Raw genomic sequence first — 54,639 nt, forward strand, 5'->3', positions numbered from 1 at the left:
GGCCGTGGTCGTCTGCTGCCCCGGGCGCCGGGTCTCGCCGCCGGAGGGCGCGGCCGAACTCGCCCGTGCCGCGGGCGCCGGCCTGCTCTGGGACGCCGACGGCCGCGAACCCGCCGCGGTGCTGCGCGCGGTCGAGGCCGCGGTGCACGCCGCCAGCGACGCCGGGTCGACCGGCGACGCGCTCGCCCGGGTGCTCGGGGGCGGCGTCGACCTGGTCGCGGTGGCCACCGGGCTCGCCGACGAACTGGCCGCCGGCGTCGAGATCGAACTCGCGGGCGTCGCGGTCGTCTCGCTGGCCCCGCCGGCCGGCTCGGACGACGTCGTCGACCGACGGTCGCTCGAGCCGATGGGCGGTGCGCTGACGATGGTCCGGGAGCGAGCGCTGTCCGCCCACGAGGTCGCCCTGGTCGACGTCGTGGCTCCGGTGCTGAGTCTCGCGCTGCGCGTGCACGACCTCGACCGGGCGCGCACCGCTCCGGCCCGGGCCGTGCTCGCGACGATCCTCGGCGACGACCTGGTCGCGCGGGAGGCGGCGATCCGGCAGAGCCGCCGGCAGCGGACCTTCCCCGCCCGCCGACACGTCACCATGGCGCTAGAGCCGTTCGAGGCGGCGCTCGGGCGGGCCGGGCTCGAGCGCCTGGCCCGGCAGGTCGAACCACCGGTGCGGGCGCTCGACGACCGTGCGGTGGTCCTGGTGCACGACGGCGCCGTGGTGTTCCTCGTCGGCGACCAGGTGTCGGGTGAGACCGTCCTGCGGGCCGTCCGCCGCCACGTCAACGTGCCCGTGGCGCTGGGTTCGAGCCGACCGGTCGACGACCTGCGCAGCCTGCCCGGCGCCCACCGCCAGGCCCGCCGCGCGGCCACGATCGGGCGCCGGCTCGGGGCGGCGAACCAGGTCACGGCCTACGAGAAGCTCGGCGTGGTGCGGCTGCTCCACCAACTGCCCGAACACGAACGCCGCGCGTTCGTCGCGGAGGTCCTCGGCCCCGCCGCCGGCCCCGGCCCGGAGGCGGCCGACATGCGCCGGTTGCTGCGCGTGCTGCGCGACGCCCACGGCAACACCGCCGACGCCGCCCGCCGGTCGTTCGTGCACCGCAACACCCTGCGCGCCCGGGTGCTCCGCCTGGAGGACGCCATCGGACCGTTCCTGGACGACCCCGACCGCCGCCTCACCGTGTTCGTCGCGCTGGACCTGCACCGGCTCGACGCCTCGGGCTGACCGGGCCCGGAAACCGGGTCGGTACCGTCGAGAGGCGTGGGCGACGACGCGGCGGAGGAGTCCCGGGAGGCCCCCCGCGGTCCGTCCCGACGCGTCTTCCTCGGCCGGGCCGGGCTGGTCGGCGGCGGTGTGGTCGCCGGGGCCGCGGGCGGTGTGGGCGTGGGCCACGCGGTCTGGCCCGGTGGCTCCGACACGTCGGCCGACGACGCCGTCGCGGGCGCTGTCGCCCCCGTCGCGTTCCCCGGCGAGCACCAGGCCGGCATCACCGACCGGCCACCCGCCGCCCTGCGTTTCACCGCCCTCGACCTGCGTCCGACCGCGTCGGCGTCCGAGGCACGCACCGCGCTGCAGCGGGCGCTGCAGGCGGTCGGCGGGCTCGGGGCGGCGGTCGCCCGCGGCGACTGGCCGGCCGCGCTCGACGAGACCGCGAACGGTCTGCGACCCAGCCACCTCACCACGACCGTCGCGGTCGGGGCGAGCGGCCTGACCGCGGCCGGGATGCCGGTCCCGGCGGCACTCGCGCCCCTGCCGTCGTTCAACAACGACCAACTCGACCCCGCCCGCAGCGGCGGCGACCTCGCCGTGCAGGTGTGCGCGGAGGACCCGCACCTCGCCGCCGTGGTCACGCGGGCGCTGGTCGACGCGTGCGCCGAGTTCGCCGTGCCCCGCTGGCAGCAGGTCGGCTTCCTGCCCGGGGCGACGACGACCGTCGACGTCACGGCCGTGCGCCGCAACCTCATGGGGCAGATCGACGGCACCGGCAACCCGACCGGTGGCGACCGCGACGCCGCCGTCTGGGTCACCGCCGACGACGCGGGTGACGCGCCCTGGATGGCCGGCGGCAGCTACCTGGTGTGCCGCCGGATCCGGATGTCGCTCGACACCTGGTCGCGCCTGTCGACCTCGGCGCAGGAGCAGGTCATCGGCCGGCAGAAGGGATCGGGGGCCCCGCTCGGCCTCACCCGCGAGACCGACCCGATGGACTTCTCCCGCACCGGCCCGGACGGCCGTCCGCTCGTCGCGGCGAACGCGCACGTCCGGCTGACCCACCCCGACAACAACGGCGGCATCACGATGCTGCGCCGCTCCTACGCCTACGACGAGGGGTTCCGCTCCGACGGCACGGCCGAGGCCGGGCTGTTCTTCCAGGCGTTCCAGACCGATCCGCGGCGGGTGTTCGTCCCCGTCCAGCTGAAGTTGGCGGCGCTCGACGCGCTCACACCGTTCGTGCGGCACGTCGGTTCGGCGGTCTTCGCCGTGCTCCCGGGCGCGGCCGACGGCGGCTACCCGGGTCAGGTCCTCTTCGAGGGGTGACGGCCCCGGACTGACCGCGACCGGCGCGGCGAGAGCGACGACAAGGCCGCGCCCGCGGCCGTTTCCCCCGAAGCCGACCGCGGGCGCGGGCTTGTCGGCACGGGCCGTGGTGGGACGGACCGTGCGTCTCAGCCGCTGGGAAGACGGTGTGGGGCACCGTCACCGAGGAACCTACTTCGCGGTCAGGTTACCCGGAAAGAGGCTGAACCACCGCGGTACGCCTCTCAGGAACCGATCACTCCCGAACGGGCAAGTCCGGCGGCCCGCCGCCGTCCCCGGCGGACGGGCGTCCGGGGAGGCAGACTGTGGGCATGGCTGGCATCTCCGACCCGTTCGACCTCGTCGACATCGAGTCCACGTGGAGCGAGGAAGAGCGCGCGATCGCGCACACCGTGCGGCAGTTCACCGTCGACCACGTCCGCCCGCACGTCGCGGAGTGGTTCGAGCGGGGCACGTTCCCGCGCGACCTCATCCCCGAGCTGGGCAAGCTCGGCGTCCTCGGCATGCACCTGGACGGCTACGGCTGCGCCGGGACCAGCGCGGTCGCCTACGGCCTGGCCTGCCAGGAACTCGAGGCCGCGGACTCCGGCCTGCGCAGCGTCGTCTCGGTGCAGGGTTCGCTGGCGATGTTCTCGATCTGGAAGTGGGGATCGGAGGAGCAGAAGCAGGAGTGGCTGCCGCGGATGGCCGCGGGTGACGCCGTCGGCTGCTTCGGGCTCACCGAACCCGACTCGGGATCCGACCCGGGTTCGATGCGCACCCGCGCCGTGCGCGACGGCTCGGACTGGATCCTCAACGGCACCAAGATGTGGATCACGAACAGCCCGCTCGCGGACGTCGCGACCGTCTGGGCCCGGACCGACGAGGGCATCCGCGGCTTCCTCGTGCCGCGCGGGACCCCGGGGTTCGAGACGCCCGAGGTCCACCACAAGCTGTCCCTGCGTGCCTCGGTGACCGGCCAGATCGTGCTCGACGACGTCCGACTGCCCGACGCCGCGCGCCTGCCGCTCGGCGAGGGACTCCGGGCGCCGCTGTCGTGCCTGTCCGAGGCCCGGTTCGGCATCGTCTTCGGCGCCGTCGGGGCCGCGCGCGACTCGCTCGCCTCGGCGCTGGCGTACGCGGGCACCCGCGAGCAGTTCGGTCGTCCGATCGCGGGCTTCCAGCTCACCCAGCGCAAGCTCGCCGACATGGCCGTCGACGTGTCGACCTCGGCGTTGCTGGCGATGCACCTCGGACGCCGCAAGGACGCCGGCACCCTCACCCCGGAGCAGGTCAGCGTCGGCAAGCTCAACAACGTGCGCACGGCCCTGGCCGTCGCCCGCGAGGCGCGCACCATCCTCGGCGGCTCCGGCATCACCACCGAGTACCCGCCGCTGCGGCACGCCAACAACCTGGAGTCGGTGCTGACGTACGAGGGGACCAACGAGGTCCACACCCTGGTCGTCGGGCAGGCGCTGACCGGGATCTCCGCCTACCGCTGATCCAGCGGTCCGTCGGATCGAAGGGTCGGTCAGTCCGGGAGGTCGGCGCGCTGGTCGGCGTCGTACGCCTTCGACGCCGCCTTGATGGCCTCGCTGATCGTGCGCAGTTGCTCGAGCTGCTCGGGCGTCAGCACGTCGACGAGGGTGGCGCGGACCGCCGCCACGTGCCCCGGGGCCGCCTCGACGAGCGCCGCGAACCCGGCCTCGGTGAGGTGGGCGTTCTGGCCGCGGCGGTCGGTCTCGCAGGCCACCCGCTCGACCCAGCCGCGCTCCTCGAGCCGGGCGACGGCGTGCGAGAGCCGGCTGCGCGACGACAGCAGCTGCTCGGCCAGCTCACTCATCCGCAGTTCGTGGCCGGGCGACTCGGAGAGCGTCACCAGGATCTCGTAGTAGGCGTGGTTGATGCCGGAGTCGCGCTGCAGCTGCCGGTCGAGGGCGTCCCAGAGGGTGTTCGAGGCCTGGAGATAGGCCCGCCAGGCCCCCTGTTGTGCGTCGTCGAGCCAGGCCGTCCCCATGCGTCCCACTGTACCGGGGTCGCTTGCCCGCGCACTGGTTGAGCCTTCAACCGGAGAGGAGGGGCCGCAGGTCAGCGTCCTCGCCGCCTCCGGCGTTACACCCGGACACGGTTCGGTGACCGAGTGGTTTACGTCGTTAACGACGCAGTTGGGTGGGTACTCCGACGTCCGAGGGAGCGACGTCCGTTCCCGCTCGAAGGGGAGAGTGCGTCATGGTCACCACCGTCATCGTCATGATCATCGTCGGCCTGATCGCCGGCGCCGTGGCCCGGCTGTTGGTGCCTGGCACCGGCGGGATCGGCATCGTCACGACGATCATCATCGGGATCGTCGGCTCGCTCGTCGGCGGCTTCATCGGCTACGCGATCTTCCACAAGGACGCCTCCGAGGGCGCGTTCCAGCTCTCGGGCCTGTTCGGGTCGATCGTGGGCGCGATCATCGTGCTGCTGATCTACAAGGCCGTCACCGGGCGCAACGGCGCGGCCGCCCGCCGCTGAGCCCGGCCCGCACCTGCACGACCCCGGGACCCGCCCGCGCGTCCAGCGCCGGCGGGTCCCGTGCTGTCCGGCCACCGTAGAATCCCGGTACGTGACCCGCGTGCTGCTGCTCGAACACATCCACGAGGACGCCGTGGACCTGCTGGCGTCCGCCGGGTTCACCGTCGAGTCGCTCGAAGGCGCGCTCGACGAGGACGAACTCATCGCCGCGCTCGACGGCGTCGACCTGCTCGGCATCCGGTCCAAGACCCAGGTCACGGCCAAGGTCATCGAGTCCGCGCCGCACCTGCTCGCCATCGGCGCCTTCTGCATCGGCACCAACCAGATCGACCTCGCCGCCGCGGCCGAGGCCGGCATCGCGGTGTTCAACGCGCCGTTCTCCAACACCCGCAGCGTCGTCGAACTCGCGATCGCCGAGATCATCGCGCTCACCCGCCGGCTCACCGAGAAGAACGAGTCGATGCACGCGGGGATCTGGGACAAGTCGGCCGACGGCGCCCACGAGATCCGCGGCCGCACACTCGGCATCGTCGGCTACGGCAACATCGGCACGCAGTTGTCGGTGCTGGCCGAGAACCTCGGCATGCGCGTGGTCTTCCACGACACCGCCGACAAGCTCGCGCTCTCCAACGCCACCGCGGCCGAGTCGCTGCACCACCTGCTCTCGGTGGCCGACGTCGTCACCCTGCACGTCGACGGCCGCAAGTCCAACGACCTGCTGTTCGGCGAGGGCGAGTTCCGGGCCATGAAGCCCGGCGCGTTGTTCCTCAACCTCTCGCGGGGGTTCGTCGTCGACTACGCGTCGTTGCGCCGGCACATCTCCTCGGGCCACATCGGCGGTGCGGCCGTCGACGTCTTCCCGGTCGAGCCCAAGGCCCGGGGCGAGGAGTTCGTCTCGGAACTGCGGGGGCTGCCGAACGTCATCCTCACCCCGCACATCGGCGGGTCGACCGAGGAGGCGCAGCGCGACATCGGGCACTTCGTCGCCGCCAAGTTCCGCGACTACGCCCGCGAGGGCGCCACGCCGCTGTCGGTGAACCTGCCGGCCCTGGCCCTCGCCGCCCCGCCGCTGACCCGCCGGCTGGCCTACCTGCACCGCAACGTGCCGGGTGTGCTGGCCGCGCTCAACGCCGTGCTGGCCGAGCACCACGTCAACGTCGAGGCCCAGCTGCTCGGCACCCGCGGCGACGTCGGCTACGTCATCCTCGACGTCGCGGGCGTCTCGGACGACGCCCTGCCCGGTCTGCTCGAGCGCCTCCGCGCCCTCGACCCGACCATCCGCCTGCGCGCCCTCTGACCAGCCGTCGCAGGCGGCGCCGCGTTCACATGAACGCGAACCGGCACCTCCGGGACGGGGTGGAGGAGTCGCACCACAGGGTTGCGTGAGCACCGGCGCACGCGCTTGCGGGATGTTACCGGCGGGTAATACCGTGGGGTTACTGGCGGGTAACCCCTCCGCCTCCCGCACCCGCACCGCGAAGGAGCCAACCGCCGTGGGTCACTACAAGGCCAATCTGCGCGACATCGAGTTCAACCTGTTCGAGGTCTTCGGCCTCGGGGAGCGACTGGGCCAGGGCCCGTTCGCCGAGCTCGACGAGGAGACCGCCCGGGGCATCCTGGCCGAGGTCACCCGACTCGCGGAGGGCCCGGTCGCGGCGTCGTTCCTCGAGACCGACCGCACGCCGCCGGTCTTCGACCCCGCCACGCACTCGGTGACCATGCCCGAGGGCTTCAAGAAGAGCTACAAGGCCCTCATGGACGCCGAGTGGTGGCGCCTCGACGTGCAGCCCGAGCTCGGCGGCCAGGAGGCTCCCCGGTCGCTGCACTGGGCGCTCGCCGAACTGATCCTCGGCGCCAACCCGGCCGTCCACATGTACTCGTCGGGCCCGGCTTTCGCGCGGCTGCTGTTCGAGCTCGGCACGCCGGACCAGAAGAAGATGGCCCAGCAGATGGTCGACCACCAGTGGGGTTCGACCATGGTGCTCACCGAGCCCGACGCCGGGTCCGACGTCGGCGCCGGCCGCACCAAGGCCACCGACAACGGCGACGGCACCTGGAACATCGAAGGTGTCAAGCGCTTCATCACCAGCGCCGAGCACGACATGAGCGACAACATCATCCACCTGGTGCTGGCGCGGCCCGAGGGTGCGGGCCCCGGCACCAAGGGCCTGTCGCTGTTCATCGTGCCGAAGTTCCACTTCGACCTCGAGACCGGCGAGCTGGGCGAGCGCAACGGCGCCTACGTCACGAACGTCGAGCACAAGATGGGCCTCAAGGCCTCGACGACCTGCGAGCTGCGCTTCGGCGAGAAGGAGCCCGCGACCGGCTACCTCGTCGGCGACGTCCACGACGGCATCGCGCAGATGTTCAACGTCATCGAGTTCGCCCGCATGATGGTCGGCACCAAGGCCATGTCGACCCTCTCGACCGGCTACCTCAACGCGCTGGAGTTCGCCAAGACCCGCGTGCAGTCCGCCGACCTCACGCAGTCGACCGACAAGAACGCGCCGCGCGTGACGATCATCCACCACCCCGACGTCCGCCGGAGCCTCATGCTCAACAAGGCGTACGCCGAGGGCCTGCGCGCCATCGACCTCTACACCGCGTCCGTGCAGGACCGGGTGCAGGAGGTCGAGCTCAGCGGCGAGGGCGACAAGCAGGCCGCGAGCGACATCAACGACCTGCTGCTGCCGATCGTCAAGGGCTTCGGCTCCGAACGGGCCTACGACCAGCTCGCCCAGGCGCTGCAGACCTTCGGCGGCTCGGGCTACCTGCAGGACTACCCGCTCGAGCAGTACATCCGCGACGCCAAGATCGACACCCTCTACGAGGGGACGACGGCCATCCAGGGCCAGGACCTGTTCTTCCGCAAGATCATCCGCAACAAGGGCCAGGCCCTCGGCGCGGTGTCGGGCGAGATCGTGAAGTTCCTGGAGTCCATCGCCGACGAGGGCCGCCTCAAGGACGACGCCGCCGCGGTCCAGGGCGCGCTCGAGGACACCGGGAAGATGGTCGGCGCGCTGATCGGCTTCGCCCAGTCCAGCCAGGACGACGTCCGCAACCTCTACAAGGTCGGCCAGAACACGACCCGGCTGCTGTTCACCCTCGGCGACCTGCTGGTCGGCTACCTGTTGCTGCGGCAGGCGTCGGTGGCGCTCGCCAAGCTCGACGGGAACGGCCTCTCGGCCGCCGACCGCGCCTTCTACGAGGGCAAGGTCGCCGTCTCCCGGTTCTTCGCCCAGACCGTGCTGCCGGAGATCCGCAGCCGCCGCAAGGTCGTCGAGGCCACCGACAACGCCCTCATGGACGTCGCCGAAGAGGCCTTCTGAGCCACGACCCGGGTGGGTGCCACCCGACCCGACGAGCCCGCTCCGACACCGACGTCGGGGCGGGCTCGTCGTCGTTCGAGATTCTTTGCGTTGATCAACTGTGCGGCACATGACTTCCCCACGTACGGTCTACGTGTGTCGAGTCGTCGCAGCTTCCTGCTGGCCGGGTCCCTCGGAGCCGCCGGAGCGGCCGGGGCCGCCGTCCTCGGGCCGGCCGCCGCGGCCGAGGCCGCGCCCGCCTCCGCCCCCCGGGCGGTGTTCCACGACTCCTACGCCGGCAAGTCCGGGCGGCTGCCGCGGGCCGACTCCGGCCAGCGTTACCGCTACACCGGCGCGCTGGACCTCGTGGCCCAGGACGGCGCCCTGCAGCTGTCGAGCCCCTCGCTCACCCGGCCGCTGCCCGGCGCGGCCTACCAGCAGGCGTGTCTCGGCGCGCCGATCTCCTACATCGGCGCCTGGTTCCGGCTCGACGCCACCGGCGGCCGCACCACCAACGGCTCCGGCATCCTGCTCGGCGCGTTCTCCGACTTCCTGTACGACGCGTCGACGTCGACCGCCGGGATCCACGTCGTCCTCGGCCTGGACTACTGGGCCTACTTCGTCATCGACGCCGGCACCCCGGTCGCGCTGATGAACGGCCCCTACGCGCCACTGCCGACCGACACCCCGCTGTTCGCCGAGGTCACGATCGACGGCACCACGGCCACGCTGGTCACGCCCGACGGTGCGACCCACAGCGTCACCGACGCCCGACTCGGCACCCTCGGCCGGTCGTGGCTGACCACCGAGATCACGCGCAACGACACCCGCGACGTGCTCGGCACCTACACCGCGTTGCAGGCCGCGACCAGCTGACCGCCGGTCCGCACGCGCGTCGGTAGGTTCGAGGACGTGGCGGACATCGAACTCGACGGCACGGTCAACACGCGCGACGTCGGCGGACTCCCGCTCGCGGACGGCGCCGGCAAGGTCCGTGACGGCGTGCTGCTCCGCTCCGACAACCTCCAGGACCTGTCCGACGCCGACGTCCGCCGCCTGGTCGACGACCTCCACGTCCGCCGCGTCGTCGACCTGCGCACCGGTGTCGAACTTCGCGGCACCGGCCCCGGCCGGCTGGACGGCGTGCCGGGGGTGCGGGTCGACCACCTCTCGCTGTTCCCCGAGGTCGGCGAGACCACCGACGCCGCCGCCACCGAGGAACTCGAGGACGACGGCCCCGACATCCTGCCGTGGGCCCGCAAGGAGGGGGAGAAGCGCCACCAGGAACCCGAGGACGAGATCCGCGACTGGTCGCCCAACCCGGTCGCGCGGGTCTACCTGCGCTACCTCGTGCAGCGCCCGGACTCCATCGTCGCCGCGCTCCGCGACATCGCCCAGGGCGCCGAGGACCACGGGGCGACGATCGTGCACTGCGCCGCCGGCAAGGACCGCACCGGCACCGTGGTCGCCCTCGCCCTCGACCTCGTCGGGGTCGACCGTGACGCCATCGAGGCCGACTACCTCGCGACCGTGCCGAACGCGGCGGCGATCCTGGACCGCCTGCTGGGCAGCCCGACCTACCACGACGACGTCGCCGGCACGACCGTCGAGGACCACGCCCCGCGCGTCGGCACCATGCCCGCGGTGCTGCAGGGCATCGACGAGCACTTCGGCGGCACCGCCGCCTTCCTCGCCTCGGCCGGGTGGACCGACGCCGACACCGCCGAACTGCGCCGCGCCCTGATCGGCTGAGACCGGCTCCGGCACGATCGCCTCGCCCGGGTGGCGTCGTCGTGACCACGTGGCATGCGGGACGGCATCGTGCCACGATGACGGCGTGGATGCCACGGTGGTGCTGGGACGCCAGGGTCGCATCGTCATCCCCGCGGAGATCCGGTCCTCGCTCGGCCTCGCCCCCGGCGACGAACTCCACGTCCGTGTCGACGGTCGGCGGCTCGTGCTCGAACGGCCGGCCGACGCCGTGGAGGGTCTGCGCGCGCTCGGCCGGGCGCTCTCGCCGGGACGCTCCCTCGTCGACGAACTCCTCGCGGAACGTCGGGCCGCGGCGGCGGCCGGGGAGTGACCGTCCTCGACGCCTCCGCAGTCCTCGCCGTGATCGGCGACGAGCCGGGCGCCGAGCTGGTCGCGGGCCAGCTGGAGGGGTCCGCACTCGGCGCGGCGAACCTCGCCGAGGTGATCGGGAAGGTCGTCGACCGGGGCGGCCGGCCACGTGAGGTCCGCGGCCTGCTCGCCGCAGCAGGTGTCGGCATCGTTCCGGTGTCGGCCGACGACGCCGAGCTCGCAGGCGCGCTCCGGTCGCTCGACGGCGGTCGAGCCCTGTCCCTCGGTGACCGGCTGTGCCTGGCCCTGACAGTGCGGTCCGATCCGCCGACCGTGCTCACCGCCGACCGGGCGTGGGCCGCGTTGCCCCTCCCGATCCGGGTGGAGGTGCTGCGGTAGTCAGAACCCGGCGACCTCGTGGGGCCGGTACGGGGCCTCGAGGCGGGCGACCTCGTCGTCGGTGAGCTGCAGGTCGAGGGAGGCGACGGCGTCGGTGAGGTGCCCGGGCTTGGTCGCGCCGACGATCGGCGCGGTGACGGCCGGGTGGCGCGAGACCCAGGCCAGGGCAACCTGGGCGCGCGGAACGCCGCGTTCGGCGGCGATCTCGCCGACGGCGTCGACGATCGCGGCGTCCTCGTCGCGGTAGAGCGACTTGCCGAACTCGTCGGTCTCGCTGCGGGCGGTGGTGGCGTCCCACGGCCGGGTGAGCTTGCCGCGGGCGAGCGGGCTCCACGGGATCACACCGACGCCGGTCGCGAGGCAGTACGGGAGCATCTCCCGCTCCTCCTCGCGGTAGAGAAGGTTGAGGTGGTCCTGCATCGAGACGAACGCCGTCCAGCCGTGGGTCGCGGCCGCGTGCTGCATCGCCTGGAACTGCCAGGTCCACATCGACGACGCCCCGATGTAGCGCGCCTTGCCCGCCTTGACGACGTCGTGCAGCGCTTCCATCGTCTCCTCGATCGGGACGGTGGGGTCGAAGCGGTGGATCTGGTAGAGGTCGACGTACTCGGTGCCGAGCCGGCGCAGCGAGTGGTCGATCTCGGTCATGATCGCCTTGCGCGAGAGGCCGGCGCCGTTGGGCCCGGGGCGCATGCGGTTGAAGACCTTGGTGGCGATGACGATCTCGTCGCGGTCGGCGTGCTTCGCCAGCGCCGCTCCGACGTACTCCTCGCTGCTGCCCAGCGAGTAGACGTTCGCGGTGTCGAAGAAGTTGATGCCGGCGTCGAGCGCCTGCCGGATGAACACGTCGGTGTCGTCCGGGCCGAGCGACCAGGGGTGGGTGCCCTGGTCGGACGCGCCGTAGCTCATGCACCCGAGGCAGATGCGCGACACCTCGAGCCCGCTGGCGCCCAACTTCACGTGGTCCATCGTGTCTCCGTTTCATCACGCGCGTTACACAGCGGTCGTTGCCCGGTAAGACGTCTGTTGACCTGACCGAGTCGCAGAGGGGTGCCCATGTCGTACGACCCGAACACGCCGTCGAACCCGTCCTACCCGCCGCCGCCAGCGAACACCGGCACCCAGGGGTACGGCAACGCGCCGGCCTACACCGGCGGACCCGGGGGTTACCCGGGCGGCCAGCCGCAGCAGGGGAACGGCCTGGCCATCGCCGGTCTGGTGTGCGGCATCGTCGGCATCTTCATCTTCAACATCGTCCTGGGCCCCCTGGCCCTCATCTTCGGGTTCATCGGGCTCAACCGGGCCAACAAGGGCGCGAAGTTCAAGGGCATGGCCATCGCCGCCATCATCCTGGGCGCGATCGACATCATCCTGTTCGTCGTCGCGCTGGCGTTCCTCTCGTCGAACGGCTTCACGTACTGACGACTCCCCACCGACACGACGAAGGCCCGGCCCACCGTGAGGTGGACCGGGCCTTCGTCGTCGGGACGACTGCTGGTGTCAGTGGTCGATCCGCTGGTGCTGCGCCAGGGCCAGCAGTTCGGACTGCATGGTGGGCGAAGCCTGCTGGTATGCGCGCTGGAACGCGCGCTGATCGCGACGCGCGCGGAGACGCGCGCGGGCGGTGCTCGAGATGCGACGGGCGGTGCTCATGACGTTCTCCTCGTGACCGGACCGCCGCCGTGGCGGCCCACAGGAGACAATACCTCCGGGCCCTGAACAATTCCCGGTCGGGTGGGCCGATTCACCTCAGGATCTTCGGCAGACGGCCTCCTCACCCTGATGATCTACGGGTTCAGAGCACCGCCAGGCCCGGATCGTGCAGGACGGCCGCGATGTCGGCGAGGAAGCGGGAGCCCTCGGCGCCGTCGACCAGGCGGTGGTCGAACGAGAGCGCGAGCTGGGTGACCCACCGCGGCTCGATGGTCTCGACGCCGTCGCGCACCACGACCCAGGGCGCGCGCCTCACGGCCCCGACGGCGAGGATCGCCGCCTCGCCCGGGTTGAGGATCGGGGTGCCGGCGTCGATCCCGAACACACCGATGTTCGTGATCGTGATCGTCCCGCCGGACAGCGAGGCGGGCGTCGTCCGCCCGGCCCGGGCCACCGCCGTGAGGTCGGCGATCGCGCCGGCGAGCTCGCGCAGCGAGAGCGTGTGGGCGTCCGGGATGTTCGGGACGACCAGGCCGCGCTCCGTCGCCGCCGCGATGCCGAGGTTCACGACGTGCTTGCGGACGATCGTGGCGCCGTCGGCGTCCTCGACCCAGCTGGCGTTGACCTCCGGCGTGCGGCGCACGGCGAGCAGCAGCGCGCGGGCGACGAACACCAGCGGGCTGAGCTTGACGTCGCGGAACTCCGGCCGGCCGGCCACCCGGTCGCGGAGCTCCATCGTGGCGGTGATGTCGACGGTGACGAACTCGCTGACGTGCGGCGCGGTGAACGCCGAGCTCACCATCGCCGCGGCAGTGTGCTTGCGGACGCCCCGCACCGGGATCCGCTCCTCGCGCGCACCCGATGTGACGACCGGTGCCGCGGCCTGGGGCGCGGGCGCGCTCACCGCGGCCTCGACGTCGGCCCGGGTGACGGTGCCGTGCGGACCGGTCGGGGTGACGGTCGTGAGGTCGACGCCGAGCGCCTTCGCCAGCTGCCGGACGGGCGGCTTGGCGAGGACGGACCCCGAACCGTTCGTGTCGCCCCCGGGAGGGAGCACCGACGGCGCGGGGGCGGGCGCAACCGGAGCCGTGACGACCGGAACCGTGACGACCGGCGCGGTGGCGACCGGCGCGGTGGTGACCGGCGCGGTGGTGACCGGCGCGGTGGCGACCGGCGCGGTGGCGACCGGCGCCACCGCAGCCGCGGCCCGACGCCGACTGCCCCGGTGACCCGGGCCGTAGCCGACCAGGTTCGGCTCGCGCTTGCCGGCGTCGTCGACGACCCGCGCGCCGTGACCCGCGGCGGCCTGCACCGAGATGTCGTCGCCGGGCACGGGTCCGGTGGCCTCGCCGCCGGTGTCGATCGTGATGATCGGCGTGCCGACCTCGACCGTCGCGCCCTCCTCGACGTGCAGGGCCTGCACGACCCCGGCGTACGGCGAGGGGAGTTCGACGGCGGCCTTGGCCGTCTCGACCTCCACGATCACCTGGTTGACGGTGACGGTGTCACCGACGGCGACGTCCCACCGCAGGATGTCGGCCTCGGTGAGACCTTCGCCGACGTCGGGGAGACGGAACTGCTGCAGCTGTGGCATGCGGAAGACCTCTTCGTCAGTGGGCGAGGACGCGGTCGACGGCGTCGAGGATGCGGTCGGCGTCGGGGAGCCACTCCTCCTCGCCGCGGCTGGCGGGGTACGGGGTGTCGAACCCGCCGACCCGCAGCACCGGTGCCTCGAGGGAGTAGAAAGCCTGTTCCTGGACCCGGGCCGCGACCTCGGCGCCCATCCCGAGCGTCACCGACGCCTCGTGGACCACGACGAGGCGCCCGGTGCGCCGGACCGACTCGACCACGGTGGGGGTGTCGAGCGGCGAGAGCGTGCGCAGGTCGACGACCTCGATCGAACGACCCTCGTCTTCAGCGATCGTTGCAGCCTGCAACGCCGTCGTGATCATCGGCCCGTAGGCGACGAGCGTGACGTCGGTACCCGGCCGCACCACGCGGGCGCGGTCGAACGGGTAGGCGTCGGCGAGCGAGGCGGTGGTGTCGACCTCGGCCTTGGCCCAGTACCGGCGCTTGGGTTCGAAGAAGACCACCGGGTCGTCGAGGGCGATGGCCTGCTGGATCATCCAGTAGGCGTCGACGGGATCGCTGCACGAGACAACGGTCAGCCCGGCAGTGTGCGCGAAGTACGCCTCGGGCGACTCGGAGTGGTGCTCGACCGCGCCGATGCCGCCGCCGAAGGGGATGCGGATGACCATGGGCAACCGCACCTTGCCGACCGAGCGGTTGTGCATCTTCGCGACCTGGCACACGATCTGGTCGAACGCCGGGTAGACGAAGCCGTCGAACTGGATCTCGCACACCGGCCGGTAACCGCGCAGGCACAGACCCACCGCGGTGCCGATGATCCCGCTCTCGGCGAGCGGGGTGTCGAACACCCGGTCCTCACCGAAGTCCTTCTGCAGGCCGTCGGTGATGCGGAAGACGCCGCCGAGCTTGCCGACGTCCTCCCCCATGATCAGCACCTTGGGGTCGTCGTCCATCGCGCGGCGCAGACCCTCGTTGAGCGCCTTGGACATCGTGAGCGTCGCCATCAGTTCGCCGCCTCTTCCAGGGAGCCGAGGTACCGCGCGAAGTCGTCGCGCTGGGACCGCAGGTGGTCCGACAGGTGCGTGGTGACGTGCTCGAACGGGACCATGGGGCCGGGGTCCTGCAGCGCGCGGACCGTCGCCCGGACCCGCTCGGCCAACTGGTCACCCTCGGCGTCGACGGCGTCGAAGAAGTCCGCGCCGAAACCCGCCGTCCGGGAGAGGTACGCGCGGACCCGCTCGATCGGGTCGCGCAGCCGCCACACCTCGAGTTCGGCGTCGAGCCGGTAGCGGGTGGGGTCGTCGGAGGTGGTGTGGGCGCCCATCCGGTAGGTGAAGGCCTCGATGAGCGTGGGGCCCTGGCCGGTGCGGGCGTCCTCGAGCGCCTTGCGGGTGACGGCGAGCGAGGCCAGCACGTCGTTGCCGTCGATGCGCACGCCGGGGAAGCCGAAGCCGAGCGCGCGCTGGTACAGCGGGATGCGGGTCTGCTTCTCGACCGGCGTGCTGATGCCCCACTGGTTGTTCTGGCAGAAGAACACGACCGGCAGGTTGCCGGCGGCGCTGAACACGAACGACTCGTTCACGTCGCCCTGACTCGAGGCGCCGTCGCCGAAGAACGCCAGCACCGCGGTGTCACGCTCGGGGTCACCGGTGCCGACCGCGCCGTCGCGCACGACACCCATGGCGTAGCCCGCCGCGTGCAGGGTCTGCGCGCCCAACACGATCGTGTAGATGCCGAACCGGGTCGCGATCGGGTCCCAGCCGCCGAGGTCCGTGCCGCGGAACATCGACAGCAGCATCATCGGGTCGATGTCGCGCGCCCACGCGACCCCGTGTTCGCGGTAGGTCGGGAAGGCCATGTCCTGGGGCCGCAACGCGCGACCGGCGCCGACCTGGGCCGCCTCCTGGCCGAGGCACGAGGCCCACAACCCGAGTTCGCCCTGGCGCTGCAGCGCGGTGGCCTCGCCGTCGAACCGGCGGACGAGGGCGAGGTCGCGGTACAGCGCGCCGATCTCCTCGTCGGTGATCTCGAGGGGGTAGTCCGGGTGCTCGCGCCGGACCCCTTCAGGCGTCAACAGCTGGACGGCGTCCGTGTCGGGCGCGCCGGGTGTGGCCACAACGACCTCCAGGTTCGGGGACGCTCGTCGCACGGGGTCGCCGCGGCCGTCGTCACCGTTCGGGTGGGTGGTGTCCGCTGTTGTACGGGGGTGGTGTACGCGGCGGTTTACCTCGGGGTTCCTACCACATGGGTAGTCGCGCGCGGCCGGAACGGCAATCCGGAGCGGAGTTCAGGCGAGCTCGGGAACCGGCTCGCCCCCGCAGATCACCAGCCGGCTGACCGCGCGGGTGAGCACGACGTAGAGGCGGCGCAGGCCGACGACCCGGGCGGGTTCGGCGGCGACGATCGCCTCGGGGTCGACCACCACGGCGGTGTCGAACTCCAGGCCCTTGGCGACGGTCGCGGGGACGACGACCAGCCGTGTCCCCACCCGCGCCGCGAGGTCGGCGAGGCGGGCGGTGACGCCGTCGACCGCGGCGTCGGCAGCGATGACCCCGACCGTGCCCTCCCGCTCCAGCGCCGCCTCGACCTCGACGACCAGGTCCTCGACCCGGGCGTGGTGCAGGGCGTCGGGCGCCGCCCGCAGCGACGACGCCGGGGTGAGGCCCTCGGCGATGAGCGGCAGCAGCCGGTTGGTCACCTCGAGCACCGCGCCGGGCACGCGGTACCCGACGGTCAGTGGGCGCAGCACCGCCTCCGGGTGGCCGAGCGCCTCGAGGGTCGGCGCCCACGCGCCCGGCGCCCACGGGGTGGTGGCCTGCGCCAGGTCGCCGAGCACGGTGAACGAGCCGCCCGGGCAGCGCCGGGCGAGGGCGCGGCACTGCATGGGCGAGAGGTCCTGGGCCTCGTCGACGACGACGTGGCCGACGGTGTCCACCCCGTCGACCAGTCCGCGGATCTCGTCGAGCAGCACGGTGTCGGCGACCGTCCATCGCCGGGCCCGACGGGCGGCGGGCGTGACCCGGTGCAGCAGGTCGTGCTCGGCGTCGGTGAGGTCGGGGGCGCACCGGCGGCGGAAGTCGTCGTCGGCGTAGAAGCGGGCGAGGAGCGCGGCCGGGTCGATCGCGGGCCAGACCGCGTCGAGGAACTCCCGCACGCCGGGGCGACGGGAGAGGGCGGCGGTCTCGCGGTCGCTCGGCGCCCCGCCCGCGTCCTCCCGCTGGCGGCGCACGTCCTCGGCCACCTGCGCCGCGAGTCGCGACCGGGCCACCGACCACCGCAGCGATCCCGCGGCGACCTCGCGGCGGGCGTCGTCGACCAGCCGGCGCAGGCGCTCGACCGGGACGCGGAACCGCCGGGTGCCGACCGGACCGCCGGTGATCACGACGTCGTCGACGGGTTTCGCGACGTGCCGGAGCACCGCGCGGCGCAGGGCGGCGGCGAGCCGGGCGTCGCCCTTGAGCACGGCGACGGCGGCAGGTTCGACGGGTGGCTCGCCCACGACGCCGACCAGGTCGTCGACCGTGGCCTGCCGGACCCCGGACTCCCCGAGCGTCGGCAACACGGCCTCGATGTAGTCCAGGAACGCGGCGTTCGGCCCGACCACCAGCACGCCGGACCGCCGCAGCCGCTCGGGGTAGGTGTAGAGCAGGTAGGCCGCTCGGTGCAGGCCGACGGCCGTCTTGCCGGTGCCCGGCGCACCCTGCACGCACAGCGACGTGTCGAGGTCGGCCCGCACCAGGTCGTCCTGGTCGGGGCTGATGGTGGCGACGATGTCGCGCATCGGGCCGGTGCGGGGGCGCTCGATCTCCGCACGCAGCAACTCCGACACCGCGTCGTCGTCGACGGCGGGAGCGGGACCGTCGAGCACCTCGTCCTCGAACGAGGTCAGCACCCGGTCGCGGAACCCGAACCGGCGGCGGCGGTGCACACCCATCGGGTCGGTGGGGCTCGCCCGGTAGAACGCGCTCGACATCGGCGCCCGCCAGTCGATGACGAGCGGATCGCCGAGTTCGTCGCGGATGTGCCGGCGGCCGATGTGGAACGACTCGCCGTCGTCACCGGTGGCGGGTGCAACGGTGACGTCCGCGGCATCGGTGGCCGGAACATCGGTGGCCTGTGCAACGGTGTCGATACGCCCGAAGAAGGCAGGCACCCCGGGGTCGGCGGCCAGCGCGGCCAGTCGTTGGGCACGGATGCGGCCGAGGGACTCACTAGCCAGGGCGTCGACGCCGTAGTCGGCGACCGCGGCGGCCGCGACCTTCATGTGCTCGAGCGCGCGGTCGGCTTCCTCCAACGCCGAGCGTTCCTCGATCAGGACGTCCGGGGCACTCACTGACCCGAGGTTACCCGGGCCGGCGCACCCCGTTCCCGGCTCGAACGGCAGGCGTCAGGCGTCGGGCGGGGTGGCGAGGCCGAGGCGCGCCCACACCGTCTTGCCGTCGCGCGGGGCCGCGAGCGGCACCACTCCCCAGTCGCTGGCGAGCGCCGCCACGATGGCGAGCCCACGGCCGTACGGCTGCGTCGAGGCGGCCGGGCCGGTGACCGACGGCATGCCGGTCGCGGCGTCGGTGACGGCGAGCCGCACCCAGACGTCGTCGATCTCGAGGTCGACCTGCAGGTCGGTGGTGGCGGCCTGCACCGAGTTGGTGACCAGTTCGCTGACGATCACCGTGAGGTCGTCGCAGGTGTCCGCCACGGCCGCGACGTCGCGATAGGCCCGGCTCAACGACGACTCGATGAACTGGCGAGCGACCGAGGGTGCTTCAGGGCTCGGCGGGATGGACGAGGTCCACGACCACGTCATCCGTCCGCCCCGATCCCCCGAAAGCCACCTCGCGCGCCCGGGGTTGCGGGCAGCACGGCACCGCGAATCGATCTACCCCGAATCCCGTCCGCTCATGCACGGGGTGGGCGGGACCCCCACCACGGGCGCGCCACCGGCCCGCCACCGCGGTTCCGGCCGGCCGGCGGTGCTGGCTAGAGTCGCCTCCCGTGTCCGACGGCCGGGTGTCCGCGCCGCGCCCGCGGGGTCGGTGACGCGGTGCTCCACGTCGTGTTCGTCGAACCCCAGATCCCGCCCAACACCGGCAACGCGATCCGCCTCGCGGCCGTCACCGGCGCCCACCTGCACCTGGTCGAGCCGCTCGGCTTCTCCCTCGACGACGCCAAGCTGCGCCGCGCCGGCCTGGACTACCACGACCTCGCGACCGTGACGGTCCACCCGGGCCTCGACGACCTCTGGGCGGCCCTCGACGGCGCACGGGCCTTCGCCTTCAGTGCGCGGGGCACGCAGTCCTACGCCGAGGTCGCCTACCGCGACGGTGACGCGCTGCTGTTCGGTACCGAGGCCACGGGGCTGCCCGCCGCCGTGCTCGCCGACCCGCACGTGACCGCCACGCTGCGGATCCCCATGCAACCCGCGCGGCGCTCGCTCAACCTGTCCAACTCGGCGGCGATCGCCACGTACGAGGCCTGGCGGCAGCTCGGGTTCCCGGGTTCGTGAGCGGTGGTTCGAGCGGGATGACCGTGACGTCACGATCCGGTCGATCTTGGTTGGATGTGTCCGTTACGGGGTAGTTCGGGGGCATGTCCGACGCGTCCGGCCCCGTGGTCGTCCTCGACCAGGTCGTGAAGTCGTTCGGCGCGTTGCGCGCACTCGACCACGTCGACCTCGAGGTCGCGCGGGGCGAGGTGGTCGTGGTGGTCGGGCCGTCGGGGTCCGGGAAGTCGACCCTGTGCCGGTGCATCAACCGGCTGGAGACGATCGACAGCGGCACCATCACCGTCAACGGCGCGCCGCTCCCGCAGGAGGGGGCGGCGCTCGCCCGGTTGCGGTCGGACGTCGGCATGGTGTTCCAGTCGTTCAACCTGTTCGGCCACAAGAGCGTCCTCGACAACGTGACCCTCGGGCCGGTCAAGGTCCGCGGCGAGGCGCCCGCGGCCGCCCGCGAGCGCGCCATGACCCTGCTGCGTCGGGTCGGGGTCGCCGACCAGGCCGAGAAGGCTCCGGCCCAACTGTCCGGCGGGCAGCAGCAACGGGTGGCCATCGCCCGGGCGCTCGCGATGAACCCCACGCTCATGCTGTTCGACGAACCGACGTCGGCCCTGGACCCCGAGATGATCAACGAGGTCCTCGCGGTCATGGTCGACCTCGCCCGCGACGGCATGACCATGCTCGTGGTCACCCACGAGATGGGGTTCGCCCGGCAGGCGGCGGACCGGGTCGTGTTCATGGACGCGGGCTCGATCGTCGAGCAGGCGCCGCCGGAGCAGTTCTTCACCGCCACCCGCACCGACCGGGCCCGCGACTTCCTGTCGAAGGTCCTGACCCACACCGCCGAAGGGAAGTCGTCGTGACCGGACGTCCGGGCCGGAGGCGCCTCACGGGCGCAGGCCTCGCACTGACCGCGCTCATCGCCCTCACCGGGTGCGCGAGCAGTTCCCAACTCGACACCGCCGGTGGCGCATCCGCCACGAACAGCGACGGATCTGCCGATTCCCTCGACAAGGTCCTCGCCGACGCCCCCGTGGCCGACTCCGTCCCGGCCGGCACCCTCATGGCCAAGATCATGGAAGCGGGCGTCATGAAGGTGGGCGGCACCGACGCCGGCCCGGTGTTCTCGATCAAGGACCCCGTCACCGGCAAGCTCACGGGGTTCGACGCCGACCTGTCGATGATGCTGGCCAAGTACATCATCGGGAAACCCTCGACGTCGTTGACGATCACCCAGGTGGCCACCCGCGAGGCGCTGCTGCAGAACAACACCGTCGACACCGTGTTCGCCACGTACACGATCACGCCGGAACGGGCCCGGAAGGTCGACTTCGCCGGGCCGTACTACCTGTCCGGCGACGCCATCCTGGTGAAGAAGGACAACACCGACATCACCTCCGTGGACGACCTGAACGGCAAGACCGTCGTCACCGAGAGCAACTCCACGGCGGCGGCCGACATCGCGAAGTACGCGCCCCAGGCGAAGGTCCAGTTGTTCGCCGACGACAACTCCTGCGTGCAGGCGGTGCAGCAGGGACGCGCCGACGCGTACGTGCTCGACCAGGGGATCCTGCTCGGCGACGCGACGAAGGCCGACGACGTCAAGGTGGTCGGCACGCCCTTCACCCAGGAGCCCTACGGCATCGGCACCCCGAAGCAGGACCCGGAGATGAAGGCGTTCGTCGACGACTGGCTGAAGACGATCGAGGACGCCGGGCTCTGGAAGCGCCTGTACGCACTCACGATCGGACAGGTGGTGTCGGGCGACGCACCGAAGCCGCCCGTGATCGGCTCGGTCGACGGTTCGTAGACGTGCTCGGTGACCTGCTCCCGGACCTGCTGAGGGGCCTGCTCGTCACGGCCGAGTTGTCGGCGCTGGGATTCGTCGGCGCCGTCGTGCTCGGCACGCTGGTCGCGATCGCGCGGATCTCGCCGGTGCCGCTGCTCCGCGGTGTCGGCACGCTGTGGGTGGGCGTGTTCCGCAACCTGCCGGCGCTGGTGCTGCTCGTGCTGTGGGTGTTCGGGCTGCCCGAGGTCGGGATCACCACCGGCCTGTTCACCTCGGCCGTCATCTGCTTCAGCCTGACCTTCTCGGCCACGGTGTGCGAACTCGTGCGGTCGGGCATCGCCGGGGTGGACGTCGGGCAGGCCGAGGCGGCGCGGGCGATCGGGCTGGGGTTCCGGCAGTCGCTCTGGTTGGTGATCCTGCCGCAGGCGTACCGCAGCATGGTGCAACCGTTGGGCAGCGTCCTCATCGCCGTCGTGCTCAACACCTCGCTGTCCGCGGCGGTCGGGGTGGCCGAGCTGACCTACCAGTCGCAGGCGCTCACCATCCGCTACTCCGAGGCGCTCGTGACGTTCCTCGTCGCGGCGGTGTTCTACGTCGTGGTCGCCCTCGGCGTCGGGTGGGTGACCGCCCGGTTCGAGCGCCGGGTCGCGGTCGCCGGAGCCCGCGCGTGAGCACCACCGACCGCGTGCTGTTCGACGCCCCCGGACCCCGCGGGCGGCGCCGTGTCCGGGTCGCGACGGTGGTGGTGGCCGTCGTGGTCGCCGCTCTGGTCGTCGTGGCGGTGCTGGAGTTCGCCGCGCACGGCCAGCTCGAGGGGCGAAAGTGGCTGCCGTTCCGGGTCTCGCAGATCTGGACGAAGTTCCTGCTGCCCGGGTTGGGCGACACCCTGGTGGTGACGGCGGTGGCGACGGTGTTCGCGCTGCCGCTGGGTGTCGGCGTGGCCCTCGCCCGGCTGTCGCGCACCGGCGCGGTCCGCTGGCTCGCGCGCGGCTACGTCGAGCTGTTCCGGTCGCTGCCGGTGCTGCTGCTGCTCTACGTGTTCCAGCTCGGCCTTCCCCGGGCCGGGCTGACGCTGCCGGTGTTCTGGCAGCTGACGATCCCGATTGTGATCAGTTCGGTGGCGTACACGGCCGCGCTGGTCGGCGCCGGCGTGCAGTCACTCGACCGTGGCCAGGTCGAGGCGGCGCAGAGCATCGGGCTGCGCTACTGGCCGATGATGCGGCTGGTCGTGCTGCCGCAGGTGCTGCGCCGGTTGCTGCCCGCCCTCATCACCGAGGTGGTGGCCATCCTCATCGCCACGACGCTCGGCTACGCCGTCAGCTACACCGAACTGTTGCACAATGCACAGACGATCGGGCAGTTCTACCAGGTCCCGGTCCAGGCCTACCTGGTCGTCGCGGTCCTCTACATCGCGGTGAACGGCCTGCTGTCGTGGCTGGCGACCCTCGCCCAGCGGCGGCAGGTCGGCCGCCGGCTCGCGGTCGACCCGCAGCTCGCCGGTCGCTGACCCTGCACGGCTGGGTAGCGTCGGGGGCGTGGCGCGCGCGACGACCGACCTGCCGTTCGAGGGGTTCCCGGAGGAGGCGCTGGACTTCTTCGAGGGGCTCGAGGCCGACAACTCCAAGGCCTACTGGACCGATCACAAGGACGTCTACGACCGGGCCGTCGCCGCACCGATGACCGCCCTGCTCGCGGCCCTCGCGCCGGAGTTCGGCACCGCGAAGTTCTTCCGCCCCTACCGCGACGTCCGGTTCAGCAACGACAAGACGCCGTACAAGACCCACGCCGGAGCGGTGGTCGGGGGCGACGGCGAGGCCGCGTACTACGTGCAGATGTCCGCCGAGGGCCTCGTCGTCGCCGGCGGGTACTGGTGGTGCAGTACCGCCCGGGCCCGGGCGCTGCGGGCGGCGCTCGCCGACGACCGCACCGGGCCGCTCGCCGTGCGGGTCACCAACACGCTGCAGAAGAAGGGCTTCGCGGTGCGCGGCGACGAGCTCAAGCGCATCCCGAAGCCGTGGGACGACACCCACCCCCGCGCGTCGCTGCTGCGGCGCAAGGCGCTGTCGGCGTCACGCCACGACGAGCCCGCCGAGTGGATGCACGACCCGCGCCTGCTCGACCGGGTGGTCGACGGCTGGCGGGCCGTGCGTCCGCTCAACAGCTGGCTCGACACCCACGTGGGGCCGACCGCGTGAGCGTCAGCTGACCGAGCCCTGCCACACGGCCTGGGCGCCGGAGTCCCCTATCCGCACGACCATCCAGATGGTCAGCGCCGCGGCGACGACGCCGAGCACGGCGAACACGACGTTGCCGACCTTGGTGGCGGTCGACGTGCCGGCCGCCGTGCTCGTGCGCTCGGCCACGGCGACCCCACCGCCGGATCCGGAGCCCACCGTCTCGGTGCGCGCGGCGTCCGCCTGACGGCGCAGCCGCAGCGACCACACCCAGTGCGCGAGCGCGATCACGAACAACGCGACGGCGAACGGGAGCAACTGGTCGCCGAGGTTCGCGTGCTTCTCGATGAGCGGGCTCTCGCCGAGCTTGCCCTCGAGCCACTCGCCGGCGTTGGTCGTGATCGGCACCAGGACCAGGCCGACGAGCGCGAGCAGCGGCGTCACGATCCCCAGCCGACGCCGCGCCGCGGGCCACAGCACCGACAGCGCCAACGCGATCGCCGCGAGTGGCAGCAGCACGACGACGGCGTGCACGAGCAGGATGTGGGCCGGCAGCCCGTTGATCTCGTCGATGGCGAGCACGTCAGCCCTCCACGACGCTGTCGCCGGAGACCGACACCGCGATCGACTGCAGGCCCGACTGGGCCGGGCCCTTGGTCACCCCGCCGTCGAGGTCGAACTCGGAGAAGTGCAGCGAGCAGCGGAACTTGCCGCCGTCGGGCTTGACCTGGCCGCCCTGGTGCGGGCAGACGGGGCTGAAGGCCTCGACCTGGCCCGCGGTGGGCTGGGACAGCAGCACGGTCTCGCCGTTGACCTGGGCCGAGGCGGTGCCTCCGACCGGGATGTCCGAGAGCGAGGCGATCGCGTCGCCCGCGGGGCTGCCGCCCGCGGAGGTCGGCGCACTCGACGCCGAGCCCGGGGCCGAGGAGGCCGGCGTGGCCGGGGCGCTGCTGGTGGCGGCGGTGGTGCCACCGCCACCGCTGTCGGAGCCACTGTCGGAGCCGCCGGACGAGCAGGCGGCGAGGACGGCGGCGGCGCCGACGCCGCCGAGGCCCGCGAGCGCGCAGCGGCGGGTGACCGGGCGGTCACGGAGGTCGGAGGGAGTCATCGGGGTCCTCTCGGAGAGCGACGCGGGGTCGCGTGCGGTGGTGCGCGTACCCCCTCACCACGGACCATGGTGGTCGCGGGTTCAACCACCGCGCCGATGAACCAGATGTGACGTCCACCCGTTGGAGGGGTCGTGAGCGCCGAGCCGTCCGCCGACCAACAGGTCATGGTCGCGCTGCACGACGCCCACGCCCGGGCGTTGTGGGGCTACGTCCTGCGGATGACCGCCGACCGCGGGCGCGCCGAGGACGTCGTCCAGGAGACGCTGTTGCGGGCCTGGAAGCACCCCGAGGTGCTGGAGCGCGGGTCCGAGGCGACCCGCGCGTGGCTGCTGCGGGTGGCGCGGAACCTCGTCGTCGACGAGTGGCGCAGTGCCCGCTGGAACCGCGAGGTGTCCACCGGCGAACCCCCGGAGAGGGCGGACGCCGACCACGTGGACGGCCTGCTCCAGTCCTGGCTCGTGGCCGACGCGCTCGGTCGGCTCTCACCCGAGCACCGGGCGGTGCTGGTCGAGACGTACTACCGGGGCCGGTCGACCGCCGAGGCCGCCCGCACGTTGGACGTGCCCGAAGGGACCGTCAAGTCCCGGTCCCACTACGCGTTGAAGGCCCTGCGCCTCACACTGCAGGAGATGGGGGTGGTGTCGTGAGCGAGGACGACCTCGGCGTCGCCTGGGAGCACGCCGCGGTGTCCGAGTGGGACGCCGCGTACGTGCTGGGCGCGCTGACGCCCGCCGACCGGCGCCGCTACGAGCGTCACCTCGACGCCTGCGCCCGCTGCCGGACCGCGGTCGCCGAACTGTCCGGCCTGCCGGGCCTGCTGGCGGACGTCCCGCTCTCCCAGGTGGTCGGCGAGGGCCCACCCGACGGCGTCCCCGACGACCTGCCGGGCGACCTGCTGCCGCGACTGTCGACGGCGGTCGCCCGCGGACGCCGGCGCAGCCGGGTCCGGTACGGCGCGCTCGGCGGCCTGGTCGCCGCTGCGGCCGTCGTCCTCGCGCTGGTCGCGTTCTGGCCGGGGTCCGACGGCGCCCCGGGTTCCGGCACCCCGGGCGGCTCCGGCACCCCGCCGTCGACGGTGACCTCGCCGGTCGCCTTCAGCCTGCCGCTGCAGGCGGTGGTCCCGAACCCGCTCGCCGTCGACGTCCGGTTGGTCTCCGAGCCCTGGGGCACCCGCGTGGACCTGGACTGCCGGTTCACCGGCGACGGCGGCGCCCCCGGCCCGGACACCACCTACGGTTACGAGCTGTACGCCACCAACCGCGCCGGCACCACGATGCCCGTCACCAGTTGGAACTACGGCCCCTCGACCACCGCCGAGCCGGTCGGCACCAGCAAGTGGCCGGTCGACCAGATCGCCTCGGTCGAGGTCCGCACCGACGACGGCACGGTCCTGCTCCGCGGCACCCGCTGACGCCCGCCGCCCCACCCCGCCACGCCCGCTCTGCGCCGCTCCCGACCGCGGGGGCCGGACCCACAAAAGTGCAGTGTTCGGTCGCTGGTGACGGTGGCCTGGCGACCAGACCCTGCACTTTTGTGAGCGGGGGCGGGGCGTCGGAATCGTCGAGGCCCGGACGCGGGTCAGCCGAGGGCGGCGCGGACGACGTCGGCGGCGGCGGCCGGGCCGGTGAGCGGGAAGTGCCTCGCGCCCGCCTCCCGGGCGAAGGCGGCGGCCTCGTCGCAGTCCTCGGCCGGGGCGATGACGATGAGTTCGTCGAGGCGGCGGGCGGCGGCGACCGGGTCGCGGTCGTCGGTGACCCGGCAGTCCGAGAGCAGCAGCACCACCTTGCGCGCGGCGCGGGTCTGCTCGAGTTGGGCCGACGCCGCCCGCAACGCGGCGTCGACCGAGGTCACGCCGTGCCCCTTGAGCCGGAGCAACCGTTGCACCGTGCGCGAGGCCGGCTGCTGGGCCGTCATCGGGCGGATGACGTCGGCGGTGCGGGAGAAGGCCAGGACGGCGAGGTCGCCCGGCGCTCTCAACGCGCAGGCCGCGGCGGTCACGACGGCCGCGGCGAGGCGTTCGCCGTGCATCGACCCCGACGCGTCGACGACCAGGCACAGCGCGAGCTCCGGGCGGGCCCAGGCCCGCGCCGACAGGTCGGCGACGTTCGGCGGGGTGCGCCGTGCCCGCGCCTCGGTGACGGCCTCGATCGAGGCGTCGACGTCGAGGTCACCGCCGCGGTCGGCCGGCACCGTCCGCAGCTTCCCGACCCCGGCCTTGCGGGGCAGCCCCCGCCGGGCCCGGTCGATGACCACGCGGGTCGCCGCCCGCAGCGCCAGCAGCCGCAGGCGTTCGTCGGTGGCCGAGGCCATGTCGACGAGCAGACCGAGGACGGCGTCCGGGTCCTGCGCGAGCGCGGCGTCGAGCGCGTCCTCGTCGAGTTCGCCGACCTCGGGGGAGATCTCGGTGAAGTGCGGCCGCTTCTCGAGCTGGTGACGGCCGGTGGTGCTCGGCCGCGGCGTGGTGCGGCGCTGGGCGCCGCTCGACGGAGGTGGTGGCGGGCCCGCCCTGTTTCCCGGATCACTGGGTCCAGGGGGCGGGCTCAGGCTTCCCCCGGGTCACCACTCCCGTCGGGATCGCTCGTGTCCGCCGAGGGTTCCGCGCCGAACACCGCGATCCACAGCGCGCGGACGACGTCCTCGGCCGTGTGCCCCGCGCTGTCGTGCAGCCGGATGCGGCCGGTCAGCGCGACCAGGGCGGCGTCCAGGCCCACGTGCCAGTCGGTGACGTCCAGCCCCCGACGCCGCGCCAGCGCCACCGCGACCCCGGCCAGGTCGATGGCGCCGCGTACCGACGACCCGACCGCGACGTCGGCGTGGGTGCGGCTCGACCGCACGACCTCGACGACCTTCGCCAGCCAGTCGGCCGGTACGCCCTCGGGCTCACCGCCCGTCATCTGGGCCGCGACGATCGCGGCTTCGACGGCCGCCGACTGGTAGCCCATGACGATGCGGCAGGTGCGGTCGTAGACGGCCGAGGAGATCCGGGCGGTGCCGACGGCGTCGAACGGGTTCATGGCCGCGATGAGCCGGAAGCCCGCCGCGGCCGGCACGACCCCCAGCCGGGGCACGTGCAGCTCGCCCTCGCTCATGACGGTGAGCAGCACGTTGAGCGTCTCTTCCGGCACGCGGTTGAGCTCTTCGACGTACAACAACGAACCGTTGCGCAGTGCATCGACGAGCGGACCGTCGACGAAGACGTCCGGCGTGTAACCGTCGGACAGCACGCGCGCCGGGTCGAAGTGACCGACCAGGCGCGTCGGGGTCAGCTCGGCGTTGCCCTCGACGAAGCGGAAGCCGATCGACTCGGCCCGCGCCACGACCCGCAGCAGCGTCGACTTGCCCGTGCCGGGCGGGCCTTCGAGCACGACGTGGGCGCCGGCGTCGAGGGCCGCGAGCAGGAGTTCGACCTCCCGCTCGCGGCCGATCACGGCCGAGACGGATGGCGCGGCCGGCGCGGGGGAGACAGCGTCACCCACGCCGACCGCGGTCAGGGACTGCGTCACTCAGTGCTCGTGCACCAGGACGCCGCGGACGTTCTTGCCGTTGAGCAGGTCCTCGTAGCCCTCGTTGACCTCTTCGAGCGTGTACGTGCGGGTGATGATCTCGTCCAGCTTGAGGTCACCGCTCTGGTACAGCCCGAGGATCTTGGGGATGTCGGTGGTGGGGTTGCAGTCACCGAACAGCGAACCGCGGATCTGCTTGCGGAACAGGGTGAGCACCGAGCCCGAGAGCTGGATGGTCGGCAGCTCGATCTTGTTGAGGCCGGTGACGACGACCTTGCCGCCCTTGCCGACGGCGTTGAAGCCCGCCTCGACGACCTCGGCCTCCATGAGCCCGACGGTGAGGATGGCGGAGTCCGCCATCTGGCCGCGGGTCATGTCGTTGATGGCCGCCTGCGCCTCCTCGGCGGTGGCGAACGCGTGGGTGGCGCCGAGCTCCATCGCCTTCTCGCGCTTGTTCTCCAACGGGTCGACGGCGATGACGTTCTTGGCGCCGGCGTACCGCGCGCCCTGCACCGCGTTGATCCCGATGCCGCCGACGCCGAACACGACCACGGTCTCGCCCGCGCGCACCTCGGCGGTGTTGACGGCCGAACCCCAACCGGTCGGCACGCCGCAGCCGACGAGGACGGCCTTGTCCAGCGGCAGGTCGTCGTCGACCTTGACCACGGAGTTCTGGTGGATGGTCGCGTACTGGCTGAAGGTGCCGATCATGCACATCGCGCCGTAGTCACCCTTGGGGCCGGTGAACGGGAAGCGCGGGCCGGGCAGGTAGCCCTCGAGGATGGTCGCGCCCATGTCGCAGATCGACTGACGGCCGGTGGCGCAGTAGCGACAGACCCCGCAGTTGGGGATGAACGAACAGACGACGTGGTCGCCCGCCTTGACGCGCGAGACGCCGGGGCCGACCTCCTCGATGATGCCCGCGCCCTCGTGGCCGAGCACCATCGGCAGCCGGGCCTCGAGGTCGCCGTGCGCGATGTGGATGTCGGAGTGGCACAGGCCCGCGTGCGTGTAGCGGATGAGGACCTCACCCTCCTTCGGGCCGTCGAGCTCCAGTTCCTCGATCTCGATGGGCTTGCCGGCCTCGTACACGACCGCTGCCTTCGTCTTCATCGACGCACGACCTCTCTGCTCTCGGTGGGGAGGGGATCCCCGTGGTGAGGCCGTCGCGGCGCACCCGCCCGACCCTCACCCCATCCTGTCCCGCGCCGTGTGAGCCGCATGTGCAGTTCTTGGACACCCGCCGCAATCTTGAACAGCGGCGCTGCGGGCGTCAGACTGCGTGTGGAACGTCCGGGCGACGCGGCCCGCACACCACCAGGAGGCAACGCAGCCGATGCCCGGTTCCCACGACGCGACCGACGGGTCGCGGTGTCCCTACGGGCACGAACACGGCCGTGACCCCCTGCCCGCACCCGCGGCCACCGCGGACGGCACCGTCCTGCGGCCCGCGATCTCGGCGGCGTGGCACCGGGCGCAGATGGCGGGCCTGCGGCCCGACACCCACCCCGATCCCGACCGGGCCTTCGAGATCGAACCCGACAGCCGGCTGCTCGTCGCGGCCCGGCCGGTCCTCGACCAGCTCGCGGCCGACCTCGCCGACACCCGCTTCGCGCTGATCCTCGCCGACCGGCAGTCGCGCGTGGTCGACCACCGGGTCGGTGCCCACCCGCTCATCGACCGCCTCGCCGAGGTCGGGCTGGTCACCGGCACCGTGTGGGACGAGGAGAACACCGGGACCAACTCGGTCGCCACGGTCTTCGAGCTGCGGCGCGGGCTGTCGGTCGTCGGCGACGAGCACTACCTCGACGACCTCAAGCAGTTCTGTTGCTACGGCGAGCCGCTGTTCGACCCGACCTCGGGACGGCTCGAGGGCGTCCTCGACATCACCGGGCCGGTCGCCGACGCCACCTCCCTGCTCGGACCGTTCCTGTCCCGCGCCCGCCACGAGATCGAGCGGCGCCTGCTCGACACCTCGCGGGCGGCGCACCAGATGCTGCTGCGCGCCTACGAGTCCGCCACCGCCGGCGCGCGGCACCCGGTCGTCGCGATCGGCGACGACATGATGCTCGCCAACCAGGCCGCCACCTCCGGGCTCTCGCGCGACGACATCGCCGTGCTCAAGGCGCTGGTCGCGAGCGGGACCCGCGGCGGGACCACGGTCCGCCTCGCCTCCGGGTCCAGCGCGCGGGTCGAGTGCTCACCGGTCGCGCCCGGTTCGGCCGTCCTGCGGATCCGGCCGGTACCCGCGCGCGTCACCGCAGGCGTCGGGTCCGGGGCGTCGGGCGGGGTCCGGCGGTTGCCACGCCGCACGAACGTGTCGGTGCTCATCTGCGGGGAGGCGGGCACCGGCCGCAGCGCCGAGGCGGCCTCCCGCGCCGGCCGCGACGCCGTGGTCTTCCACGCCGCCGACGAGCCCAAGGTCGGTGAGCTCGCCTGGTCCGGCGAGATCCGCACCGCCCTCGGCGCCGGGCAGGAGGTCCTGGTCGAGGACGTCCACCTGCTGCGCTCGACCGCCGTCACCCGGTTGCGCTCCACGGTGATCACCCACCGCGGCACCGGCCGGCTGGTCGCCACCTGCGCGCCGCTCGCCGATCTCGGCCCCGACCACAGCGCGCTCGCGTCGCTGTTCGACGAGCACGTGACACTGCGGCCGCTGCGCGAGGACCGCGGCCGCATCCCGCGGCTGGTGACGGCGATGCTCGCCGACCTCACCGGCCCCGAGGGCCCCCGCCCGGGCGCGGCGCTGGTGGAACACCTCGCGCAGTCACCGTGGCCCGGCAACCTGCACGAGCTGCGCAAGGTCGTCGACCACCTGGCGCTGGTCCGCACCCGCGGCGAGCTCACGGTCGCGGACCTGCCGACCCGCTACCAGCAGGTGCCGTGGCAGCGCGCGCTCTCGCCGTTGGAGCGCTCGGAGTACGAGACGATCGTGGTCGCCCTGCGGGAGTCCGGCGGCAACAAGCTCCAGGCCGCCCGCCGCCTCGGCATCTCCCGCGGCACCCTCTACTCCCGCATGCGCCGCTTCAAGATCCCGGCCTGACCAACGGCGTCACCCCAGGCGCTGGCGCAGGGCCTCGAGCTCGTCACGCAGTGACGACGGCAGGCTGTCGCCGATCTTGTCGAACCACTCCTCGATGCCGGCGAGCTCGGACTTCCACTCGTCGACGTCGACGTCGAGTGACGCCGAGAGCAGCTCGGGATCCATGTCGAGTCCCTCGACGTCGAGAGAGTCCGGGGTGGGGACCCGACCGATCGGGGTGTCGACGGCCGCGGCCGTGCCCTCGATGCGCTCCAGCGCCCACTTCAGGACGCGGATGTTCTCGCCGAAGCCCGGCCAGGTGAAGTTGCCCTCGGCGTCGCGGCGGAACCAGTTGACGTAGAAGATCTTGGGCAGCTTGACGTCGTCGGCCTGCTTGCCCATCTCGATCCAGTGGGCGAAGTAGTCACCGGCGTTGTAGCCGATGAACGGCAGCATGGCCATGGGGTCGCGGCGGACCACACCGACCGCGCCGGTCTGCGCGGCCGTGGTCTCCGAGCTCAACGTGGCACCCATGAAGACACCGTGCTGCCAGTCGCGGGCCTCGGTCACGAGCGGCACGGTGTCGCGGCGGCGGCCGCCGAAGAAGATCGCGTCGAGCGGCACGCCCTCCGGGTCGTCCCACTCCGGCGCGCGGGTGTCGCACTGCTCGATCGGCGTGCAGTAGCGCGAGTTCGGGTGCGCCGCCTTGGTGTCGGAATCGGGCGTCCAGTCCTGGCCCTTCCAGTCGGTGAGGTGCGCGGGCGGCTCGCCCATGCCCTCCCACCAGATGTCGCCGTCGTCGGTGAGCGCGACGTTCGTGAACAGCGACGAACCCTTGGCGATCGTCCGCATCGCGTTGGGGTTGGTGTGGAAATCGGTGCCGGGTGCAACACCGAAGAACCCGTTCTCGGGGTTGACGGCGTGGAACCGGCCGTCCTCGCCCACGCGGATCCAGGCGATGTCGTCGCCGATGGTCTCGACCTTCCACCCCGGCAGGGTCGGCTCGAGCATGGCCAGGTTGGTCTTGCCGCAGGCGCTGGGGAACGCGGCCGCGATGAACTTCACGACGCCCTCGGGCGAGGTCAGCTTGGCGATGAGCATGTGCTCGGCGAGCCAACCCTCGTCGCGGGCCTTCACCGAGGCGATCCGCAGCGCGTAACACTTCTTGCCCAGCAGGGCGTTGCCGCCGTAGCCCGAGCCGTAGCTCCAGATCATCCGCTCCTCGGGGAAGTGGACGATGTACTTGGTCTCGTTGCTCGGCCACGGCACGTCCGCCTGACCGGGCTCCAACGGGGCGCCGACGCTGTGCAGGCCCGGGACGAAGTCGGCCCAGCCGGTGTTCTCGTCGCCGAACTTCGCCAGGGCGCGCGTGCCCATGCGGGTCATGATGTGCATCGACGCGACGACGTACGCCGAGTCGCTGATCTCCACGCCCAGCAGCGGTTCGTCCGCGTCGAGCGGTCCCATGCAGTAGGGGATCACGTACATCGTGCGACCACGCATCGAGCCGCGGTAGCGCTCGGTGAGGATGGCCTTCATGTCGTCCGGGTCCAGCCAGTTGTTGGTCGGACCGGCGTCGCGCTGGTCGCGCGAGCAGATGAACGTGCGGTCCTCGACCCGCGCCACGTCCCCGGGGTCCGACGCGCACCAGAAGCTGTTGGGCTTGCGGCTCTCGTCCAACCGGACGAACGTCCCGGCCGCCACGAGGTCGTCGGTGACGCGGGTCCACTCCTCGGGCGAGCCGTCACACCACACGATCGACGCGGGCTCGGTGAGCTCCGCGACCTCCTTCACCCAGGCGAGCAACCGGGGGTGCTGGATCGGGGCGTCGACGTCGGTGGCGACCGTGGCTGTCATGTGAGGCGATCCTCGCTTCGTTCGGGTGGCCCCCTGCCGCCGGCGCGCGGGTGGAGCGGGCGCGGCCGGGGGCGGTCCGGGGCGGGATCGCCTGACCATAAGCCCGGCCCGTCGTCCCACGGCGTGGGATGCGGGGCGCCTCACAACGCTTCCCGCGCCCGAAACGCTTCCGGTCACACCCCGACCCGCTGGTCAGCACGAGGTTCGGGTCCGGTCAGGTTCCGGAGGATGCGTCCCTTTCGCGCGTTTCGCCCGTTGGGTGGGCCATCACCTCACCGCCGTCCGGCCGCCCCGGCCGGGGACAGGAGCTCCCGTGACGTCTCCCTCCGTCCGCCCATCCCGGGCCCGACGACTGCTCGCGGTCGTCGCCACCACGGCCGTGGCCGCAGGCCTCGTCGGCACCGCCCTGGTCGGGACCGCCACGTCCGCGGACGCGGCGACGCCGTCGGTCCCGCCGCTCGGCGGCATCCTGGCGGCCGCCCACGACGACATCGCCACCTGCGCGCTCGCCGCCGCCGGCCACGCGGCGTGCCAGTCGCGGGTCGTCACCGACCTGCACCTGCGGCCCGCGGCGACCACGACGTACTCCAGCGGCTACGCCCCGGCGCAGTTGCGCAAGGCCTACGGCCTCACCGGCGACAACACCACGACCGTCGCCGTGGTCGACGCGTACGCGAACCCGAACGCCGCGGCCGACCTCGCGAAGTACCGCCAGACGTTCGGTCTCGGCACCGCGCGGTTCACGCAGTACAACCAGAACGGCGGCACGGCGCTCCCGGCGGGCGACACCGGCTGGGGTCAGGAGGAGATGCTCGACCTCGAGATGGTCTCGGCGATCTGCCCGGGCTGCGCCATCGTCTACGTCGGCGCGAACTCCACCTCGTTCGACGATCTCGGCGCGGCCGTCGACACCGCGGTGGCCAAGGGCGCTGCGGTGGTGTCCAACTCCTACGGCGGCACCGAGGACCCGACCGAGGCGTCGTCGGCCGCTCACTACGACCACCCGGGCGTCGCCATCACCGTGAGCTCCGGCGACAGCGGGTACGGCGTCGAGGCACCCGCCGCCTTCCGGACCGTGACGGCCGTGGGCGGGACCAACCTCGTCCTCGCCGGTGACGACACCCGCAAGAGCGAGACGGTCTGGGGCTCGCGGTTGAACGTGAACGGCGGCGCCGGCAGCGGTTGCTCGGCCTACATCGCCAAGCCCTCGTGGCAGAAGGACACCGCGTGTGCGAAGCGCGCGGTCGCCGACGTCGCGGCCGTCGCCGACCCGAACACGGGTGTCGCGGTCTACAGCTCCTACGGCAGCACCGGCGGCCAGAACTGGTACGTCTTCGGCGGTACGAGCGTGGCCGCGCCGATCATCGGCGGCGTCTACGGCCTGTCGGGCAACACCGCGGGTGTCCCGGCCTCGATCGCCTACAGCCACACCAGCGCGCTGTATGACGTGACCTCGGGCTCCAACGGCCTGTGCCTCAACTACCTCTGCAAGGGCACGAAGGGGTACGACGGCCCGACCGGCCTCGGCACCCCGAAGGGCACCGCGGCGTTCTAGGTCCACTGACCCGGAGGCTCCCGCTCGACCGACCGGTGTCCCCCGCCGGCCGGTCGAGCGGCCGTGGCGGTCAGTCGGCCGGGCGGGGCGCGACGGCTGGTTCGCCGTCACCCGCGGGGTCCTCGGTCGTCGTCGCCGCGGCGTCGCCGTGCGCCTTCTCGGCCCGGTGGCGCAGGTAGAAGAACATCGCGATGCCGCCGACCACGGCGACGCCGAGGGCCGCGTACGAGAACCGGTCGATCCAGGGCTTGGCGACGATGCCCAGGGTGTAGACCAGCGCGGTCACCCCGCCCGCCCAGACGATGCCGCCGCTCGCGTTGGCCAGCAGGAACTTGCGGTAGTGCATGTTCAACGAACCCGCGAGGGGCCCCGCGAAGATCCGCAGTAGGGCCACGAACCGGCCGACGAAGACGGCCCAGACCCCCCACCGCTCGAAGGTCCGCCGGGCCGACGCCAGTTGGGCCGGGCCCGCGTGCCGGGGGAAGCGTCGACCGAGGAACGCGAACATCCGATCGCCGTGACGGGCGCCGATCAGGAAGCCGATCGAGTCGCCGATGATCGCGCCGGCGATGCCCGCGGCACCGACCCACCACACGGTCGCGTGCCCTTGCGAGGCGAACAGCGCCGCGGAGATGAGCACGACCTCGCCGGGCAGCGGGATGCCCAGGCTCTCGACGCCGACCACGAGCAGGACGACGAGGTACAGCGCGACCGGCGGAACCGCCTCGAGCCAGTGGTCGATCACGAGGGGAGGGTAGCGCCGCCACGTGGGCGGCGCGGGTGGTCCGAGACCCCCCGCCAGGAGCCGCTCAGCAGCCGGCGAGACCCTTGAAGTAGCCGGTGTTGAACGACGAGATCCGCTGCAGGCCGGTGGTGTCCCGCGGGCCGAAGGTCAACACCGAGCCGACCATCGACAGCGTCGAGACCGTCGCCTCGTCCATGTCGGGCGGGGAGAGCGCGAACCCGCGCGGCGCCTGCTTGAAGTCGACGTTGATGTTCTTGGCGTAGGCGCCGGTGTAGCAGGCCGCGGCGAGCAGGGCGTCCTGGTTGTCGAGGTCGCGACCGAACAGCTGGTGGCGCACCGCCATCCCCCAGCCGTAGGAGATGAGCGTGCCGAGCGCGAAGTCGCCGGCGCCGTAGGCCTTCTCCGCGACGTCCTGCGTGATGTAGACGGTGTTGTCGTTCGGGCAGTACCCGAACTCGCTCTCGCTGTCGGACTTGCCGCACGGCACGGAGTCGACGACCTTGAACTCGACCGGGCTGAACGTCTTGCCGATCGACTTCGCGGCCTCCTCCCAGAAGCCGTTGAGGTCCGGCTGCAGACCGCCCGCGGTGTTGTCGGTCGCCGGGTCGCCGGGGTTGAGGACCTGGTCCAGCGGCTGGTTGCCGTTGTTGTCGTAGTCGGCTTCGTCGGTGTACGGCCGCTCGGTGAACTGCCGCTTGTCCCAGTCCGTCACGCAGAACTTCGCGCCGTTGTTGATGCCGTCGGCCACGGCCGACAACCGGTCGAACCCGTTGCCGTGCGAGCCTTCGTCCTCCTGCGAGGCGCCCTCGGGGTCGCGCAGCTGGATGTAGCCGGTGAGGATGTTGTTGAGCTGGGAGGGCGACACCCGCCAGTGCGGCGCCTGCAGCTTGAGCACCGACCCCGCGAACGCGCCGGCGAAGCAGTCGGCCTGGGTCTCGAGGATGATCAGCTTGGGCGGATCGGCGATGTCCAGCCGGTGCTGGACCGCGTGGCCGAACTCGTGGCCGAACAGCATGCCGACGAAGAAGTTGCCGTAGTCGGTGGCGAGCGAGGGCACGAAGCCGGTGCGGCTGTAGGCCACGGAGTCGTCGATGGTGCAGTAGAAGGCGTTGTCCTTGATCGCGTCGGGCGACCGGTCGATGCAGGCGTTGTCCTCGTCGGTCGAGGTGATGTCGTCGGGGTCGACGGAGTAGATGCCACCCTTGAGCTCCGGCAGCGGATCGCCACCCGAGAGCTCCGGGTACGTCTTCTCCCAGAACGCGAACACGTCGGAGAGCGCGTTCGCGGACAGTCGGTCGAAATCGGAACCGGAGTCGCCGACGATCTCGAGCTTGGCGTCCGGCGCGACGGGCGGCAGCGCGGACTTGCCGCTGCCGTCGATGGTCGCCGAGCAGCCGGTGAGGGTCAGGGCGAGGACCACCAAGGACGCGACCGCGCCGAGGGTCCGGCGTCGCAGGAGGGCCGTCACGGCGCGGATCGTACCTGCGGCGAGGCGCCCGCGGCCCGCTGGAAAGCTGCCCGGTCAGGCAGCGTTGACCTTGGCGCCACGTCGTCGCGCCGGCGCCCCCGTGGCCACCTGCGGGACGGTGGCCACCTGCGGGACGGTGGCGACCTGCGGGACGGCGGCGACCTGGTGGCGCGCCTCGCGGATGTCGGCCTCGGTGAGCCCGAGCATCGCGTAGAACTCCCGCGCCTCGGTGGCGTCGGTGCAGAGGCCGGCGACGACGCGCACCGCGGCGAGCCGCTCGCGGTGGTCGCGCTCGGCCTCCTTGGCCTGCCGGGCCTTGGCGCTGTCGTCCTCGGTGCCGTGCTGCACGAAGTAGCTGCGTTCGAACGTCGCGGTCATCGACGGCTCCAGTCTGCTCGGCGGATGTACCGGGGACCTTCACCAACGAGTCCGTGGGCGGGCGGAGCGTTGCCCTGGAGCCTGCTGTGAAGAGGTCCGGCGGGGGGGTTCGTGCGCGCTGTCATGCCCACGGTCCCCGGCGCTCAAACGCGGCTGACGCGCCGGCGGCGCGGCGGTAGCGTCGCCCCTCGTGTCCGCTGCCGGTGCCACCGTCGTCGCCCGCGATCTCGCGGCCGGGCACGGCGCCCGTGCGCTGTTCTCCGGCCTGGACCTGGTGGTCGCGCCGGGCGACGTCGTCGGGGTGGTCGGCGCGAACGGCGCCGGCAAGTCGACGCTGCTGCGCCTGCTCGCGGGGATCGGGACGCCGGAACAGGGCAGCGTCGTCCGCGCGCCGTCGACCGCGACGGTCGGCTACCTCGCCCAGGAACCGGAACGGCGTCCGGGGGAGTCGGTCGCGGACTTCCTCGGCCGACGCACCGGGGTGACCGGGGCGACGGCCGACCTCGAAGCGGCCACGGCGGCGCTCACCGCGGGCGACGCCGGCGCCGACGACCTCTACGCCGTGGCCCTCGACCGGTGGCTCGCGCTCGGCGGTGCCGACCTCGACGAACGGGTCGGCGCCGTGCTGCACGACGTCGGGCTCGACACCGGGGCGGACGCCCTCATGACCTCGCTGTCGGGCGGCCAGGCGGCGCGGGCCGGGCTCGCCTCCCTGGTGCTCGCCCGCTTCGACGTCTTCGCCCTCGACGAACCGACCAACGACCTCGACCTCGCGGGCCTGGACCTGCTGGAGCAGTTCGTGGGCTCGAGGCGGGCCGGGGTGGTCCTGGTCAGCCACGACCGGGAGTTCCTCGCCCGGACGGTCACCAGCGTCGTCGAACTGGATCTCGCCCAGCAGCAGATCGCGTACTACGACGGCGGGTACCAGGCCTACCTCGACGAGCGGGAGATCGCCCGGCGGCACGCCCGCGAGGCCTACGAGCAGTACGCCGACCGCCGGTCCGACCTCACCGACCGGGCGCGGATGCAGCGCAACTGGCTCGAGCACGGCGTCCGCAACGCCCGCCGCAAGGCCGGCAACGACCCCGACAAGATCAGCCGCAAGTTCCGGCAGGAGAACACCGAGAAGCAGGCGGCCAAGGCCCGGCAGACCCAGCGGATGATCGAACGGCTCGAGGTGGTGGAGGAGCCGCGCAAGGAGTGGGACCTCCGGCTGGAGTTCGCGGTCGCCCCGCGGGCCGGGGCGGTGGTCGCGCAGTTGCAGGGTGCAACGGTCCGGCGCGGTTCGTTCGTGCTCGGGCCGGTCGACCTGCAGGTCGACTGGGCCGACCGGGTCGTCATCACCGGACCGAACGGCGGCGGCAAGTCGACCCTGCTGGGCGCGCTGCTCGGCGAGATCGGCCTCGACGCCGGCGTGCAGTTCCTCGGCCCGGGCGTCGTCGTGGGCGAGATCGACCAGGCCCGCGCGGCGCTGGCCCCGGACGACACCCTCCCGGTCGCGGTCAGCCGGATGCTCCCCGACTGGAACGACGCCGACGTCCGCACCCTGCTCGCCAAGTTCGGCCTGCGCGCCGACCACGTCGCCCGGCCGGTCGTGAGCCTGTCGCCCGGTGAACGCACCCGCGCGGCGCTCGCGCTGCTGCAGGGCCGCGGCACCAACCTGATCGTGCTCGACGAGCCCACCAACCACCTGGACCTGCCGGCCATCGAGCAGCTCGAGGAGGCGCTGGAGGAGTTCCCCGGCACCGTCCTGCTCGTCACCCACGACCGCCGGATGCTCGACGCCGTCCGGGTCACCCGCCGCTTGCAGGTCGACGCCGGCCGGGTGACGGAGCGCTGACGCGGCTCAGGTCAGGTCGGCTCAGGTCAGGTCGGCTCAGGTCAGGTCGGCTCAGGTCAGGTCGGCTCAGGTCAGGTCGGCTCAGGTCAGGTCGGCTCAGGTCAGGGCATCCGCGAGCGCGGTGAGGGTGGGGCCGAGGGGAGCGTCGAGGCGGACGGTCGCGCGGGAGTCGGCGCGGGTGGCGCCCTGGTTGACCACCGCCACGGGGATGCCGCGCTTGGCGGCGTGCAGGACGAACCGGTAACCCGACATCACGGTGAGCGACGAGCCCAGCACCAGCAAGGCGCGGGCGTCGTCGACGAGGGCGAAACAGCGGTCGACCCGGTCGCGCGGGACGGTCTCGCCGAAGAACACGACGTCGGGCTTGAGCGGGCCGGTCCGGCACACCTCGCACCCGACCATGACGAACCGGTCGAGGTCGGCGTCGGCGAGGTCGACGTCGCCGTCGGGGTTGACGGCCAGCACCTCGGCCGCGAAGTCGGCGTTCGCGGCGCGCAGCCGAGCGTCGATCTCGGAGCGGGCGACGACGTCACCGCACGCCAGACAGACCACCCGGTCCAACCCGCCGTGCAGTTCCACCACGGCGTCCGCCCCCGCCCCCTGGTGCAGGCCGTCGACGTTCTGGGTGACCACGCCGCCGAGCCGGCCGGCCCGCTGCAGGGCGGCGACCGCGCGGTGGCCGTCGTTCGGCCGGGCGTGGGCGATCTGCCGCCACCCCAGGTGGCTGCGGGCCCAGTACCGGTGCCGGGCGAGGGGGTCACCGGTGAAGGTCTGGAAGGTCATGGGTGCGTGGCGGCGTTGCGCGGCCCCGGACGGCCCGCGGTAGTCGGGGATCCCGGACTCGGTCGAGAGTCCCGCCCCGGAGAGCACGACGACGCCCCCCGTGTCGATGAGGTCGACGAGCGCGTCGAACGCGGCGGCCGGGTCCTCGACGGCGGCCGCCGGGGCACCGGGGAGCAGGACGGCGGGCGGGACGGTGGGCGTTCCGGGCACCCGTCCATGGTGCGCCCCGGCCGATCCGGGCCGGCCGGCTGCGGATCTGCGCGATCCCTGCGGCGGGAACATCTCGGGATTCGTGGAGCCGGACGGATCAAAAGACGTCGGCCGGCGGCTTCGGATTTCGTCGTGAGGAGGGATCTCCACCTCGAGATCGCCCGGGAATCCCAGGGTCACGAGGTCGTCGCGGTGGTGCGTGTGGTTGCGCCCTCGAAAGTTTCTTCGTGGACGACTTGCGTGTGGAGTGAAGTCCTGGTTAATCTCTATCTCGAGCAAGGAGCAGAGCAACACCCCGGGCTCACACGAACGACACCCACACCCTCCCTCTCCCTCCCTCAGGAGCAGTCATGTCCCGCACCGCCGCCCGTCGTCCCTCCCGCAAGGCCGCCCGCATCGCCGGCGTCGGCGTCGTCGCTGGCGGCCTGGTCGCCAGCGCCGCGCTGGTCTGGCAGGCCTCGTACTCGGCGTTCTCCGCGACCACGACGACGCCCACGAACAACTGGACCGCCGGCACCGTCGCCCTCGGCGACAACGACAACGGCTCGGCCCTGTTCACGGTGACCAACCTCAAGCCCGGTTCGACCGGCAGCAAGTGCATCGTGGTCAGCTCGACCGGCTCGCTCGCCTCGACCGTGAAGATGTACACGACGGCCGGGTCCTTCTCGCAGACCAAGACCCTCGGCGACAACCTGCAGCTCACCGTCACGCAGGGCACCGTCCCGGCCGGCACCACCGCGGGCCTGTGCACCGGTTTCCAGGCCGACAGCGGCGTCACCACCACCGCGTCGGCGACGAACTTCGCGGGCAGCGCGGTCGACTTCGGCAGCGGCTTCGGCACCTGGGCCCCGGCCGGCGCCTCGACCCAGTCCCCGGTGGTCAAGACCTACAAGATCGACTACACGCTGAACAGCCCGTCGACCCAGGCCGCGGTCGACGTCATGCAGGGCGGCACGGCGCAGATCGGTTTCACCTGGGAGGCCCAGAACAGCTGACCGCGGCAGCGCCGCACGAGGCGGACGCAGCCCGACCCCTGACCCGGGGCCGGGGCGCGCTGGGGGGTGTCGTCCCGGCCCCGCCTCACCACACGGACCACCCGGCCCGACCACACCCCCGCGGTGAGACCGCAGCACCGCACCGCAGCACCGCACCACCACACCCCCCACGGACCGACCGCCCCCTCGAGGGGAGCGGGCGGTCACGCCCCACCCAGGAGAGACCCACCATGGACACCAGCGCACGTCGCCGGTCCGGGTGGGTCTCTCTCGTCCTGACCGCGGCCGCGCGCACGGTGCTGGGGGTCCTCGTCAGCCTGCTGGTCTGGGCGGTCGCGCCGGCCGCGGCGGGACTGCACCCGACCGTGGTCATGACCGGGTCGATGCTGCCGCGACTGGTACCCGGTGATGTCGTGTTCTCCCGGTCGGTGCCCTCGAACCAGCTCACGCTCGGCCAGACCCTGCTCTACGACGACCCGGACCAGCCCGGACACCTGCGGATGCACCGCTGGGTCGACGTCGCCGCCGACGGCCGTCTCGTCACCAAGGGCGACGCCAACCCCGAGCGCGACTCCACCCCGGTCGAGCGCTCCGCCGTGCGCGGGGTCGCGTCGCTGCGGGTCCCGTTCGTGGCGCGTCCGGTCATCTGGGCCCACGAGGGCCGCACCGCGCCGCTCGTGCTCACCGCCCTCGCCCTGCTCGCTCTGCTCGTCGCCGCGTGCTGGTTCCGCGTGGACGACGAGGAAGCCGCCCCCGACGACGTCGCGGACGACACGAGCGGCGACCCGACCGACGACCACGCCCGTCCGGACGCACCCGACGGTGGCACCGATGACGGGCAGCGGGCCTGGCCCCGGCGCCTCACCCACTCGGGCGTGGCACTGCTCGCCGTGCTGGGACTCGCCGGCACGTTCGCGTCCGGGGCCGACGCCGCGACCGCGCGCTTCACGGGCACCACGACGTCGCCGACCAACACCTGGAGCGCGGCCCCGTACTTCAGCTGCGCGTCCGCCGCCCGGGGCGACGGCACGGCGCTGACCTACCCGCTCGACGAGGCGAGCGGCACCACGGCGAACGACATCGGCCCGAACAACCTGACCGGGACCTACGCGGGTGTGTCCGCCCGGGGCGCGACCGGCGGCCCCTGCGGCGGCCGGTCGGTCACGCTGAACGGCACCAGCGGCCAGGTCGTCACACCGGCCGGGGCGAAGATCCAGGGCCCGAACACCTTCACCTGGGAGATCTGGTTCCGCACGGCCGCGAACTACGGCCGCGGCGGCAAGATCATCGGGCTCGACACCTCACAGAGCGGCACCGCGTCGCAGTACGACCGGCACGTGTACATGACCAACGCGGGCGGGCTCGTGTTCGGCGTCTACAACGGCGCCAACAGCACGGTCGACTCCGGCACCAAGCGCTACAACGACGGTGTGTGGCACCTCGTCGACGCCGTCCTCAGCCCGGCCGGCATGCGCCTGTACGTCGACGGCGCCCTGGTCGACTCCGACACCTCGGTGACGGCGGGCGAGAACTACCAGGGTTGGCTGCGCATCGGCGGCGGGTCGCTCGGCGGCGCGTGGCCGATGCTGCCCGCGAGCGCCTGGTTCGGAGGATCGCTCGCGTACGCGTCGGCGTACCTGCTCGCGCTGACCCCCGCCCAGATCGCCGGCCACTACGCCGTCGGACGGCCCTGACCCGGGTCAGACCGGCCGGACGCCCACCTCGGCCAACGCGTCGACGACGGCGTCCTTGCCGGTGGCGTCGACCGCCGCCGTGAGATCGACGAACAGGTCGACCGGGAAGCCGAGGCGCACGGCGTCACGGGCGGTGGCGTCGACGCAGTAGTCGGTGGCGATGCCACACACCACCACCCGGTCGATCGTTGCTTCCCGCAACAGTCCCGCCAGATCGTGCCCGCGTTCGTCGACACCCTGGAACGCGGAGTACGCGGGCAGTCCCCACCCCTTGCGGATCGCGTGCCACTCGCCCGGAACCTGGAGAGCGTCGTGGAACTGGGCGCCGACCGTGTCGGCGACGCAGTGGGCGGGCCAGCTCTCGCGGAAGTCCGGGTGGTCGGGCGGCAACGCGAAGTGCCCGCCGTTGTCGCTGCGCGGTCGGTGCCAGTCCCGGCTCGCCACCACGAGGTCGTAGCGGTCGCGTTCGGCCGCCAGGTGCTCGGTGACCTCCGCCGCGACCCGGGCACCCCCGGTCACGCCGAGGGACCCGCCCTCGCAGAAGTCGTTCTGGACGTCGACGACGATCAACGCCGTCCGGCCGGCCGCGGAGGTCATGGCGTCATGATCCCCCGCGGCCCGGCGGCGGTGCTCAGCGGGCGGCGTGGGCCCGGGTGGCCGGCAGGGCGGTCAGCTGCGCGCTCGTGCGACCGGCCTTGCCGGCGTCGGTCGCGATGTAGCGGAAGCGTCCGCTGACGTCGACCACCACGTTGGACGTGCCGTTGTAGTTGAAGATGTTGACCGGCTTGGTCGTGACCGACGGCTGGCTCGGAGTGGGCGTGAACGACCCGAGTTCCTGGATGACGTGGTTGGAGACCACGCCTCCGGTCGGGGAGTTGACGGTGCTGGTGCGCGGCCGGGCGATCGGTTCGTCGAATTTCGGCCAGAGCGTGAGGTAGGTCGGGGCGGTCGGCCGGACCAGGGTCACGTTGGCGTCGAGACCGACGGTGAGGTCGTCGGCGAACAGCTGGCCGTTCACCATCTCCGGCGCCGTGAACGACGAGGTCGCGCCCGGGCCGACCGGGGCCATGCCGACCCGGGTGCGGCTGTCGACGATGCGGACGGGCGAGGTCAGCGGCTGGAACCGGACCGGGGCGTCGACCGACCCGTCGTCGAAGTACCCGACGACGTCGACGACGAGGTCGATCGCGCCGCCGCCCCCGTTGACGATGCCGATCTGGGCCGCGGGTGTCGTGCAGGTGGGCGGCCCGCACTGCGAGGTCGGCACGATGGCGGCGTTGGCCACCGTCTGGCCGGCGACGTAGTTCAGCGTCGAGACCCTGGGGGGCTGGTTCGTGGCGCCGTCCCACGCGGTGACGTAGCCCGCGCTGCGGGTGTTCGTCACGGTGATGTTGACGGCCAACGCGGCGACCTGGGTGCTGGAGTCCGTGCCCGCGACCTGGACCGGCACCGTGAGGTAGAACCCGCCGCCCAGTTGCCCCCCGCCGTCGGACCGGGTGTCGAGGACGCGCTGGGGCTCGTCGAGGGGGTGGAAACCGCCGCCGCGTCCGGCCGGGGTGGTGGTCGCGCCGGTGTACACGCCGAGCTGGTCGACGATGACGTCGGTGGTGCCCAGCCCGTTGTAGACCACGTACGTCCCGTTGCCGGCGACCGGCACGGTGACCAGGTTCGCGGTCGTCCGACCACCGGTGAAGTTGATGCTCGAGGTGCGGGGCAGCGGCTGGCCGGCCGGGTACGCGGTGAGGTAGCCGGTGGTGGTCGGCGCGACCGCCGTGAGGTTGACGACCACGGCGTTCGGGACGACGCCGTTCGTCGACACCGCCTTGACCACGACGCTCCGACCCTGACCGAGAGCCGAGTTGCCCCCGGTGCGGGTGTCGAGCACCCGCTGCGGTGCGTTCGGGAAGTAGGTGCCGTACGCGCTGTCGGAGGGGATCGCCCTCGCCGGGGCGGCCGCGGCAGGGACGACACCCAGGGCGGCGACGGCCGCGACGCCGGTGACGAGCAGGGGCAGGACGCGCAGACGCACGCGGATCTCCTTCGACGGTGCCGCCCCGGCGGCGGCCGACGTCCGGACCCTACCTGCGTCGTCGTCCGGATCGGGTCAGAACTCGGCCACGACCGGGATCACCTGTTCGCCGACGATCTCGAGCGGGCGCAGCGTCCAGTAGTCCGCGGGCGCCCCGTGGAACTCCTGCACGCCGAGCTCGGCGTAGCCGCGCAGCGTCTCGACGAAGGCGTCGACGTTCTCGCCGTCGGCTCCGATGTCCATGGGCCCCATGACGGTCTTCTCGATCTCGTCGTAGTCGCGACCGACGTCGTCGCAGTGCCGCCGCAGCACGTCGAGCTTGTGGGCGAGGTCGGGGCTCGCGAACAGGTTGCAGGCGTCGGCGTACTGCGCCACCAACCGCAGCGTCTTCTTCTCGCCACTGCCCCCGACGAGGATCGGCGGGTGCGGTCGGCGTAGCGACTGCGGCGAGTTCAGGGTGCGACCGAGGCGGTAGTGCTCGCCCTCGAAGGGCTCCTCGCTGTCGGACCACATCTGCCGGCAGATCTGCAGCGTCTCCTCGAGCCGCTCGAACCGCTCGGCCGTCGGGGGGAAGGGCAGGCCCAGCCCGACGGACTCGTCCTCGTTCCACGCGGCGCCGATGCCGAGCCACGCCCGGCCGCCGGAGAGCACGTCGAGGGTCGTGACGGCCTTGGCCAGCAGCCCCGGCTCGCGGTAGACGACGGCCGTGACCCAGGCCAGCAACTCGATGTGGCTGGTCTTCGCGGCGAGGAAGCCGAGGGCCGTGTAGGCCTCCAGCATCGGGTCGCTCTCCGGACCGATCATCGAGATCTGCCAGAGGTGGTCCATGACCGAGAGCCGGGCGAAGCCCGCGTCCTCGGCGGTGGTGGCGATGCGGGTGAGGTCGTCCGCGAGCGTGGCGGCGCCGCCCGGCCAGGTGAAGTCCGAGACGTGGAGTCCGATCTGCATGCCACCATCCTGCGCCCTGGAGTGGACTCCAGCGCGATGCGTACGCTTGTACGCAAAGGCCCCGATGCGTACGCTCGTACACATGAGCACTCCGGACGGACGCGGCATGTACGAGCGGATGCTCGCGGGTGAGGCCTACCTGCCGGGCGAGGACCCCGCCATCGGCGTGGCGTCGCGGCGGGCGCAGACCCTCACCACCCGCTTCAACACCATGGACCCCGCCGACCGGGAGGCGCGTGACGCGCTGCTGCGGGAGCTGCTGGGCGCGTTCGGTGAGGGCAGCGAGATCCGGCCGCCGTTCCACTGCGACTACGGCTTCCAGACCACGGTCGGCGCGCGCTCGTTCGCCAACTGGGGCCTGGTCAGCCTCGACGTCGCCCGGGTGAGCATCGGCGACGACGTGCAGCTGGGGCCGAACGTGCAACTGCTGACCGCGACCCACCCGATCGCCGCCGGCCCGCGCCGCGACAAGTGGGAGGGCGCCGAGCCGATCACCATCGAGGACAACGTCTGGCTCGGGGGCGGTGTGATCGTGCTGCCCGGCGTCACCATCGGTGCCGACACCGTCGTCGGCGCGGGCGCGGTCGTGCCGAGGGACCTGCCGGCGGGCGTCGTCGCCGTGGGCAACCCGGCCCGCGTCGTGCGGGACGTACCGCGGTGACCGCGGCCGCGTCACCCGAGGCCACCCGCCGCACCCGGCGGTTCGACCCGGGGCGCAAGGACCGCATCGTCGACGCCGCGCTGGTCGTCATGGCCCGGCACGGCGTCGCCGGCACCACCCACCGGCTGGTCGCCGCCGAGGCCGACGTGCCGCTCGGCTCGTTGACCTACCACTTCGCGTCGCTCGACGACCTGCGCGCGCTGGCGTGGCAGCGACTCTCGGAGCGGATGGCCGAGCGGTACGACGTCCGCTTCGCCGAGGTGCGCACCCGGTCGGACCTGGTCGACGCCGTCACCGCGCTCGTCCACGACGACGCCGGTGGCGACTCCGACGACTGGGCCGTCACCTACGAGCTCTACCTCGCCGCCCTGCGCGATCCCGCGCTGCGCGCGATCACCGAGCGCTGGATGCGCTCGAGCCGTGCCGTCCTCGAACGGTTCGTCGATCCGGTCACCGCCCGCGGGCTCGACGCCCTCGTCGAGGGCCTGGTCATGCACAAGATCCTCTCGACGGCCCCGGTGCGGCGCGCGGACACCCGCACGATCGTCGACCGGGCCGTCGGTCCCGTCTCCCCGTTCCCCCGCCGTCCCCGTCGCACCAGGAGCAGTTCGTGAGCAGTTCACCGTCCGTTGCACAGCGCAACAACGACCCCGCCGTGAGCCGGGCCGTGCTGGCGACCTACCTGGTCTTCGCGAGCTCGGGCTTCGCGTTCGCCAACTGGGCCTCGCGCATCCCGCAGGTCAAGGACCACCTCGAGCTCACCAACGGCCAGATGGGCAGCCTGCTGCTGGCCATCGCGGCCGGGTCGGTCGTCGCGCTCCCCACGGCCGGCAAGGTCATCGCCCGCCTGGGTTCGCGCACCACGGTGCTCAGCATGGCGTTGCTCATGACCGCCGGGATCGTCGTCGTCGCGTTCGGTTACCTCGTCGGGGTGCCGATGGTCGCGATCGGGCTGTTCGTGTTCGGTTTCGCCAACGGTGCGTGGGACGTCGCGATGAACGTGCAGGGTGCCCAGGTCGAACGGGAACTCGGCAAGGCGATCATGCCGCGCTTCCACGCCGGCTGGAGCCTGGGCACGGTGACGGGCGCCCTGCTCGGCGCCCTGATGGTGCTGGTGCACGTGCCGGTCACGGCGCACCTGCTCGGCGTGGCCGTCGTGCTCGTCGTGGTCGTGCCGCTCGCCGTGCGCGGGTACCTCACCGACCACGCGGAGGAGGCCGCCCCGGGCGGCGAGCCGGTCGCGCCCCGCAGCGCGCTGGCCGCCTGGCGCGAGCCGCGCACCCTGCTCATCGGCCTGTTCGTGCTGGCGTTCGCCTTCGCCGAGGGCGCCGGCAACGACTGGATCAGCATCGCCATCAAGGAGGACTACGGCTCCAGCGCGGCGCTCGGCACCCTCGGCTTCGCGGTGTTCCTCGCGTCGATGACCCTCGGCCGCTGGTTCGGGCCGATGCTGCTCGACCGCTACGGCCGGGTCGCGATGGTGCGTGCCACCGCGGTGGTGGCGATCGCGGGCGTCGTGGTCTTCGTGTTCGGCGGGTCCACCCCAGTGGCCTACCTCGGCGCGGTGCTGTGGGGCGTCGGGGTCTCGCTCGGCTTCCCGGTCGGCATGAGCGCCGGTGCCGACGACCCCCGCTACGCGGCCTCCCGGGTCAGCGTCATCGCCTCGATCGGCTACTGCGCGTTCCTCGGCGGCCCGCCCCTGCTCGGCCACCTCGGCGACGCGTTCACCGTGCTCAAGGCGTTCATCGTCGTGGCCGTGCTGCTCGGTGTGTCGGCCCTCATCGCCTCCGCCGTCCGGCCACCCGCCGACGCACCCGCCACCGTCCCGGACGACCGCGCCCGGGTCTGACGTTCACGGGACGAGCGGGCGGACCTCGGTCGCGACGAACTCGACGAACTCCTCGGCGGGCAGGGCGTCGCCGTGCGGTTGGAGCGCGATCTCGGTCGCGCCGGCGTCGACGAACTCGGCGACGCGGGCGGCGACCTCGGCCGCGGACGGACGTCCGTCGACCAGGACGAACACCAGGTTGTCGGGCGTCGCTCGGCCGGCGGCCGACGCCGCCTCGGCGGCGATGCGCGCCGACTCGCGCAACTGCTCCGGGGTGGTCTCGTCGGTGAAGATCACGCCGTCGCCGTGGCCGCCCGCGAGGGCGACGGTCTTCGGTCCCTTCGCCCCGACGTAGACCGGCGGCGCCACGGCGGGCGGCCAGTCGAGCGTGACGTCCTCGAGGTGGACGTACCGGCCGTCCGCGTTGACCGTTGCACCCTGCAACAACTGGCGCAGCGCGTCGGTGTACTCGAGCAGCAGCGTCATCGGTGACTCCGCCCGCACGCCCAACCACCCCATCCACTCGAGCACGCCGTGCCCGACGCCCGGACGGAACCGGCCCGGGAACAACCGCTCGATCGTGGCGATCTCCATGGCGGTGACCGCGACGTTGCGCAGCGGCACCGGCATCAGCCCGATGCCGATGGTGAGTCGCTCGGTCCAGGCGAGGGCGGCCGCTGCGGGTGCGATGCCGCTCTCCTTGAAGCAGTCCTCCCACAGCCACAGCTGTTCGAGCCCGGCCCGGTCGGCCGCCCGGGCGACGGGCTGCAGCCGCTCGGGTGGGAGGTCGGGCAGGAAGATCGCGCCGAGGGTCGTCGTGTGCGCAGTGGTCACGCCGCCCATCCTGACGCCTGCCACCGACCACGCGTTGCCGAGGGTTGACCTTTCGGGCAGACCTGTTGCGATCCGTCCCCGTACACGCCTCTGCGTTCCTACCCTGCGCGCATGCCGCGCCGCCTGGTCCTGCTCGTCGTCGCGGTGCTGGCGCTCGGGGTCGTCACCGCGACCCCCGCACTCGCCGCGCCACCGACCATCACGTCGGTCACGCCCACGAGCGGCCCGGTCGGCACCCTCGTGACCGTCGTCGGCACCGGTTTCACGGCCCGTTCGACGGTCACCGTCGGCGGTCGGCCCGCCACCTCGGTCGACGTCGTCACCGGCAAGCGCATCAGGGCCCGGGTGCCGGCAGGCGGGGTCGGCGTGGTCGCGGTGACCACGGGCGACGGCACCGCGAAGGGCCCGAAGTTCACCCTGACGGCGGGCGTGACGGCCTCACCCGCCGTCGTGCGCCCGACCGCCGAGGTCGTGGTCGCCGGCACCACCTTCGGCGCGATCGAGGCTGTCGACGTGTACCTCGACACCACCGCGGTCGCGCTCGTGGTCACGGACAGCGCGGGCTGGTTCACCACGCACGTCGCGACGACCCGCGCCACCACACCGGGCAAGCACTGGGTCACCGCGGTCGGGCGTCGCACGGGGGCGGCGGCGCAGGTCGCGTTCACGGTGCGCACCGACTGGCCCGGCCCGAGCTTCGACGCCGGCCACACCGGCCTCAACCCGTTCGAGCGAGCCCTCACGCCGGACACCGTCGACGACCTGGTCGAGCGCTGGACCACCCCTCTGGACCAGGCGGTCTACGGGCCCCCGGCCGTCGCGGGCGGGTTGGTCGTCTTCCACACCTTCCTCGAGGACGTGGTCGCCCTCGACGCCGCGACCGGCGCGCAGGTCTGGCGCGTCACGCTGGCGGACACCAACCCGGGTACGAACGCACCGGTGGTCGCGAACGGCGTCGTGTACGTGGGCTCCTCCGACCGCCACCTCCACGCCCTCTCACTCGCCACGGGCGCGCGCAAGTGGAGCTACGACACCGGCGGCGCCATCAGGGACAGCCCCGTCGTCGCCGGAGGCAAGGTCTACGTCGCCTCCCGCACCAACGGCGTGCTCCACGCCCTCGACGCCGCCACCGGCGCGATGCGGTGGACCACCAGCTTCGGCCCGGGCTTCTACCCCTACGGGCCGACCGTGGTGGGCGGGCGCATCTACCTGGGGGCCACGGACGCGGTGGTGCGTGCGCTCGACGCCGCGACCGGTGCTGTCGTGTGGGCCAGCGCCGTACCCGGACAGGCGCAGCCGTACCCGCCGCCGGTGGTCGCCGACGGCCGGGTCTTCGTGACGACGGTGTCCGGCACGGTCCTGTCGCTGCGCGCTACGACGGGTGCCCTGCTCTGGGAGCAGGTCGTCGGGTCCGGGCAGGTGACGGGCACACCGGCCCTGGTCGGCGATCGGCTGGTCGTCGCGGACAACGATCCGGTCGTGACGGCCCTCGACGTCCTCTCGGGTGCTCCGCTCTGGACGCACACCGGTGACGAGGCGGGGACCTCGCCGGTGAGCGCCGCCGGCGGGGTGGCGTACGTCAGCTCCTCGGGCCGGACGGTCGCGTACGACGTCCCCAGCGGGGCGGTGGTCCGCCGCTTCGGCTCCGGGACGGGCAGCGCGGGCGTCGTGGTGGCCGACGGCGCGCTCTACGGCTTCGACGCGGTCGACCGGCGGATGGTCCGGTGGGACCTCGGCGCCCGGGGCGCAGCGGCGCCGTCGCCGGCGTCCCTGTCACCGGGCTCCCTGTCACCGGGCAACCTGTCACCGGGTGTCTGAACCGACCGGGCGGTCGGCCCCGGGCGGACGCGGCGGGTCGGGCGGACGGCGCGGCAGGTTCGCCAGCGCCTCCCGCAGGGTGCGGTGGCTGCTCGCGAGCAAGCGGGCCTGCCCGAGGTCGAGGGGTCCGGCGAGGGCGAGCACCGCGACCCGCACGTCGAAGCCGGCCGCCTCGGCCGCGGCGTGCGCGGTGGCGGGGTCGGTACCGGCGATGCTCCCGACCATGGTCACGACCCGCTCGTGGTCGGCGTCGGAGCGGGCGACCAGGTCGACGGGCAGGTCATCGTGCAGGTGGCCGAGGTGCGCCGCGACCGCGGTGGCCAGCGCGTCGAGCGCGGCGACGACGTCGGGTCCGGCCGAGCCCGCGAGGTCGTCGACGGTGACCACGGCGTCGCGGGGCGTCGGCCGCACCGGGGCGCCCTCGGTCGACACGAGCACCGCGCCGTCGGCGAAGCCGTACTCGTGAGCGAAGCGCCGGGCCGTCGCCGTCGCCTCCGTGGCGGTGACCGTGGCGGGTCCGCCGGCCGTGGCCAGGACCAGCCGTCCGCCCGCGGCGAAGTGGCTGCAGGCGAGGTCGGCGGCCGCGGTGATCGCAACGGCGCGCGCCCGCGCGGTGGCCGCCGTCGGGTGACGCGCCAACACCCGGTCGACCACCTCGGCGAGCGGGGCGGTGTCGAGCGGTCGGAGGTCGGGCCGTCGCGGTGCAGACACCGGCCGATGCTCGCTGCGCCCGACGGACCGCGTCAAACTGGAGGGCATGGACTACCGGCCGCGGCCCGCGCCCTGCTCCCACTGCGGCGACACCGTGCTGATCGCGACCCGCCAGCCCACGAAGGTGCTCGGCATCAAGTTCGGCAAGCCCGCGCCCGACCGCCTCGAGCACGCCGACCCGTCGCCCGACGGTGAGCTGTTCGACGGCGTCGACGACGCGTGCCACCGCGCCCCGGTGCGCTGAACGCCGCGGCCGACGGGTTCGACACCCCGACCGCAGGTCCAGAGGCGAGCCGGTCGTCCCTCGGGAGCCCGGGGGACGGTCAGCCGGCCGCCATGTCGGCGAAGCGGGAGAGGTGCCCCTGGAACGCGACCGGGACGGTGGCGAGCGGGCCGTTGCGGTGCTTGGCGATGATGAGGTCGGCCTCGCCGGCACGGACGGACTCGCGTTCGTACATGTCCTCGCGGTGCACGAGGATCACCAGGTCGGAGTCCTGCTCGATGGAGCCGGACTCACGCAGGTCGGCGAGCATCGGCTTCTTGTCGGTGCGCTGCTCGGGGCCACGGTTGAGCTGGCTCAGGGTGACGACCGGGACCTCGAGCTCCTTGGCCAGCAGCTTGATCGCGCGGCTGAACTCCGAGACCTCCTGCTGGCGGGACTCGACGCGCTTGCCCGAGGTCATGAGCTGCAGGTAGTCGATGACGACCATCGCCAGGTCGTGGCGCTGGGACAGCCGCCGGGCCTTGGCGCGGATCTCCATCATCGTGAGGTTGGGGGAGTCGTCGATGAACAGCGGCGCCTCGGCCATCTGGCCCGAGCGTTTGGCGACCCGCTGCCAGTCCTGGTCGGTCATCCGGCCCGAGCGCATGTTCGCGAGCGGCACCGACGCCTCGGCCGAGAACAGCCGCATCATCATCTCGGTCTTGCCCATCTCCAACGAGAAGATGGCCGTGGTCTTGTTGTGCTTGATCGCCGCCGAGCGCGCGAAGTCCAGCGCGAGCGTCGAGTTGTGGGTGGGCAGCCCGGTGGGGCCGGCGAGGTAGAGCCGCGAGGCGTTGTCGACCTGCACGCACCGGACGGGGACGCTCGCGGTCGCCCGGACGTCGACCACCCGCACGCCCTCGGTGTGGGCCACGGCGAGGTCGTGACCGGTGAGCAGCGCCAGCGCGAGTTCCGCGGTGGTGGTGACGACCAGGCGCACCGGCTGCGGCGCGACCGGCTCCCCGCCGCCGACGGTGGCGAGCACGGACGCGGGCGACGTGACGACCCACTGGTGCTCGGCGTCGGCGACGATCGAGGCGCCGTCGGAGAACGTCACCGTGAAGCACGGTCGACCGGTCATGACCTCGGTCGCGGCGAGCACCCGGGTGGGGCGGCCGTCGGCGCCGACGAGCAGGTCGCCGACCACGACCTCGCCCATCGTGGTCCACCCGGTGGGGGTGACCAGGGGCGTGTCGAGCGCGAGCGCCTTGCCCGAACCGGGCCGCCCCGCGACGGTGATCATCTGGCCGGGGTGCAGGCCGTTGGTGATCTGGTCGAGGTCGAGGAAGCCGGTCGGGATGCCGGTGCCGACGCCGCCGGTCTCGGAGATCCGGTCCAGCTCGTCCATCGTCGGCTGCAGCAGCTCGGAGATCGAGACGTAGTCCTCGGCGGTGCGCCGCTCGGTGACCTCGTAGATCTCGGCCTGGGCGCGGTCGACCACGGCGTCGACGTCACCCGGCTGGTCGTTGCCGCCCATCGCCGCGCCGTACCCCATCTGCACGATGCGGGTGCCCGCCTCGACCAGGCGGCGCAGCGTCGCCCGCTCGGCGACGATCTGGGCGTAGTAGCCGGCGTTCGCCGCGGTGGGGACGCCGGAGATCAGCGTGTGCAGGTAGATCCCGCCGCCGACCCGGGCGAGCTCGCCCTTGCGGGTCAGCTCGGCGGAGACGGTGACGGCGTCGGCGGGCTCGCCGCGGGAGTACAGGTCGAGGACCGCGTCGAAGATCAGCTGGTGCGCCGGCCGGTAGAAGTCGGAGTCACGGAGGTTCTCGATGACGTCGGCGATGGCGTCCTTGCTGAGCATCATCCCGCCGAGGACCGACTGCTCGGCCGCGACGTCCTGCGGCGGGGTGCGGTCGAACCGCTCGTACCCGCCGCCGCCGGAGCGGTCGTCGGGGCGGGGATCCGGACGGCCGTCGGCGGGCTCGGCGGACATCACGTTGACGGCCACGGCGGCCCGCCTCCCCCTCGTGTCGAACAGGTGTTCGTATCAGTGATACCACAGACCGGACGCCGTGGACAGGCGCGCCGAGGTGGGCCGGACGTGACGCTAGGGGAGTCGGGCGCCCCGACCTAACGACGCTGTGGACAGGCCTCTGGACGATCTTGTGGACCACCGGGGGTCGACGGTGCACAGCCTGTGGACGAGGGTGTGGATCCGGCCGGCCGGGTGAACGACGGGTGCCGTGGATGCTGCCCTGCGTCGTCCACCGGGTGTGGAGGACGGAAAGTCGCTGCCGCGCCACGAGTTCTCGCGTGGCAGCTTGTTCCCGTCTTCACCGTTCATGTTGCCGTCACGCGCTGTCGCGGGTAGATGGTGGGTCACCATCCTCCCCTCAGGCCGACCCCGGTGCCCTGAGCTCTGCGAACGGAACCGCCTTGACCCCTCGTCGCGCGCTCGCCGCCGCCGTCCTCGTCGCCACCGCCACCGCGGTCGTGCTCGCCACCTCGACCCCGGCGCTCGCCGCCGAGGCGCCCCCGGTCTCGCAGGGCCGCGGGTTCTTCCTCTCCGGCCTCGCCGCCGGCACCGACCTCGCCACGGTCGCCTCCCTGCAGGACGCCGTGGCCGTCAACGAGGGCGGCCCCACGGTCACGAGCTCCAACCCGCTCGGGGCGACGGTCCTCGGAGACCTGACCCTGCCGATCGGCGGCCAGACCATCCCGATCGGCCAGGGCCTCCGCTTCGGCGTCCTGCACCAGTTCGCCCAGGCGAACCCCGACGGCAGTGCCACGGCGTCGTCCGGCGCGATCGGCGGCGACGGCGCCATCCAGACCTCCGGCGCGGACGGCAGCGGCTCGATGACCCTGGACCTGCAGGCCCTCGCCGCCGGCAGCGGCCTGCCCGCGGGCCAGCTCGCCGCGCTCGGCAACGCGACGCTCACGGCGGGCGCGCTC

The 54,639-nt window shown here is 72.7% G+C and carries 53 protein-coding genes and 1 pseudogene; 30 read left to right on the plus strand and 24 right to left on the minus strand.

Annotation, left to right across the window (positions count from 1 at the left end; translation table 11 throughout):
- The 3 genes from ACXR2U_RS16520 to ACXR2U_RS16530 form a co-directional block, all read left to right on the plus strand.
- Positions 1–1,219: PucR family transcriptional regulator (locus ACXR2U_RS16520; protein WP_458826161.1), on the plus strand; the 1,219-nt coding region annotated here is incomplete at its 5' end.
- Positions 1,220–1,255: 36 nt separating this feature from the next.
- The gene (locus tag ACXR2U_RS16525; protein WP_458826162.1) at positions 1,256–2,533 is read left to right on the plus strand and encodes a Dyp-type peroxidase; all 1,278 of its coding nucleotides are present in this window, start codon (positions 1,256–1,258) and stop codon (positions 2,531–2,533) included.
- A gap of 311 nt (positions 2,534–2,844) precedes the next feature.
- Positions 2,845–4,014, plus strand: coding sequence for an acyl-CoA dehydrogenase family protein (locus ACXR2U_RS16530; RefSeq protein WP_458826163.1), 1,170 nt, complete (start codon positions 2,845–2,847; stop codon positions 4,012–4,014).
- Between the two features lie 29 nt (positions 4,015–4,043).
- Here ACXR2U_RS16530 and ACXR2U_RS16535 read toward each other — a convergent pair whose 3' ends face one another.
- A complete protein-coding gene (locus ACXR2U_RS16535; RefSeq protein WP_458826164.1) occupies positions 4,044–4,529 on the minus strand; it encodes a MarR family winged helix-turn-helix transcriptional regulator in 486 nt (161 codons plus the stop codon).
- 212 nt (positions 4,530–4,741) lie between these two features.
- On the opposite strand from ACXR2U_RS16535, the gene ACXR2U_RS16540 reads away from it, so the two are divergent.
- The 7 genes from ACXR2U_RS16540 (at position 4,742) to ACXR2U_RS16570 (ending at position 10,794) form a co-directional block, all read left to right on the plus strand.
- Positions 4,742–5,026, plus strand: a complete 285-nt coding sequence (locus ACXR2U_RS16540) for a GlsB/YeaQ/YmgE family stress response membrane protein (protein ID WP_458826165.1) — start codon at positions 4,742–4,744, stop codon at positions 5,024–5,026.
- A gap of 91 nt (positions 5,027–5,117) precedes the next feature.
- Positions 5,118–6,323, plus strand: coding sequence for a phosphoglycerate dehydrogenase (gene serA / locus ACXR2U_RS16545; RefSeq protein WP_458826166.1), 1,206 nt, complete (start codon positions 5,118–5,120; stop codon positions 6,321–6,323).
- Between the two features lie 196 nt (positions 6,324–6,519).
- The gene (locus tag ACXR2U_RS16550; protein WP_458826167.1) at positions 6,520–8,355 is read left to right on the plus strand and encodes an acyl-CoA dehydrogenase; all 1,836 of its coding nucleotides are present in this window, start codon (positions 6,520–6,522) and stop codon (positions 8,353–8,355) included.
- Positions 8,356–8,490: 135 nt separating this feature from the next.
- Entirely contained in the window at positions 8,491–9,210 is a 720-nt protein-coding gene (locus ACXR2U_RS16555; protein ID WP_458826168.1) for a hypothetical protein, read from the plus strand.
- A 36-nt stretch (positions 9,211–9,246) separates the two neighbouring features.
- Entirely contained in the window at positions 9,247–10,086 is an 840-nt protein-coding gene (locus tag ACXR2U_RS16560; protein WP_458826169.1) for a tyrosine-protein phosphatase, read from the plus strand.
- A gap of 85 nt (positions 10,087–10,171) precedes the next feature.
- Positions 10,172–10,417 carry an AbrB/MazE/SpoVT family DNA-binding domain-containing protein gene (locus tag ACXR2U_RS16565; protein WP_458826170.1) on the plus strand — a complete coding sequence of 82 codons (246 nt, stop codon included), beginning with the start codon at positions 10,172–10,174 and terminating at the stop codon, positions 10,415–10,417.
- The gene (locus ACXR2U_RS16570; protein ID WP_458826171.1) at positions 10,414–10,794 is read left to right on the plus strand and encodes a type II toxin-antitoxin system VapC family toxin; all 381 of its coding nucleotides are present in this window, start codon (positions 10,414–10,416) and stop codon (positions 10,792–10,794) included. The genes ACXR2U_RS16565 and ACXR2U_RS16570 overlap by 4 nt, the downstream gene beginning before the upstream one ends.
- On the opposite strand, the gene ACXR2U_RS16575 is transcribed toward ACXR2U_RS16570, so the two are convergent.
- Positions 10,795–11,763 (minus strand): aldo/keto reductase, encoded by a 969-nt coding sequence (locus tag ACXR2U_RS16575; protein WP_458826172.1) that lies wholly within the window; start codon positions 11,761–11,763, stop codon positions 10,795–10,797.
- A gap of 87 nt (positions 11,764–11,850) precedes the next feature.
- Between ACXR2U_RS16575 and ACXR2U_RS16580 the strand changes: the two genes are divergently transcribed.
- Positions 11,851–12,216: a DUF4190 domain-containing protein gene (locus ACXR2U_RS16580; protein ID WP_458826173.1), complete on the plus strand. Its 366-nt coding sequence runs from the start codon at positions 11,851–11,853 to the stop codon at positions 12,214–12,216.
- A 78-nt stretch (positions 12,217–12,294) separates the two neighbouring features.
- Here the strand turns inward: ACXR2U_RS16580 and ACXR2U_RS16585 are convergent, their stop codons facing one another.
- The 6 genes from ACXR2U_RS16585 to ACXR2U_RS16610 form a co-directional block, all read right to left on the minus strand.
- Entirely contained in the window at positions 12,295–12,447 is a 153-nt protein-coding gene (locus tag ACXR2U_RS16585) for a hypothetical protein (RefSeq protein ID WP_458826174.1), read from the minus strand.
- 142 nt (positions 12,448–12,589) lie between these two features.
- Complete coding sequence (locus ACXR2U_RS16590) at positions 12,590–14,041, minus strand: dihydrolipoamide acetyltransferase family protein (protein WP_458826175.1); 1,452 nt, start codon at positions 14,039–14,041, stop codon at positions 12,590–12,592.
- Between the two features lie 16 nt (positions 14,042–14,057).
- Positions 14,058–15,041, minus strand: coding sequence for an alpha-ketoacid dehydrogenase subunit beta (locus tag ACXR2U_RS16595; RefSeq protein ID WP_458826176.1), 984 nt, complete (start codon positions 15,039–15,041; stop codon positions 14,058–14,060).
- Positions 15,041–16,153: a thiamine pyrophosphate-dependent dehydrogenase E1 component subunit alpha gene (locus tag ACXR2U_RS16600; protein ID WP_458826177.1), complete on the minus strand. Its 1,113-nt coding sequence runs from the start codon at positions 16,151–16,153 to the stop codon at positions 15,041–15,043. Before ACXR2U_RS16600 ends, ACXR2U_RS16595 begins: the two co-directional genes overlap by 1 nt.
- A gap of 171 nt (positions 16,154–16,324) precedes the next feature.
- Positions 16,325–18,370 (minus strand): HelD family protein, encoded by a 2,046-nt coding sequence (locus ACXR2U_RS16605; RefSeq protein ID WP_458826178.1) that lies wholly within the window; start codon positions 18,368–18,370, stop codon positions 16,325–16,327.
- Between the two features lie 54 nt (positions 18,371–18,424).
- Positions 18,425–18,841 carry an ATP-binding protein gene (locus ACXR2U_RS16610; protein ID WP_458826179.1) on the minus strand — a complete coding sequence of 139 codons (417 nt, stop codon included), beginning with the start codon at positions 18,839–18,841 and terminating at the stop codon, positions 18,425–18,427.
- A gap of 237 nt (positions 18,842–19,078) precedes the next feature.
- Between ACXR2U_RS16610 and ACXR2U_RS16615 the strand changes: the two genes are divergently transcribed.
- The 6 genes from ACXR2U_RS16615 (at position 19,079) to ACXR2U_RS16640 (ending at position 23,515) form a co-directional block, all read left to right on the plus strand.
- Positions 19,079–19,540 carry a tRNA (cytidine(34)-2'-O)-methyltransferase gene (locus tag ACXR2U_RS16615; protein WP_458826180.1) on the plus strand — a complete coding sequence of 154 codons (462 nt, stop codon included), beginning with the start codon at positions 19,079–19,081 and terminating at the stop codon, positions 19,538–19,540.
- Between the two features lie 83 nt (positions 19,541–19,623).
- A complete protein-coding gene (locus tag ACXR2U_RS16620) occupies positions 19,624–20,394 on the plus strand; it encodes an amino acid ABC transporter ATP-binding protein (protein WP_458826181.1) in 771 nt (256 codons plus the stop codon).
- Positions 20,391–21,341, plus strand: coding sequence for a glutamate ABC transporter substrate-binding protein (locus tag ACXR2U_RS16625; protein ID WP_458826182.1), 951 nt, complete (start codon positions 20,391–20,393; stop codon positions 21,339–21,341). The genes ACXR2U_RS16620 and ACXR2U_RS16625 overlap by 4 nt, the downstream gene beginning before the upstream one ends.
- A 2-nt stretch (positions 21,342–21,343) precedes the next feature.
- Positions 21,344–21,991 carry an amino acid ABC transporter permease gene (locus ACXR2U_RS16630; protein ID WP_458826183.1) on the plus strand — a complete coding sequence of 216 codons (648 nt, stop codon included), beginning with the start codon at positions 21,344–21,346 and terminating at the stop codon, positions 21,989–21,991.
- Positions 21,988–22,827: an amino acid ABC transporter permease gene (locus ACXR2U_RS16635; RefSeq protein WP_458826184.1), complete on the plus strand. Its 840-nt coding sequence runs from the start codon at positions 21,988–21,990 to the stop codon at positions 22,825–22,827. Before ACXR2U_RS16630 ends, ACXR2U_RS16635 begins: the two co-directional genes overlap by 4 nt.
- Before the next feature lie 28 nt (positions 22,828–22,855).
- On the plus strand, positions 22,856–23,515 hold the full coding sequence (locus tag ACXR2U_RS16640; protein ID WP_458826185.1) for a DUF2461 domain-containing protein: 660 nt from the start codon (positions 22,856–22,858) through the stop codon (positions 23,513–23,515).
- 3 nt (positions 23,516–23,518) lie between these two features.
- On the opposite strand, the gene ACXR2U_RS16645 is transcribed toward ACXR2U_RS16640, so the two are convergent.
- Positions 23,519–24,076: a hypothetical protein gene (locus ACXR2U_RS16645; RefSeq protein WP_458826186.1), complete on the minus strand. Its 558-nt coding sequence runs from the start codon at positions 24,074–24,076 to the stop codon at positions 23,519–23,521.
- A gap of 1 nt (position 24,077) precedes the next feature.
- Positions 24,078–24,602, minus strand: a complete 525-nt coding sequence (locus tag ACXR2U_RS16650; RefSeq protein ID WP_458826187.1) for a Rieske (2Fe-2S) protein — start codon at positions 24,600–24,602, stop codon at positions 24,078–24,080.
- Between the two features lie 132 nt (positions 24,603–24,734).
- Here ACXR2U_RS16650 and ACXR2U_RS16655 point away from each other — a divergent pair, with 132 nt between their 5' ends.
- Both ACXR2U_RS16655 and ACXR2U_RS16660 read left to right on the plus strand, forming a co-directional pair.
- Positions 24,735–25,250 (plus strand): sigma-70 family RNA polymerase sigma factor, encoded by a 516-nt coding sequence (locus ACXR2U_RS16655; protein WP_458826188.1) that lies wholly within the window; start codon positions 24,735–24,737, stop codon positions 25,248–25,250.
- Positions 25,247–26,014: an anti-sigma factor family protein gene (locus tag ACXR2U_RS16660; RefSeq protein WP_458826189.1), complete on the plus strand. Its 768-nt coding sequence runs from the start codon at positions 25,247–25,249 to the stop codon at positions 26,012–26,014. The genes ACXR2U_RS16655 and ACXR2U_RS16660 overlap by 4 nt, the downstream gene beginning before the upstream one ends.
- Before the next feature lie 167 nt (positions 26,015–26,181).
- Here the strand turns inward: ACXR2U_RS16660 and ACXR2U_RS16665 are convergent, their stop codons facing one another.
- The 3 genes from ACXR2U_RS16665 to ACXR2U_RS16675 form a co-directional block, all read right to left on the minus strand.
- On the minus strand, positions 26,182–26,913 hold the full coding sequence (locus ACXR2U_RS16665) for a VWA domain-containing protein (protein WP_458826190.1): 732 nt from the start codon (positions 26,911–26,913) through the stop codon (positions 26,182–26,184).
- Positions 26,914–27,143: 230 nt separating this feature from the next.
- Positions 27,144–28,094 (minus strand): AAA family ATPase, encoded by a 951-nt coding sequence (locus ACXR2U_RS16670; protein WP_458826211.1) that lies wholly within the window; start codon positions 28,092–28,094, stop codon positions 27,144–27,146.
- A 12-nt stretch (positions 28,095–28,106) separates the two neighbouring features.
- Complete coding sequence (locus ACXR2U_RS16675; protein WP_458826191.1) at positions 28,107–29,219, minus strand: NDMA-dependent alcohol dehydrogenase; 1,113 nt, start codon at positions 29,217–29,219, stop codon at positions 28,107–28,109.
- A gap of 223 nt (positions 29,220–29,442) precedes the next feature.
- Between ACXR2U_RS16675 and ACXR2U_RS16680 the strand changes: the two genes are divergently transcribed.
- The gene (locus ACXR2U_RS16680; protein WP_458826192.1) at positions 29,443–31,149 is read left to right on the plus strand and encodes a sigma-54-dependent Fis family transcriptional regulator; all 1,707 of its coding nucleotides are present in this window, start codon (positions 29,443–29,445) and stop codon (positions 31,147–31,149) included.
- 9 nt (positions 31,150–31,158) lie between these two features.
- Here ACXR2U_RS16680 and ACXR2U_RS16685 read toward each other — a convergent pair whose 3' ends face one another.
- Positions 31,159–32,985, minus strand: a complete 1,827-nt coding sequence (locus ACXR2U_RS16685; RefSeq protein WP_458826193.1) for a phosphoenolpyruvate carboxykinase (GTP) — start codon at positions 32,983–32,985, stop codon at positions 31,159–31,161.
- 313 nt (positions 32,986–33,298) lie between these two features.
- Here ACXR2U_RS16685 and ACXR2U_RS16690 point away from each other — a divergent pair, with 313 nt between their 5' ends.
- The gene (locus ACXR2U_RS16690; RefSeq protein WP_458826194.1) at positions 33,299–34,540 is read left to right on the plus strand and encodes a S53 family peptidase; all 1,242 of its coding nucleotides are present in this window, start codon (positions 33,299–33,301) and stop codon (positions 34,538–34,540) included.
- Between the two features lie 70 nt (positions 34,541–34,610).
- On the opposite strand, the gene ACXR2U_RS16695 is transcribed toward ACXR2U_RS16690, so the two are convergent.
- The 3 genes from ACXR2U_RS16695 to ACXR2U_RS16705 form a co-directional block, all read right to left on the minus strand.
- Positions 34,611–35,282 (minus strand): DedA family protein, encoded by a 672-nt coding sequence (locus ACXR2U_RS16695; protein ID WP_458826212.1) that lies wholly within the window; start codon positions 35,280–35,282, stop codon positions 34,611–34,613.
- Positions 35,283–35,349: 67 nt separating this feature from the next.
- The gene (locus ACXR2U_RS16700) at positions 35,350–36,753 is read right to left on the minus strand and encodes a neutral zinc metallopeptidase (RefSeq protein WP_458826213.1); all 1,404 of its coding nucleotides are present in this window, start codon (positions 36,751–36,753) and stop codon (positions 35,350–35,352) included.
- A 54-nt stretch (positions 36,754–36,807) separates the two neighbouring features.
- On the minus strand, positions 36,808–37,131 hold the full coding sequence (locus ACXR2U_RS16705) for a hypothetical protein (protein WP_458826195.1): 324 nt from the start codon (positions 37,129–37,131) through the stop codon (positions 36,808–36,810).
- Positions 37,132–37,321: 190 nt separating this feature from the next.
- Between ACXR2U_RS16705 and ACXR2U_RS16710 the strand changes: the two genes are divergently transcribed.
- The gene (locus tag ACXR2U_RS16710; protein ID WP_458826196.1) at positions 37,322–38,971 is read left to right on the plus strand and encodes an ABC-F family ATP-binding cassette domain-containing protein; all 1,650 of its coding nucleotides are present in this window, start codon (positions 37,322–37,324) and stop codon (positions 38,969–38,971) included.
- Between the two features lie 96 nt (positions 38,972–39,067).
- On the opposite strand, the gene ACXR2U_RS16715 is transcribed toward ACXR2U_RS16710, so the two are convergent.
- A complete protein-coding gene (locus tag ACXR2U_RS16715; RefSeq protein ID WP_458826197.1) occupies positions 39,068–39,964 on the minus strand; it encodes an NAD-dependent protein deacetylase in 897 nt (298 codons plus the stop codon).
- A 350-nt stretch (positions 39,965–40,314) separates the two neighbouring features.
- Between ACXR2U_RS16715 and ACXR2U_RS16720 the strand changes: the two genes are divergently transcribed.
- Both ACXR2U_RS16720 and ACXR2U_RS16725 read left to right on the plus strand, forming a co-directional pair.
- Positions 40,315–40,959 carry a TasA family protein gene (locus ACXR2U_RS16720; protein WP_458826198.1) on the plus strand — a complete coding sequence of 215 codons (645 nt, stop codon included), beginning with the start codon at positions 40,315–40,317 and terminating at the stop codon, positions 40,957–40,959.
- Between the two features lie 230 nt (positions 40,960–41,189).
- On the plus strand, positions 41,190–42,653 hold the full coding sequence (locus ACXR2U_RS16725) for a LamG-like jellyroll fold domain-containing protein (protein WP_458826199.1): 1,464 nt from the start codon (positions 41,190–41,192) through the stop codon (positions 42,651–42,653).
- Positions 42,654–42,659: 6 nt separating this feature from the next.
- On the opposite strand, the gene ACXR2U_RS16730 is transcribed toward ACXR2U_RS16725, so the two are convergent.
- From ACXR2U_RS16730 to ACXR2U_RS16740, 3 genes are all read right to left on the minus strand, one after another.
- Complete coding sequence (locus ACXR2U_RS16730; protein ID WP_458826200.1) at positions 42,660–43,250, minus strand: isochorismatase family protein; 591 nt, start codon at positions 43,248–43,250, stop codon at positions 42,660–42,662.
- Between the two features lie 34 nt (positions 43,251–43,284).
- A complete protein-coding gene (locus ACXR2U_RS16735) occupies positions 43,285–44,682 on the minus strand; it encodes a hypothetical protein (RefSeq protein WP_458826201.1) in 1,398 nt (465 codons plus the stop codon).
- A gap of 75 nt (positions 44,683–44,757) precedes the next feature.
- A complete protein-coding gene (locus ACXR2U_RS16740; protein WP_458826202.1) occupies positions 44,758–45,630 on the minus strand; it encodes an LLM class F420-dependent oxidoreductase in 873 nt (290 codons plus the stop codon).
- 82 nt (positions 45,631–45,712) lie between these two features.
- Here ACXR2U_RS16740 and ACXR2U_RS16745 point away from each other — a divergent pair, with 82 nt between their 5' ends.
- Genes ACXR2U_RS16745 through ACXR2U_RS16755 form a run of 3 tightly spaced genes read left to right on the plus strand, consistent with a single transcriptional unit; the run spans position 45,713 to position 48,140 of the window.
- The gene (locus tag ACXR2U_RS16745) at positions 45,713–46,291 is read left to right on the plus strand and encodes a sugar O-acetyltransferase (protein WP_458826203.1); all 579 of its coding nucleotides are present in this window, start codon (positions 45,713–45,715) and stop codon (positions 46,289–46,291) included.
- Positions 46,288–46,905 (plus strand): TetR/AcrR family transcriptional regulator, encoded by a 618-nt coding sequence (locus ACXR2U_RS16750; RefSeq protein ID WP_458826204.1) that lies wholly within the window; start codon positions 46,288–46,290, stop codon positions 46,903–46,905. The genes ACXR2U_RS16745 and ACXR2U_RS16750 overlap by 4 nt, the downstream gene beginning before the upstream one ends.
- On the plus strand, positions 46,902–48,140 hold the full coding sequence (locus tag ACXR2U_RS16755; RefSeq protein WP_458826205.1) for an MFS transporter: 1,239 nt from the start codon (positions 46,902–46,904) through the stop codon (positions 48,138–48,140). Before ACXR2U_RS16750 ends, ACXR2U_RS16755 begins: the two co-directional genes overlap by 4 nt.
- Before the next feature lie 3 nt (positions 48,141–48,143).
- Here ACXR2U_RS16755 and ACXR2U_RS16760 read toward each other — a convergent pair whose 3' ends face one another.
- Entirely contained in the window at positions 48,144–48,953 is an 810-nt protein-coding gene (locus tag ACXR2U_RS16760; RefSeq protein WP_458826206.1) for an LLM class flavin-dependent oxidoreductase, read from the minus strand.
- Positions 48,954–49,064: 111 nt separating this feature from the next.
- Between ACXR2U_RS16760 and ACXR2U_RS16765 the strand changes: the two genes are divergently transcribed.
- Entirely contained in the window at positions 49,065–50,771 is a 1,707-nt protein-coding gene (locus tag ACXR2U_RS16765; protein WP_458826207.1) for an outer membrane protein assembly factor BamB family protein, read from the plus strand.
- On the opposite strand, the gene ACXR2U_RS16770 is transcribed toward ACXR2U_RS16765, so the two are convergent.
- Positions 50,757–51,482, minus strand: coding sequence for a hypothetical protein (locus ACXR2U_RS16770; RefSeq protein WP_458826208.1), 726 nt, complete (start codon positions 51,480–51,482; stop codon positions 50,757–50,759). The genes ACXR2U_RS16765 and ACXR2U_RS16770 overlap by 15 nt on opposite strands.
- A 46-nt stretch (positions 51,483–51,528) precedes the next feature.
- Between ACXR2U_RS16770 and ACXR2U_RS16775 the strand changes: the two genes are divergently transcribed.
- Entirely contained in the window at positions 51,529–51,726 is a 198-nt protein-coding gene (locus ACXR2U_RS16775; RefSeq protein ID WP_458826209.1) for a hypothetical protein, read from the plus strand.
- A gap of 79 nt (positions 51,727–51,805) precedes the next feature.
- Here the strand turns inward: ACXR2U_RS16775 and dnaB are convergent.
- Positions 51,806–53,602 (minus strand): annotated as a pseudogene (dnaB, locus tag ACXR2U_RS16780) (replicative DNA helicase); the annotation flags it as partial.
- A gap of 521 nt (positions 53,603–54,123) precedes the next feature.
- Between dnaB and ACXR2U_RS16785 the strand changes: the two are divergent.
- The coding region (locus tag ACXR2U_RS16785) for a choice-of-anchor G family protein (RefSeq protein WP_458826210.1) at positions 54,124–54,639 on the plus strand (516 nt) is incomplete at its 3' end.

This window comes from Jatrophihabitans sp. YIM 134969 (assembly GCF_054456675.1).

Coding starts and splice junctions, on each gene's coding strand:
- ACXR2U_RS16650 (WP_458826187.1), bottom strand. CDS start 24,602: ATGACTCCCTCCGACCTCCGTGACCGCCCGGTCACCCGCCGCTGCGCG.
- ACXR2U_RS16585 (WP_458826174.1), bottom strand. CDS start 12,447: ATGAGCACCGCCCGTCGCATCTCGAGCACCGCCCGCGCGCGTCTCCGC.
- ACXR2U_RS16610 (WP_458826179.1), bottom strand. CDS start 18,841: ATGACGTGGTCGTGGACCTCGTCCATCCCGCCGAGCCCTGAAGCACCC.
- ACXR2U_RS16530 (WP_458826163.1), top strand. CDS start 2,845: ATGGCTGGCATCTCCGACCCGTTCGACCTCGTCGACATCGAGTCCACG.
- ACXR2U_RS16745 (WP_458826203.1), top strand. CDS start 45,713: ATGAGCACTCCGGACGGACGCGGCATGTACGAGCGGATGCTCGCGGGT.
- ACXR2U_RS16720 (WP_458826198.1), top strand. CDS start 40,315: ATGTCCCGCACCGCCGCCCGTCGTCCCTCCCGCAAGGCCGCCCGCATC.
- ACXR2U_RS16765 (WP_458826207.1), top strand. CDS start 49,065: ATGCCGCGCCGCCTGGTCCTGCTCGTCGTCGCGGTGCTGGCGCTCGGG.
- ACXR2U_RS16575 (WP_458826172.1), bottom strand. CDS start 11,763: ATGGACCACGTGAAGTTGGGCGCCAGCGGGCTCGAGGTGTCGCGCATC.
- ACXR2U_RS16540 (WP_458826165.1), top strand. CDS start 4,742: ATGGTCACCACCGTCATCGTCATGATCATCGTCGGCCTGATCGCCGGC.
- ACXR2U_RS16680 (WP_458826192.1), top strand. CDS start 29,443: ATGCCCGGTTCCCACGACGCGACCGACGGGTCGCGGTGTCCCTACGGG.
- ACXR2U_RS16740 (WP_458826202.1), bottom strand. CDS start 45,630: ATGCAGATCGGACTCCACGTCTCGGACTTCACCTGGCCGGGCGGCGCC.
- ACXR2U_RS16620 (WP_458826181.1), top strand. CDS start 19,624: ATGTCCGACGCGTCCGGCCCCGTGGTCGTCCTCGACCAGGTCGTGAAG.
- ACXR2U_RS16590 (WP_458826175.1), bottom strand. CDS start 14,041: ATGCCACAGCTGCAGCAGTTCCGTCTCCCCGACGTCGGCGAAGGTCTC.
- ACXR2U_RS16725 (WP_458826199.1), top strand. CDS start 41,190: ATGGACACCAGCGCACGTCGCCGGTCCGGGTGGGTCTCTCTCGTCCTG.
- ACXR2U_RS16535 (WP_458826164.1), bottom strand. CDS start 4,529: ATGGGGACGGCCTGGCTCGACGACGCACAACAGGGGGCCTGGCGGGCC.
- ACXR2U_RS16775 (WP_458826209.1), top strand. CDS start 51,529: ATGGACTACCGGCCGCGGCCCGCGCCCTGCTCCCACTGCGGCGACACC.
- ACXR2U_RS16675 (WP_458826191.1), bottom strand. CDS start 29,219: ATGAAGACGAAGGCAGCGGTCGTGTACGAGGCCGGCAAGCCCATCGAG.
- ACXR2U_RS16685 (WP_458826193.1), bottom strand. CDS start 32,985: ATGACAGCCACGGTCGCCACCGACGTCGACGCCCCGATCCAGCACCCC.
- ACXR2U_RS16705 (WP_458826195.1), bottom strand. CDS start 37,131: ATGACCGCGACGTTCGAACGCAGCTACTTCGTGCAGCACGGCACCGAG.
- ACXR2U_RS16595 (WP_458826176.1), bottom strand. CDS start 15,041: ATGGCGACGCTCACGATGTCCAAGGCGCTCAACGAGGGTCTGCGCCGC.
- ACXR2U_RS16730 (WP_458826200.1), bottom strand. CDS start 43,250: ATGACCTCCGCGGCCGGCCGGACGGCGTTGATCGTCGTCGACGTCCAG.
- ACXR2U_RS16665 (WP_458826190.1), bottom strand. CDS start 26,913: ATGGCCTCGGCCACCGACGAACGCCTGCGGCTGCTGGCGCTGCGGGCG.
- ACXR2U_RS16580 (WP_458826173.1), top strand. CDS start 11,851: ATGTCGTACGACCCGAACACGCCGTCGAACCCGTCCTACCCGCCGCCG.